Source organism: Bacillus aerolatus, assembly GCF_009183655.1.
GTDB classification, from domain to species: domain Bacteria; phylum Bacillota; class Bacilli; order Bacillales; family Domibacillaceae; genus Pseudobacillus; species Pseudobacillus aerolatus.
In genome coordinates, this window is the sequence record NZ_WEIO01000003.1 from 230,686 (window position 1) to 288,356 (window position 57,671).

The following is a 57,671-nucleotide window of genomic DNA, read 5'->3' on the forward strand; positions in this document are numbered from 1 at the left end:
GAGTGCTGTTAACGAGCAAGCAGTATGAAGAAGGCTTTTATACGAAAAGAGAAGCAGCGATCATTGGTACAACATTCTCTGTCGTATCTGTCACGTTTTGTTTAGTCGTTATCAACCAGGTCGGCTTAGCCAACTACTTCCTTCCTTTTTATGGAACAGTTATTTTAGCAGGCATTGTTTGCGCTTTAATTTTACCGCGTATTCCGCCTTTGTCCAGAAAAGCAGATACATTCATGAATGGTGAGAACAGAAAAAGTGATGATGAAAGCATCCCTGAAGGCTATACGCCATTCAGCTATGGATTTAAGCAGGCTGTTACCCAAGCTGAGAAAAACAAGCTGCCCACTACTTTAAAAGAGGGCGTGCAAACCGTCATTGACATGTGGCTCGGTGTCGCTCCGATCGTTATGGCTATTGGTACAATCGCTTTAATCATTGCTGAAACGACACCACTTTTCCAATGGCTCGGCATGCCGTTTATTCCACTGTTGGAATTATTGCAAATTCCATTTGCTGCAGAGGCTTCCGAAACAATCATGGTCGGGTTTGCGGATATGTTCCTGCCATCCATTATCGGGTCGGGCATTGAAAGCGAATTAACACGCTTTGTGATTGCCAGCCTTTCTGTTTCCCAATTAATTTACATGTCTGAAGTCGGCGGTCTATTACTAGGAACAAAAATTCCAATTTCCGTCAAAGATTTAATTCTTATTTTCTTATTAAGAACATTAATTTCCTTGCCAATCATCGCAGGCATGGCACACTTATTATTTTGATTAAGCACTTTCAGGCAGTTTCCTATAAGAGCCGGGCCCCTTCCGTAACAATGGAAGTGCCTGGCTCTTTACTTTTGAATTACCCCGTTTTTTATCTGTTTGCGAGTAATTATTTCTTTATTGGTGTAATTATTTGTATAATGTGGGTAATAACAATGGAAGATGGAAGGAAGTGCTTAATCGCTTGACGAATAAAAGTTGGTTTCAAGTAGGGGCAGCTCTTGTGCTCGCTCTCGTTATTATTTTGCTGTTCAGAGAAATAAGAGATATTTTTAATCCGCTCGTCATCGTAGCTAAAACGGTCTTTTTGCCGCTCGTACTCGCCGGGGTTTTGTTTTATTTGACGCGCCCTGTTGTCAGATGGCTGGAGAAAAAAAGATTTCCAAGATGGGCGTCTATTTTAAGTGTGTTCGTCTTACTTATTATTGTTTTTTGGATTTTATTTTCCATGATCGGACCAATTGTAAACCAGCAAGGGGCTAAACTGGCAAAAAATACGCCACAAATGGTCCGGGCCGCTGAAGATGGAATAAATTACTTAATGAACCAAAGAGAACAACTTCCTCAATTTGCTATCCAGTCCCTTGAAGATGCGGAAGGAAAAGTAGAAGATTGGGCGATGGCTTTTGGCACGTGGCTGATTGGTTTTCTTCAAGGTCTGCTGCAAGCCGTATTTTTAACTGTACTCGTTCCATTCTTCTTGTTTTACATGCTGAAAGACCGGGAGAAGTTTGCTCCTTTCCTTTCTAATTTCTTTTCAGGTCACCGCAGAGAATGGATCCGTAGGACATTAAAGGACTTGGATATCACGCTGCAGTCGTACATCCAAGGACAACTGCTCGTCAGCTTCCTCGTCGGTGCCATGCTCTTAATCGGGTATTTAATTATCGGCTTGGACTATTCACTGATCTTAGCATTAATCGGCATGGCCACAAATGTCATTCCGTTTCTCGGTCCTTATCTTGCTGTTATACCGGCTTTATTTGTCGCCTGGATACAAGACCCGCAAATGGTCATTTGGGTCGCACTCATTATGCTGATTGCTCAGCAAATTGAATCAAACTTGATTTCACCGAACGTCATGGGGAAAGCGCTCGATATTCATCCGCTGACCGTCATTACACTCATTCTTGCCGCAGGAAACATTGCCGGCATCTGGGGAGTTATTTTAGCCATTCCAACGTACGGAATCATTAAAACGATTGCGGTGAATTTATACGCAGAACGCCGTGAAATCAAAGAAGCGGCTACGAAAGACGTTTAAAGAACAAAAGTGCAGGCGCCTTGACCAGACTGTTCTTTCCCCTATGTCCAGCTGCAGGCGCTGGAGCTAGACGTATACCCGCCCCATTGGCATAGTTATTCACAATATGATTATTTTATAGTTTTCTAAAGAGGAAAAAGCTGTCCGCATACAGCTTTTTTACTCTTCTTCCTTCTTTTTTTCCGCACACTCGAAACAAAAAACTCCTTCCTTTTCTTGAACGCCATTGAAAAAGCCATCTAGGCAGTAAAGCTCTTTTCCGTACTTTTCACATGTGCCGACCCTCTCTTGCATACTTGTTGTCTCCCTTCTTTCTTATATTAGCGACCTTTTTTCTTTTTCCTGTCAAAATTCGTATGTAAAGTAATGCACATTTTCTATATAATAAAATAATAAAATCGTTAGCATAGTATTTGTGTCAATGGAGGAAACTATCGACAACATGATAAAAGAAACCCAACAAGAAGGAGAGCACAACTCGTGAAAAAGCTGAACAGACGCATACTAGCTTGTTTGCTCATTTTTGGTCTCATTTATATAAGCTATGATGTGCTTTTACGGGTAAAGCCCGCCAATTCACAGATAAATGAATCCCTGCCCGATGTCACTGTTTTTGTACATGGCTATAAAGGGACAGCTGTTTCTTTCCGCTCGATGCTGGAGCGTTTTGAACAAACATATGAGTGGGGCAAAAAAGCCCTTACTTGCCGCGTAACAGCCGATGGCCGGGTGCTCGTGGATGAAACAGCTGACTTTCAAACCGAAGAGCGCTTGTTTGTTCAAGTCGTCTTTGAAAACAACCGGGCCAGTTTTCATGATTCGGCATACTGGCTGTCCAAAGTGTTGAATGTTCTGCACGAAACTTACCAAGTTGAAACAGTGAACATAGTCGGCCATTCAATGGGCGGCATCGTTTCAGTGAAGTTTCTCGAGGACTATTCGAAAGGACCAGGCTATCCGTTTATTAATAAATTAGTCGTTCTCGGCAGCCCTTTTTCCGGATTAAAAAATAAAGATTATTTAAAGACAAATACTGGGCCGGCTGCTGTTGATTTAATGCCACGCTCAGCTGCTTTGCAAAAACTATTCAAGCAAAAACATGCTTTTCCGTCCGATGTCCAAGTGTTAGCTCTTGCCGGCTCCGGCGATCAGCTTGTTTCTGTGAAGAGTGCCTTAAGCTTGGATCAAATTGTACCAGCTTCACAATTTCAACAAGCGGTCGTATCAGACCGCCGCATCACTCATAGCGGTTTGCATGAAAGTGAAGAAGTGGACCGGATTATTGGCCGCTTTTTATGGAATGAATGAATTGCCTACAACGAAAAGCCAGGTATCCCTGAAGAAGATGCCTGGCTTTTTGCTTTTTCAAAGTCTAGAAATGATTTCATTACATACGCTAGTTAATGTTTTCGGATCGGATGCTTGAGGATAGCACGCTTCTATTTGCTTTTTGCAGCGTTTGCTTTCAGCTAAATATGCTGTTGCTTTACTCATCAGCGCTCGATAACGCCCGGCGATTTCCCTGATTTCAGCCGAATTTTTTTCATCCGTGCCGGCTGTGACAATTTCTTTGTACAAATCAATGATGCTATCCGTTGCTTTTTCCGGAAAGTATTCGTGGGGAGCGGTGCTGTCAAATATGGCAAAGTCAAGCTCACGAATAATTACCATATCCACGCTTCCCGGATCAAAACCGCAGTGGTAAATTTCCGTGTCGTATCCTTTTGTCTCAGCAGCAGCTGCGATCTTTTTCAGCATGGTTGACTTGCCTGTTCCCGCACGGCCTTTAATGAAGTATCTTTTAGCGAGATCCTCTGTCAAATTCCCGATAAAATCCACTGCTCCTTTCGGCGTAGCTGCCCCAAGGAAGCGGTGTTTAGCTACTGCTTTCCCGCCTGTACCTGATAGAGGAATTAAACGGGCAATGAGTTCATCAGTCAATTCATTTGCTCTTTCTTTATCTAGCTGTTTAATATATATATCTTCCCATTCATCGTGAACGGCCAGTGCTTTTTGAAAGCAGGCATAGGCATTATTTCGGGCCGTTTCTGCTTGCTCAGCCAGTTTGATCACTTCCGGCTGCTTATCCGCCGGAATAACGGCCTGGCCCGGAATTTTAACATAGTGAACGTTTGGACCCGCGACAGCAGGCGCTGCTTGGCGCAGTAAAACGGCCGCCCCTTTTTCTGCTGCGATGACCCCTTCCACTACGTCAGGATCTGCCGGACAATACAGAAGCTCAATGTTAATGCCCTTATCCAGCAGCTGTTCGGCTAACCGGTTAAGACAAGCAGCTTTTTCCGCCGGCGTTCCCCCATCTACAAGAAAGACCTGCTTCAGCCCTTGAATGTTTGAATCAAGCAAACTATACAACCCTCTTGCCGTATTTCCTCTCGTAAAGTAGCGAATCACTTTCCCGCTCATTTTTACACCTCTTCACATCGCATTTTAAAGTGAATCTCTCTCACTATATGCAAGCGGCCAAGCAGTGTATGTTACTTTTTAGAGCGGAGCTGCGATCGGCGGCAGTCAGGGTTGGTTTGATTGTCAATTTGGCGGCTTTGTTCACGAACGCCCTAATTTTTCCACCATGGCCCCTCTTACCCTTTAACGATCTCATACTCAGTCACTGCTTTAGTGATCTCGATCAAATCAGTCGTTTTCAGTTCAATTTGCCTGCCAATTTTTCCGGCGCTGACGATGATGTTTTCCCGGGAAATGGTGCGGGAATCCAAGAAAGTCGGATATGTTTTTTTCATGCCGATTGGCGAGCAGCCGCCTCTTATGTACCCTGTATACTTTTGAATGTCTTTGACCGGGAGCATGTCCAGTTTTTTCTCGCCTGCTGCTTTGGCGGATTTTTTCAAATCGAGGTCGTCTGAGACAGGAATAACAAAGACGTAAATTTGCTTATTTGCTCCAATGGTTACAAGCGTTTTAAATACTATGTCTGCGCTTTTGCCGATTTTTTCGGCAGCGGATAAACCATCAATTTTGCCGTCGGAGGGATTGTAGGCGTGCGTGTCATATGGCAGTCCAGCTGCATCGAGTATACGCATTGCATTTGCTTTGCCTTTCATCTGTTTCAGCTTCCTTTCGCCTGTTATGATAATAAGTATAAACTATTATACTGTCTAAAAAGCAGCCCGTCATGAGTGCCGGGCTGCTTTTTAATGGAGTTTTCTCTGTTCTGCAATTTTCTCTTTCATTTTATTTACTTCTTTAACGGGTGGAGACAAACTGATCACTATATCGCCTGCTTCCCCTTTCAAAGAAGAGCCTTTTAAATAAAACAACACTTTACCAGTTGTTTTCAAAATGAGTAAAAGCACGGCTCCTTCATCCCGTTCTTTTACATATTGTTCATAACCGTATTGCTCTGTCAGCTCTGTTTTCCTGAAAATATAATGGTGTTCGACTTTTTCATTTAAAGCGGCCCAAGTGGCTTCCTCTGAAAACAAGGTGTTGCCTCCAATGGTCTGGCCATAATCAACAGAAGCGAGCCGACGCTCTGTATCCGCACTTAACTGGTATAAGTTGTTTCGGCCAATCTCAGGCACAAACGTATTGCAAATTAACGCATTGTACGCATCGTCATCAGTCGCGGCAATCATGTACTCATAAGGCGTCATGTCGAGCCGGTATTCCGTCTGCTCCGATAATATTTCCCCGTGATAAACTGGTACAGCTGCTGCTCTCGCTCTTTGCAGGCGCCGCCACGACTCATCAGCAACTAAAACAGGTACGTCCGCTTCACCGAGTGCTTTCGCCAGCCCGACTGTGAAACGATTGCTGCCAATTAACAAGACGCCTGGCTTGTCATCAACAGCGAGCCCCCACCTTTTAGCCAGCCAACTGATGGAAAAGCCGTGGGCGCATACAGTCGCAAAGACGAGTGCAAAAGTAAGTGAGGTCAAAATATGGGCATCTTCATAACCCGCTTCAAGGAGCGATTCGGCAAAATAGCCGGACACAGTCAAGGCGACAATGCCACGGGGAGCAATCCAGCCGACGAGCGCTCTTTCTTTCATCGTTAAATCCGTTCCAATCGTAGACAACCAGATGGACAAAGGCCGGACAATAAAAAGCATTAAAGCAACAAACAGCAAAATATGCCAATCAAAAATCTGCTTTAATATATTCATTGATAAAGAAGCAGTCAGCATAACAAAAATTGAAGAAATGAGTAAGATAGATATATTTTCTTTAAAGTGACGCATGTCTTTAATAGAAGATATCGACATGTTGGCCATCGTAATACCCATCGCCGTCACAGCCAGCAAACCCGTTTCATGCATCAATTCATCCGATACGGCAAAACAGGCAATCACAGTGACAAAAACGGTTGGCGCCTTTAAAAACTCCGGCACGTAGCCTCGTTCCATCATAGAACCGATGCCTTTGCCTAGCCCCCATCCGAGCAGCACAGCAAACAGGGAAGCGGCAAGAAAGAGGAGAAGCGCCGATGGATGAACCCCGTCTGTTGTAAAAATTTTAATGATTTCAAAAGCAAACACAGCGAGCAAGGCACCGAACGGGTCAACGATGATCCCTTCCCACTTTAAAATGGCGGCTGTCCGCTGCTTCAATTTTGCCTGTCGCAACAGCGGCAAGATGACCGTTGGTCCCGTGACAATAAACAAACCGCCGATAACGAGAGCCACTGTCCACGACAAACCTGCGACATAGTGAGCGGCCAGTGAGCCGAAAATCCAGGCAATAAACGCACCGAGCGTCACGATACGAATAATTGGCCGCTTCATGCCGCTGATTTCTTTGAAATTTAAATTTAAACTTCCTTCATATAAAATAATGGCTACGGCTATAGAAATAACTGGTTTAAACAAATGGCCGAAATCTTCTTTCGGATCAATAAGGCCAAATATGGGTCCGATAGCAAGCCCTGCTACTGACATAACAACGATGGCAGGAAGTCGGAAGCGCCACGAAAGCCATTGAGAAGCAACACCCAGCAAGCCAATGATCATCACATGAAATAAAATAGAATCAAACATAGCAGCCTCTTTTCTCTTTTACATGTCCTAAATATCCACCATCTATTCCCTCGTTCTGTTTTTTCTAAACTTAGGAACAAAAGCGCAAGCGTCTTGATCAGCCTTAGGCAAAAATGTTCTTGCCTCAAGATGTCTAGCTGCAGGGGCTAGACGCTGGAGCTGGACGCCGATCCAAAACTCTCAAAGTTGTCCACACCTTGCATATCTATAATTTCCTAGACAAAAAAAGCCGAACCTTTGTATAGGTTCGGCTTTTCTTATTATATTATCCGTTCATTGAATCTTTCGGTTTTTTTTCTGTTGACGAGACGGCATCTGCTTCTTTCGGCTTAATACTTGCCGGGTTCAACCCGTGGCCAAGTGTGCCGTAAGCGATCCCCGCTCCAGGGTCAACAAGTTCCGTTTTGTTGCTATACAGGCGCGGCGTTTTATAAAGCGCAGCGAGTGCCTGCAGCATCGGCATTTCATGGTACCGTTCCGGCCAGCGCTTTTTGAGCTCCGCTTTCACGAGCGGATAGTATTTGGAACTCATGCCAGGGAACAAGTGATGCTCTGTATGGTATGAGAAGTTAAAATGAAGCACATCCACCCATTTTGGAAGAGTTACCGTCAAGCTGTTAGCAAGCGGATCGTTCACAGGCACGAGCGGGTTTAATCTGTGGTTCGTTGCAATATAAGCCATAACAATAAAGTTTCCAATTAAAAGCGGAAGCAAGAAAGCAAATGTCCATTTTAAAGGTCCGATCAAAAGCAGCAAGCCAATCCATGTCGCCCATGGAAAAAGAAGCTGGAACCAGACAGACGCGCGCTTTTCCGGTTTAAACTCGGTGATGAAACGCTTAAACATGCGGGATGAATGAAACGTAAATGTGATCGCCAGAAAAGCCATTCCTAAAAATCCGCGCAAAGACGCTGGAAGCCGGTAAAAAGGCTTTAAAATTTTGGCTTTTGAAAACTCTTCAATCGTTGGCCATGCATCCGGATCTTTCTCTTCATCCTGTGTATGACGGTGGTGAGTCATATTGTGCCACTTTACCCACAATTTTGGTCCAGTGCTTAACGGGAAAAAAGCAATTCCTCCTGTTAATTCACGAAGCCATGCTTTCCTTACGACGGTCCCATGCAAGATTTCATGTCCAAGAAAACCCATAGCCGCAAAGGATGGGCCCAAAACGATGGCAATGGCCAAGTTAATCCATATATTAAAATCAGTTAAACTTATCGTTAATATTCCAGCTATGACGACGATGAGATAGGCTAAACCTCCCCAAAGTCTCTCCGGAGCGGGATTAAATGCTTTTTTAGGAAGATGCGGCGCTACGCGAGCGGCATACCAGCCAAATGATTGAAGCTCTTTCAATGTGTCGTCCCTCATTTCCAATTTTATCTGGTTACATGCTATTGACTGATTCAAAGACTGCTTTACTATGCCTAATCGTAACACTTTATTTTTATAGTTGTCAATTAATTTATGACTTGGTGTTAAAGTTAGATAGTAAGTTCTGGTACTATAATTGCCTGCAGGCCACAAAGGAATCACCGTAATATATATATCAAAAATCTTTATGCACCGGCCACCAAGCTTTGTGCACGAGTACGCAAACTTCTGCACACCTGCATTCTATTTATGCACGAGCAGCGCTAAAATATGCACGCCAGTTGATGTTTAAACGAAAACTGGCGTTTGCCATATATGGCAAACGCCAGTTTTAAATTATTTCTTCATCATTTCAAATACTTGCTCGACGTCTTTGTCCCCTCGCCCGGAGATATTGACAATAATAATTTGGTCTTTTTCCATCGTTGGGGCGAGCTTAATAGCTTCAGCGACAGCATGAGCGCTTTCGAGAGCCGGGATAATGCCTTCTGTACGCGACAGCGTCTGAAACGCGGCAAGCACTTCGTCATTTGTCACCGTATAGTATTCAGCACGGCCCGTTTCTTTCATATAACTATGTTCCGGACCGATGCCGGGATAATCAAGTCCTGCTGCAATAGAGTAAGTTGGCAGCGGATTGCCTTCTTCGTCCATAAGTACAAGGCACTTAAAACCGTGCAGTACAGCCGGCTTTCCTTTTGTGAGGGCGGCTGCCTGTTCAGGTTCTGCACCGATAAGGCGGACAGACGGTTCATTAATATAATGAGCAAAGGCGCCGATTGCATTGCTCCCGCCGCCGACACAGGCAATGACTGCATCCGGAAGGCGTCCTTCCTTTTCAAGAATCTGTTTTTTCGATTCTTCACTGATCACCGAGTGGAAGTGCTTCACCATCGTTGGATACGGATGCGGGCCGACAGCTGAACCGAGCAGATAAAATGTTTTTTCATAGTTAGCCACATAGTCGTTCAACGCTTCATCCACGGCATCTTTTAACCGACCCTGCCCGCTTTCAACTGCTACAACTTTTGCTCCTAACAGCTCCATCCGGAAAACATTGAGTGCCTGGCGGCGGATATCTTCTGCGCCCATGTACACGATGCAATCTATACCGAACATCGCACAAACGGTTGCCGTTGCTACTCCGTGCTGACCGGCGCCAGTTTCTGCGATGACACGTTTCGCCCCCATCTTTTTTGCAAGCAAGATCTGGCCCATAACGTTATTAATTTTATGCGAACCGGTATGATTCAAATCTTCCCGTTTCAAATAAATTTTCGCCCCGCCAAGCTTTTCCGTTAAATGGCTGGCATATGTGAGCGGGTTTTCCCGGCCGATATATTCTTTTAAATAGTACTTATATTCGTTCACAAATTCGGGGTCGTCTTTATATTTTTCAAATTGTTCTGCCAAATAGTCTAAAGCTTCCTGTAATTCAGGTGGAACAAAACTTCCTCCAAATTGACCAAAATACCCTTTTTCTGTCTCTACTCTGCTCATCTTTCTCTTCTCCTCTCTATTCCATGACTATTCTGAAAATTATTTATTACTATAACAAGCAGGCTTTCGTTCGTCAATCACCTCTGTATATTTTCAAGAACAAAAGCTGCCATTGATAGAGCGTGCCGCATATAGTTTGCGGTATTTGCTCGATCAGGGCAGCTCTTTTTAATGAAAAACGATTGTTTTGTTTTCGTGGACGATGACACGATCTTCCAAATGCCACTTTACCGCTCTGGCAAGTACACGGCGCTCAATGGAACGGCCAATTTTCTTCAAGTCAACCACGTGGTTCCGGTGGTTCACTCGTTCAATGTCTTGTTCAATAATTGGTCCTTCATCAAGGTCGTTCGTGACATAATGCGACGTTGCGCCGATTAATTTCACTCCGCGGTCGTAAGCACGTTCATAAGGACGGGCGCCGACGAAAGCTGGAAGGAAGGAATGGTGGATATTAATGATTTGATTTGGGAACGTGCTGACGAATTCAGGCGTTAAAATCTGCATGTAGCGGGCCAGCACGATCAAGTCAATGTTATGCTCTTTCAGCAGTTCAATCTGCTCTTGTTCCACTTGTTTGCGGATGTCTTTATTAGCCGGTGTATAATAGAAAGGAATGCCGAGCGCTTCAACCATTCCTCTCGCCTCTTCATGGTTGCTGATGACAAGGACAATATCTGTCGGCAAGTCGCCGCTTTGCCACTCCCACAGCAGTTCAAGCAGGCAATGAGGCTCTTTTGAAGCGAAAATCGCTGTTCGCTTTCTGTCTTCTGCATAAGTGAATTGGTAGTCCATAACGAATGTATGTGCAAGTTCTTTAAAGTCATTTTCCATGCCGGCTTGCTTATCCGCTAAATTTGGACAGTCAAACTCGGTGCGAATAAAAAAAGTTCCGCCTTCCGGATCACTGGAATACTGACTGGACTCAATGATATTCGCTCCATGGTCAGCTAAAAACTTCGAAATCGCGGCGACAATTCCTGGGCGGTCCGGGCACTTGACAAGCAGCCTGCCACGGCCGCTAAGCCCCTTCTCCCGCATTAAAGGGCTTGTCTTCACGTTTGTTTTCATAATTAAACCCTGCCTTTTCGTGATAATTAATTATTCATTATACTGTAAGAAAAAAGGATTGGGAACACTTTTATAAAAGGGCTGTCCTAAAAGTCTGTTATTCACTGACTTTTAGGACAGCCTCATCACTTATTGCACCGTATAGCCGCCGTCAAGAACGACTGCTTGTCCGGTTACTCCCCTTGCTTTGTCACTCGCGAGAAAAATGGCGTAGTCTGCGATTTCTTCTACATCGAGCAGCCGCTTTTGCGGAACGAGCGGGTAGATCACTTCCTCCAGGACGCTTTCGAGCGGCACACCTCTGTCTTTAGCAAGATCAGCGAGCTGGCCGCGCACGAGCGGCGTATCAACATAGCCCGGGCAAAGTGCGTTCACCGTGATGCCGCGGGAAGCCGTTTCTAAAGCAGCCACTTTTGTCAGACCGATTACACCGTGTTTGGCGCTGTTGTAAGCAGCTTTGCCGGCAAAGCCGATAAGGCCGTTAATGGACGACATATTGATGATGCGGCCAAAGCCATTTTTCTTCATGACCGGCAGTGCATACTTGATCGCCACGAAAGGAGCAGTCAGCATGACTTTGATCATCTTTTCAAACTTTTCTACCGGAAAATCTTCTAGCGGCTCCACGTGCTGTAAGCCCGCATTGTTCACTAATATATCTAGTTTCCCATACGTTTGAACGGCAAAATCTATGGTTGCTTTTACTTGCTGCTCATCAGTTACATCACAAGTAACAGCAACTGCTTCCATCCCTTCCTCTTTTAGTTCCGCTGCTGCTTTTCGGGCTGCTGCTTCCTTTAAATCGCAAATAACTACTTTAGCGCCTTCTCTAGCAAATGACCGGGCGACTTCGAAACCAATGCCGCTTGCTGAACCTGTCACAAGCGCTGTTTTTCCTCTTAACATATTTATTTCCTCCCCACCCATTTGTATTAGCATCTTTCTGTTAATTGAATTATAGTCTAATTATTGGAATTGATTGAATATTATCATAAAGATCGATAAAAATGGATGGTCAACTCAAAAAAGTCACAAAAGAACAAACCCTTTCTTGCGATGAAAAAAGAGGATTTTAAAAATGAATAGGATGTGGCAGCGTAATGACAGCGAAATGGATTGATATTTCCCAGCCGCTCAGCAGCCGGATTGCCCATTGGCCCGGTGACATTCCTTTTTCTTATGAGCTTTCTTTTACGAAAGAACAGACGGGATCAGTGAATCTTGGACAATTGACAACAAGCCTGCATACAGGCACACACATTGATGCTCCATTTCACTTTGACTCCCGCGGTACAACCGTGCTTGAACTTGATTTGAATGTGTTCATCGGTAAAGCCCGTGTCATTGATGTATTTCACCTTAAAGAAATCGGGGCGGCACAATTGAAAGCGCTTAATATAGAAGGAAGCGAACGACTGCTATTAAAAACGATGCCTAATAGCCAGCCTTACGTATTTCCTGAGAAAGCGACTCCGCTCCATCCGGATCTTGGCCCCTTTTTAAAAGAAGAAGGCATTTGTTTAATCGGCGTGGACGTGCCATCGGTTGATTTGTTTGACAGTAAAGATATGGCAGTGCATCACTCTTTTTGTGAAAATGGCGTTCACATTCTTGAGAATATCGTGCTTGATCATGTGACGCCGGGCGACTATGAATTGATTGCCCTTCCGCTGCCCATTGAAGGAGCAGACGGCAGTCCTGTCCGCGCTGTTCTTCGCCCTCTTGCTAATGATTAGGAAAGGATGATAGAACATGACATCAAAAAAACCTGACTTTTCAAAGGAACCATCTATTCATACGGACTTCACGAACAATATGACGTACGGGGAATATTTGGGGCTCGACCGCCTCCTTTCTTCCCAACAGCGCTTATCCGGCCATCACGACGAAATGCTGTTCATCGTTATTCACCAAGTAAGCGAGCTGTGGATGAAACTGATCATTCATGAAATGAAAGGCGCAATCCGCTCTATTCAGCAAGATGCACTGCAGCCTGCTTTTAAGATGCTCGCCCGCGTGTCCAAAATCCAGACGCAAATTATTCAAGCGTGGGATGTACTGTCTACTCTTACCCCTTCTGAATACATGGAATTTCGCGATAAGCTCGGCCAGGCTTCCGGCTTCCAGTCTTACCAATACAGGCAAATCGAATTTATGCTCGGTTATAAAACGGATCATATTTTAACCATTTATCAAAAAGATGCCGAACTTCATGATATATTAGAAAAAGCTTACCGCGCGCCAAGCATTTACGATGCGGCGATTGAAGCGCTTTTCCGCGCAGGGTTCCCAATTAATCGTGACTTAATTAAGCGTGATTACTCTGTGACTTATACGGGCGATCCGACGGTCGAAGCTGCCTGGATGGATGTGTACAACGATGTAAAAACGCATTGGGATCTATACCAACTGGCGGAAAAGCTGATTGATATTGAAGACTGGCTCCAGCAGTGGCGCTTCCGCCACATGAAAACCGTCGAGCGAATTATCGGTTTTAAAATGGGCACCGGCGGTTCATCGGGTGTAAACTATTTAAAAAAGGTGCTTGATCATCGCTTTTTTCCCGAATTGTGGGATTTGCGCACGAAGCTTTAATTATTTAGATGGATAGAGAAGGTGAGTTTTTATGGAGAAAAAAGAACAATGGTCCTCCCGTCTCGGCTTTATTTTATCGTCAGCCGGAGCGGCGATCGGACTGGGCGCCATTTGGAAGTTCCCTTATGTAACCGGTCAGAGCGGCGGCGGCGCATTTCTTTTATTATTTATTTTATTTACTTTATTAATCGGGCTGCCGATGCTCATTTCCGAATTTATTATCGGCCGCGGGTCCGGCAGAGAAGCCGTCAGCGCTTATAAAAAACTGGCTCCCGCAAGCTTTTGGACAATTACAGGGAAACTAGGGGTCGCAGGCTGCTTTCTTCTGCTATCCTTTTACAGCGTTGTAGGCGGCTGGGTACTTACTTACACCGTGATGTCGCTCGGCGGCCAGGTCATTAAAGGCGGAGCCGATTACGGTGCTTTATTCGGACAAATTACCGGATCGCCTTTCATTACGATTAGCGGACTCGCCGCTTTTTTATTAATTAACATCATCGTCATTGCTTCTGGTGTGAAAAACGGCATTGAGAAAGCAAGCAAATACATGATGCCGCTGTTATTCCTGTTTTTTATCGTGCTCGTTATCCGTTCGCTCACGCTTGACGGAGCAATGGAAGGTGTCCGCTTTTTCCTGCAGCCTGACTTTTCCAAAATCACGGCGGAAGCGGTTCTTTATGCACTCGGACAGTCGTTCTTCTCTCTCGCTGTCGGCTTTTCATGCATGGTAACATACAGCTCTTATTTAAATAAAAAAGTCAGCATCCCGACATCTGCCGGCTCGGTTGCACTCATGAATATCTTCGTTTCTGTCCTTGCCGGCCTGGCGATCTTTCCGGTCGTTTTCGCTTTTGGCTTCGAGCCAGCTGAAGGACCTGGATTATTATTTATCGTTTTGCCATCCGTATTTTCGCAAATGCCGTTTGGCGAGTTGTTTTTATTTATGTTTCTCGTGCTGTTTTTATTTGCTACCTTAACGTCTTCGTTCAGCTTATTGGAAATCATCGTCGCGGCATTTTTGAAAAATGGCGCCACAAGAAAAAGACTGGCCATCATAGCGGGCATAATCGTCTTCTTCGCCGGCATCCCAGCAGCGCTTTCATCAAGTGTGCTTGCAAATGTTCAATTTTTAGACAAAACTGTTTTTGATGCAACCGACTTTCTCGTCAGCAATATTCTTCTGCCGCTTGGCAATTTGCTGATCGCTTTATTTATTGCCTGGAAAATGAACCAGCAACTCGTCAAAGAAGAGTTTATGTCTGGCCGCCAACTCAGCCCGGGCACGTATTCTGCGTGGCATTTGCTCATGAAGTGGATCGTGCCGCTGACGATCATTATTGTCTTTATTAACACACTTGGCTTGTTTTAATAGATACTTTTTGGGGAAGTCTTCTTAATAAGAAGACTTCTTTTTCATTCATTTAATCTCAATTCGGCATTAATAGCATATCTTAACGGCATTGACGATATTATTTAGTATGCCGTAAGATGTGAATAGATCGTTTTATTATTCAAAAAATTCTTTGAACAGGTAGGAGAGATACAATGGAACTAATTAAAGAGACGCCTAAAAAAACGATGCAGATTGCCCAAAACTATGTGAATGATGTATATAAAGTAGTGCAACAGCGTAATCCTGGAGAAAACGAATTTCACCAGGCCGTTAAAGAAATCTTTGATTCTCTCGTGCCTGTATTTGCTAAATATCCAACATATATGCGCAGCGGAATCTTAGAGCGGATCGTAGAACCTGAGCGAATGATCATGTTCCGTGTACCGTGGGTTGATGACCATGGAAAAGTTCAAGTAAATCGCGGCTTCCGCGTTCAATACAACAGCGCTCTCGGACCATATAAAGGCGGCCTTCGCTTTCACCCTTCCGTTAACGCAAGTATTATCAAGTTTTTAGGATTTGAACAAATCTTCAAAAATTCATTAACAGGCCAGCCAATCGGCGGCGGCAAAGGCGGCTCCGACTTTGATCCGAAAGGCAAGTCGGACAATGAAGTCATGCGCTTTACGCAAAGCTTTATGACTGAGCTTGCCCGCCATATTGGGCCGGATACAGACGTACCGGCCGGCGACATCGGCGTAGGTGCCCGCGAAATCGGCTTTATGTTCGGGCAGTACAAAAGAATGCAAAATGCTTACCATGCAGGTGTTTTCACTGGTAAAGGCGTCAACTATGGCGGCAGCCTGGCAAGAAAAGAAGCGACAGGCTACGGCACCGTTTACTTTGTAGAAGAAATGCTGAAAGACAAGGGTCTGAGCTTTAATGGCAGTACAGTTGTCGTATCGGGTTCAGGCAACGTATCCATTTATGCGATTGAAAAAGCGACGCAGCTCGGTGCAAAAGTCGTTGCCTGCAGCGATTCTAACGGTTACATTTACGATAAAAACGGCATTGATGTTGAAACAGTCAAGCGCTTAAAAGAACAAGAAAGAAAACGGATCAGCGATTATGTAAATGAGCATCCACAAGCGGAATATGTGGAAAGCTGCACAGGTATTTGGAAAATCCCTTGTGACATCGCGCTTCCGTGTGCCACTCAAAATGAAATTGATGAAGAAGCGGCCCTCACGCTCGTAAAAAATGGTGCAAAAGCTGTAGGCGAAGGAGCGAATATGCCGTCTACACTTGAAGCAGTAAACGTCTTTTTAGAAGCGGATACGCTCTTTGCACCGGCAAAAGCGGCCAATGCCGGCGGTGTTGCTGTATCTGCTCTTGAAATGGCGCAAAACAGCTCACGCATGCCGTGGACATTTGAAGATGTAGATGCAAAGCTTCATACAATTATGAAAAACATTTACGCCAGCAGCGTAAAAGCAGCTGCTGAATTCGGCTTTGAAGACAACCTTGTGGCCGGTGCTAACATCGCCGGTTTCATGAAAGTAGCCGACGCGATGCTTGACCAAGGCATTGTGTAACGAGTAAATAGAGGCTGCCCTATAAGTGCCTGGCTCCTCCAATCACGCTAAAATATAGTATGTTAGCAAGTGTTTCATACTACATATGGCGGTGGAGGTGCCTGGCTCTTTTTCTTTTGGGCAGCCTCTTTTCATTTTTCGTTAAACATATTATTATAAAAAAGTTGCATATTTTTATTAGTTGAGAAAGGCTGGAAACTCCGTTGAAACGTTTTCTAAAAAGCTACCAATTTACTTTTTTATTGCTCGCAGCTATTCTCCTTGGCGGAATCGCCGGTGTTATATTCGGGCCGAAAGCAGCGGTTGTGAAGCCGCTCGGGGACTTATTTTTAAATTTAATGTTTATGATTATTATCCCGCTCGTGTTTTTCAGCATTGCATCAGCTATTGCCAGCATGGACGGAATGAAGCGCCTCGGCAAAATCATGGGGAGCGTTGTTGTCGTCTTTTTATCTACCGCTGCGGTTTCAGCTGTGATCGGAATTTTAGGAACGATGGTTTTTAACCCGCTCGAAGGAACCGATCTGACTTCCATTCAAACGATCATGGATGAATTCGATCCGGCTGAAGCAGAAACAGAAGACGTGTCATTTGCCGAACGGCTTGTGAATACTTTCACCGTTAATGATTTTTCTTTGCTTTTATCGAAAAGCAATATGTTGCAGCTGATCGTCTTTTCGATTTTGTTTGGCCTTGCTGCCGCAATGGCTAAAGAAAAAGGAAAGCCGATCGCCGATTTTCTAGCATCCGGGACAGCGGTCATGATGAAAATGGTATCAATCATTATGTATTACGCTCCGATTGGTCTCGGCTGCTACTTTGCTGCTGTCATCGGTGAACTCGGGCCGCAAATTCTCGGCGGCTATGCCCGGACGTTCGTTCTTTACCTCGGCTTAACGATCATTTATTACTTTGTTTTCTTTACTTTGTATGCGTTTATTGCGGGCGGGAAAGATGGAGTGAAAATCTTCTGGAAGCATGCAGCCGCCCCTTCCGTCACGGCTATTGCCACTTGCTCAAGCGCGGCTAGCATTCCGGTTAACTTGACAGCTGTTCAAAAAATGGGCGTGCCGAAAGACATCGCCGAAACGGTCATTCCGCTCGGAGCAAACACACATAAAGACGGCTCTGTATTTGGCGGCGTGCTGAAGATTGTCTTCTTGTTCGCTCTTTTCGGAAAAGACATGACAAGTTTGACGAGCATTTTAGCGATCCTTGGCGTTTCGTTTCTCGTCGGCGCTGTCATGGGAGCAATTCCTGGCGGCGGCATGATCGGCGAAATGCTGATTTTAAGCGTGTTCGGTTTCCCGCCGGAAGCACTGCCGATTATCGCTGTTATTAGTACAATCATTGATGCACCGGCTACGTTGTTAAATTCAACCGGCAATACCGTTTGTGCGATGCTCGTTACTCGTCTTGTCGAAGGAAAGAATTGGCTGCATCGCCAGCTGGCCATGAGTGCTTAAAATTGAGAAGGGGCCGTTCCAAAAGTCAGTGCTAAAAAGACTTTTAGAACGGCCCCCTTTTGGTGTTATGCACAGATCATTGGCGTTTATGCACGGCTATGACAATTTTCTGCACGGAAATCGTTGAATTGTGCACAACAAACAGACTTATGCGCCGATCACCAGGCTTTGTGCACACGTTGCACGAGTTTATGCACGCTCACGTCCAATTTATGCACAGGAATCGCCAAGGTATGCGCGTTAACCAATAATAAATAAAAGTTACACAAAAGAGGCTTTTGAGATAACCTTTTTTATTACCTTCCTTTCCGATCCCTGTAGTCTGAACTAGTGATTTCTGTTACGATTAATAGAAAGAATGCTGACCAGATGGAGATGAATGTTTGTGGAATTGCTTATGATCGTATTGCCGGCTTTTATGATTTTTTTCACCGGCTTCCTTGGCCAAAAAATAATCGGTTTTGATATCCGCTCTATTTCCATGGCTGCTCTTTATATTATGTCCCCGTTCCTCGCTTTTCGGACATTTTATGCCAATGAATTGACGATGGAATATTTTTATATTGTTTTATTTTGCCTTGCCCTTAGTTTCGGGCTTGTTCTTATCGTCGGTCTGACGAGTTACTTCATGCGTGCTTCCAGGCCGCAAATGTCCGCTATGATGCTCGGCGGCGCCTTCATGAACAGCGGCAATTACGGGGCTCCTGTCGTGCTTTTTGCCTTTGGGGCGGTCGGATTTGATTACGCTGTGATTATGATGGTATTTCAATCGTTTCTCATGAACACAATCGGACTCTTTTTTGCCTCGCTCGGCGGCGAAGAAGAAGCTTCTTTAAAAGATTCTCTCAAGCGCGTCGTCCGCATGCCAGTCATTCATGGCGCACTGGCCGGAGTCGCTCTGCAGCTATTATCTATACATATCCCGAAAACATTTATGGAAGCGATCAGCCTGATTGCCGATGCTTCCATTCCAACGGTGATGCTCGTCCTCGGCATGCAGCTCGCTGTCATCGCAAGAAAACGGGTCGCTTACCGATACGTTTCCGCAGTTACGTTGATTCGTATGTTCGTCTCACCGGCACTCGCTGTGGTAATTGTCAGTTTTATGCCGATTAACGAACTGCTGAAAGACGTCCTGATTTTACAAGCAGCCATGCCAGCCGCAGCAAACACGACGATGTTTGCCATCCAATTTGGCACAGAGCCTGACCTTGTTTCGTTTACGACGCTGATCACGACACTGTTAAGCATTGTGACGATCCCATTGACACTTTTTTATTTGGGTGTGTAATTTCACAACGATTTACTGACTAGAAAATCAATTTACTCGCCTTATAAGCGAAAGCTTTTAAAAAGCAAGAAGCCTTCCCTTCGTCCCGGAAAGGCTTCTTGCCATTTACACATATTCCCCGCGCTTGCAGCTTTTAATCGGCTCAGAAGCGGTGGAACTCGTTTCCTCCGCTTCTTTTTCCGTTTCTTTTGCTTTTTCCTGTTCAGCAGCCGGGTTTTCTGTTTCTGCCCGCTGCCCGCTTCTCAACTTGGAAAAAGGAATTGGTGCAGGCAGCTGCGTCAGCACGCTTTGTGGGATCGGCGGGCTGCCGGGTGCGTACACTTCGAGAAAGCTGTTTGCCATATTTAAATAACCTGCAGGGGCGGGATGCACATCCTTAGGGTTCGGGATGAGCGAGTCGGCGTTTGTTCCAAATTGGTCAGCAACCGGAACAAAGTGGGCGCCGGCTTTTTTCGCCTCTTGCTCGATAATCTTATTTAAAATTTCAAGTTGCCCTGCTACAGACGGTTTTTGTCCTTCCTTCACGTGCGGATATGGAAAGTAATAACCCATTGCATAAATATCAGCATGCGGGTTGATTGCTCGAATTTGTTCAAATAATTTTATATAGTTTTTGCGCACACGGTTTAAGGAAAAAGCAACAGGAATCGCTTCGTAGCTGAGCATTCCCCGCACGGCATCATTTTGAATGAGCGGCAGCAAATCGTTTGCTCCGGCGGAAATCGTAATAAGATCTGCTTTTTGAATAAGAGCGCGTGCTTTCTTCTTTTCAAGCTGCTCCAGCACTTGCTCAGTTGAGTAACCGGGAAAGGCCAAGTTCTTTGAAAAGCTGGACAGCTGGCCTGTTTGCTGCAGAGCAAATGCTATTAAATCCGTGTAGCTTGCGCCGATTTCCTTGTTTGGCGTTTGACCGGCTGCCAGCGAATCGCCGAGTGCCACGTACTGGATGCCGGCCGCATAGGTTTTCACGGGCAGAATGGACGACGCCAGCAGAAAAACTGCGGTCATATATAGAAAAATTCGTTTCTTCAAGAAAACCTTCCTTTCTCATTCGGCAAAATGGGTTCGTTTTATTTATTGCTTTCCAGGTAATCTAGAAAAGCATCGGCATCAAGCGGATGACTAAGGAAAAAGCCTTGTGCGGCATCACAATCCGCTTCTTTTAAAATATCCATTTGCTTTTTGTTCTCTACTCCCTCAGCCACGATCATTAAATCCAAGTTGCGGGCCAGGCTGATCATCGCTTTTGCAATCGCTGCGTCTGCTTTTTCTTCTTCAATGTTTTCGATAAAAGAACGATCGATCTTTAACACGTTCATCGGAAACCGCTTTAAATAACTAAATGAAGAAAAGCCGGTGCCGAAGTCGTCAATAGAAATGCACACTCCGAGCTGCTGCAAGCGCGAAAGAATGGCCGCCGCTTCTTCGGGCTGTTCCATCACAGCGCTCTCGGTCAGTTCAAGCTCAAGCGCATCCGGCTGTAAACCTGTTTCTGCAAGGATGCAGGCGGTAAGCTCCGCAAAGTTTTGTTTTTGAAATTGCACAGCGGACACATTGACGCTTACTTTTAAATGAGTATGCCCTAATTCGTGCCATTCTTTGCATTGGCGGCACGCTTCCCGTAGCACCCATTCCCCTAGCGGAATGATCAATTCCGTTTCTTCCGCCAGTTCAATGAAGTCTCCTGGATAAACAAGTCCGTTTTCACTGTTCCAGCGCACGAGTGCCTCCATGCCGTATACTTTACCCGTGCTTATATGAACTTTAGGCTGATAATGCAGAATAAATTCTTCTTTTTCCAACCCTTGAGAAAGTAAAATTTCTGTTTCTAAGCGCTGGTGAGCTGCCTCCTTCATTGAGGCGGCGAAAAATTGGCAGCCATTCCTCCCTTTGCGCTTCAAGTCATGTACGGCTATATCCGCATTAATAAAAAGAGAACGCATGTTTTCTCCATGTTGCGGATATATGCTGACGCCGATACTCGCGGAAATCGATACTTTTTTGTCGAGAACAGTAAATGGCTTTTGAAATAAATCTACTACCTTCTCACAAAGCGCTAATACTTCACTCTCATGAACCACTCCTGAAAAAAGAAGCGCAAATTCATCTCCGCTGACGCGTGCCGCCAATATATTCTCCGTTTCCAATGTTTTCAAACGGCTCGCCGTTTCCTGGAGAAGCAAATCTCCTGCTTCATGACCGAGGCTGTCATTAATTTTTTTGAAGAAATCTAAATCAAAGACGAGCAGGGCAGATAAGCGTTGTTGATCGGCCGTTAAATAACTATCACCGTAGTGTTCCACGTAGCTGCGGTTTGGCAGACCGGTAAGCGGGTCATAATAAGCGAGCTGCTCCATTTTCTCTTCTGCCTCCACTCGTTCACTTATATCAAATGAAAAGCCAAGCAAGTATTCTTCCTCTTCCGCCTGGATAATTGTTGTACCCGTGAGCATATGAGTTGGTTTCCCTTGGAAATCAGCGACCGCTTCTCTTATCTTTAGCTGCTTATGTTCCCACGTTTCCAAATCATGGCGGCGGATCTCTTCAGCTACAGCTGGTGAAAAAAAGTCGAACACGGTTTTGCCGACAAGTTCATCAAGCGGCTTGCCGTTTTTCTCACAAGCTAGTTTATTGGCAAATACTGTCCGTCCGTCTCTATCTTCTAAAAATATATTAACCGGCAAAGCATTTAATATTTTTATATTCAGCGGAGTCATAACAGTAAGTAAACTGGCAAATGCTTCTGCCTGATGCAAGGCATTTGTCTTATTATCTGTGCTGCTTTGTCTGGGTGAGTTCATGATTCACTCTCCTTATTGTCTTATGTATATTTTTTTGGAATTTTACATTTTCTTTCATTTTATCAAAAGAACCTCGAAAAGTAAGTGATGAAGTCACGAAAGTTAAAAAACGTCCCTAAATTGGGTATGCTATAATGAGAGCTATTATATATTCAAAACTTGGAGGCAATATGCTGAATTTTAATGAAAAATTGTCGATTATTGAATCTTTTCCTCAACTGGAACGGAAAGACGTTTCTCTCGGAAGAGTCAACTTTCACTTTGCTGACAGCGTCACTGAAAAAAAGAATGTCGTATATCACCTTCATCCGAATGGCAACGGCTTTGTGTATGCAGGAGAATTAGCGGGTTATCAAACCGATGCAAAAGGCATGGTTAATATCCGTGATTTTTCGGCTGAGGAGCTGCGTGCTATTATTGGCGAAGCGATTGAATCTCTTTCCCCAAAAACAGTGGAGGAAGCTGCTGTCGCAGGAGAAGCTCATGAAGAAAAATGGATCAATAACGACGGCCATACACTCTTGCTTATTGAAGAAGAGGACATGTGGAATGTGTATGCTGGTCTGAACTTGGACGGCACATTTAATTCTTACGGAGAAGCGGCCGAATATTTGGAAGAAGAGGGCTTTCGCCTGCTGTCTTAAATGAAAGATCTATCCGAAACAAAGAGCCAGGCACCCATCAATATGGAGGTGCCTGGCTCTAGCATTTTTTGATCATTTTGTTTTTAATTGAAAGTTTTCATACAGTTTTTTAGTGACAGCACCTGGGCGTCCGCCTCCGATCTTACGGCCATCGGCTGATGTAATGGCTAAAACTTCCGAGCTCGTGCTCGATAAAAAAACTTCATCGGCCGCATACAGCTCTTCCGCTGTAAATGATTTTTCGACAAACGGGAGATGTAATTCTCCAGCAATTTCTTTGACTGCAAGCCGGGTAATACCGGCTAATATATGGTTCGACAGCGGTGCTGTCTGTATTTTTCCCTCTTTCACGATAAATGTGTTTGTACTTGAACCTTCTGTTATGAAACCATCCCGAACGAGCACGGCTTCAAAGCAGTTTTGCTCGAAGGCTTCTTGTTTTGCCAAAATATTCGGCAATAAATTCAACGATTTAATATAACAGTTTTGCCAGCGCTCGTCTTTTAATAGTACCACTTTTACTCCTTGGCTGCGCACCTCGGCCGGCAAATGGCGGGCAGGTTTGACTGTCATGGAAATCGATGCCGGGCACTTCGGAAACAAATGATTTCTCGGCGCCACCCCTCTCGTCGCTTGCATATAAAGGTCAGCATCTTCCAGGCCGCTTTTCGCTGCTAATTCCAACATAAGTTCTTCTAATTCAGCCTGATCTTTGCCAATTTCCAGCTTAATCGCTTTCGCACTTGCATACAGGCGGTCGAGGTGTTCTTTCATCATGAACGGCTTCGATTGATAAAAACGAATCACTTCATACACGCCATCACCAAACTGGTGGCCCCGTTCATCAATCGGAATGACCGGATCATCCATTCCTACAATTTTCCCGTTAAAATATGCTAATGCCATTAACGGCACCTCCTTTTTCAAAAAAAAAACAAACAAAGGGCCAAACCTCTACTGAATCTTATGCTGTTTTCAGCCATTGATTCATGGGGAAAGACCCTGTCCTTTTTATCCAATTATACACGAAATTTATTTTCGATTGAAGCGCACATAGTAGCAGTTCTTATTAGATATGGAGTCTTTCCGCTAGTTTTTCTTTAGAGCTAAAGGGTACGATAAGGAAAAGAGGAGGGATTTGTGGTGACGAAAAACCGAGAAATTCTTTTAGTAAAGCGCCCTGAAGGCGAACCAACAGACGAACATTTGAAGATCACCGAAACGGAGCTTCCTGAACTGTCCGAGGGAGAAGTGTTGGTCCGTCTGCTATATGTATCTGTGGATCCATACATGCGCGGACGGATGAATGAAGGCAAATCTTACATTGAGCCTTTTCAGTTAAATGAGCCAATCGAAGGCAGAGCCGTGGCCGAAGTGACCGAATCCCGGTCTGATGACCTGCAAAAGGGGGACATCGTGATGGGCTCTCTTCCGTGGAAAGAATATGCGGCAGTTTCCGCTGATTCTTTTCGGAAAATAGATCCTTCGCTCGGACCGGTGACTACTTCTCTTCATATCCTCGGCATGACCGGTCTCACCGCTTATTTCGGGCTGATGGACATCGGCCAGCCGCAAAAAGGAGAGACGGTCGTCGTATCCGGTGCGGCTGGCGCCGTCGGTTCAACCGTCGTGCAAATTGCGACGATCGCTGGTGCTAGAGTAGTAGGAATTGCCGGAACGGAGGAAAAAGTTCAGTTTTTAAAAAAACTAGGAGCCGATGCGGTCATTAACTATCAAAAAGAAGATATCGGCAGTGCGATTGCCGAAGCTTGTCCCGGCGGAGTCGACGTTTATTTCGACAATGTCGGCGGTGAGATTTCAGATGCCGTGTACCCGCTGCTGAATAAGTTTGCGCGCATCGTTCAGTGCGGCGCTATTTCTTCTTACAATAAAAAAGAGGACCAAGGCCCCCGCATGCAGCACTATTTAATTAAATCGAGCGCATTGATCAAAGGATTTACTGTCAGCGATTACCGCGAGCGTTTCCCAGAAGGGTTTCAGCATTTGTCCAAGTGGTTGAGTGAAGGAAAGCTCACTTATGAAGAAACAATCATAGAAGGATTCGAAAAGATCCCTAAGGCATTCTTCGGCTTATTTAAAGGCGAGAATATCGGGAAGCAGCTCGTGAAAGTAAACGAGCCGCGAACGAGAGATTAATGCGAAAGCCATTCGGCAAATAAGAAAATCGAATTGGAGTAAAATGTCATTCAAATAAAACTGGCCCCGCGCCTTTGACAGGCAGCGGGGCCTTCTATTTATCCGAGAGCAACGTCCAGAATCATCATAACGGTGAATCCTGCCATAAGGCCAAGTGTCGCCAAATCTTTGCTGCCAGATGACTGCGATTGCGGAATCAGCTGTTCCACGACAACAAAAATCATGGCACCGGCCGCAAAGGCGAGCGCATAAGGCATAATCGGCTGAACAGCGAGCACGGCGGTCGCTCCGATCACCGCAGCTATCGGTTCCACAATAGCAGACAGCTGGCCATAATTAAAGGCTTTCAGCCGCGACATACCTTCTCCGCGCAGCGGCACAGAAAGAGCGGCTCCTTCCGGCATATTCTGAATGCCGATTCCTATTGCCAGGCCAAGAGCACCGACAAGCGATGCATCGCCAAGACCGATTGCTGCAGCCCCAAACGCCACTCCGATCGCGAGTCCTTCCGGAATATTATGAAGCGTAATCGCTAAAAAAAGCAATGTTGTTTTCGGCAGTCCAGTTTTCGGTCCTTCTGCTTGATCCTCCGCCACACCCGAATCAAGATGAGGAACGACGAAATCAAGCAGACGAATGAAGAAACCGCCAAGTAAAAAGCCGATCGCCGGCGGAAGCCAGGAAATCTGCCCAGTTTGTTCGCTGAAATCAATAGAAGGCGCCAAAAGAGACCAGAAAGAAGCGGCGATCATAACGCCAGCTGCGAAGCCAAGCATCGTATTCATCACATTTTGATTAATCCGGCGAAAGAAAAAGACAATGGATGCCCCGAGAACGGTTAGTCCCCACGTCAGCAAGCCGCCGAGCAGCGCCTGCACAGCTGGGTTCAATTGTGTGAACCAATCCATAAACATACGAATCCTTCCTTTCCGACAAGCCATTATGCATTTTCCCCAAGATGTAGATACACTTGTATTATCCCCATTTTGCGCTCAGAAAACTTTTGTTATCGACACCAAATTTTTAGGCGTTTTAAATAGTTTTTACTTGATTCATTGTATTATCGATTGTAAAAATGGGTGCAAATTAATTTTCCCTTTAACCTGTAGTCTTAATTTTTTTGTTAAGCTGATGAAAAGCCTATCTTTTAGAGGATTTACATGACATTTTTTCATGCAAAAAAACCGGCAGAGAAAATCTTTTTCTCTGCCGGTTTAGCTGTCCTTCTTATTTTGTCACCATTTTCAGCGGTGCCGGAATATTTTTTTCGACTTTTTTTCCTTTCAGTGTATCTCCTGCCGCTTGAACGGCCAGTTCTCCGATAAGTTCCGGCTGCTGGGCAACTGTTGCCGTCAGCTGTCCGGACTTAACTGACTTAATGGCGTCTTCATTACCGTCAAAACCAATGACGAGCACGTCTTTACCCGAGCTTGCGATTGCTTCAATAGCGCCAAGAGCCATTTCATCATTATGGGCAAACACAGCCTGAATGTCAGGATGGCCTTGAAGAAGATTTTCCATCACTGTCAAACCTTTTGTCCGGTCAAAACCAGCTGTTTGCTTCGCGACAACGTCCAGCTTTTTGTCGGCTGTCAAATGGAAGCCTTTGCCGCGTTCACGTGTCGCTGATGCTCCTGGCACACCTTCAAGCTCAGCGACTTTTGCTCCTTCACCAAGTTGATCAACGATAAAATCACCAGCTATTTGACCGCCTTTTACGTTATCGGAAGCAACAAGTGTGACGACGTCGCCTTTGTCAGCAGAACGATCAAGCGTAATAACAGGGATCCCGAGCGTGTTTGCTGACTGAACAGCAGTGGAAATGGCTGATGAATCAGTTGGGTTAATGAGCAGCACGTCGACCCCTTTTTGCAGCAAGTCTTCCACGTCATTCACTTGTTTAGCTGAATCATTTTGAGCATCGATCACAATCGTTTCCATGTTATGTTTTTTCGCTTCTTTCACGACTCCATCTTTCAAAGAAACAAAGAACGGATTGTTTAATGTAGAGATGGATAAACCTATTTTAATGTTTTCCAGATTGTCCTTTTTCGCCGGTTTCGCCCATTCAGGAGGCTCGAGTGAGCATCCTCCCAACACAACAAGCGAAAACGACAGCAAGATGATCCATAATTTTTTCAAGTCGAGCCCCTCCTATGCAGCTTTTTTGCGGTCAATTAAGACGGCAATAACAATGACGATCCCTTTGACGACCATTTGGAAAAAGGAAGATACACCTAACAAATTCAGTCCATTATTAAGTGTGCCGATAATTAAAGCGCCTATCAGCGTGCCGACAATCAGCCCGCGGCCGCCGGAAAGGCTCGTGCCGCCGAGGACCACTGCCGCAATGGCATCGAGCTCATAAGACGTACCTGCAGTTGGCTGGGCTGAATTTAACCGGGACGTTAAAATCGCGCCGGCTAAAGCCGCAAGCAGACCGGCCAGTGAGTAAATCATAATTTTCACTCTAGGTACTTTAATTCCTGAAATCCAAGCTGCTTTTTCATTTCCGCCAATCGCATACGTTTGGCGCCCGAACGGAGTTTTATGAAGAATCACCCAAAGAACGGCGAAAGCAAGCATCATCGTCACAGCCGGTACAGGAATGCCGAGAAAGTAGCCGCGGCCGAACAGTTGAAATAAGTAGTTATCGCCGAGACCGGTAATCGGGTTTCCATCTGTATACACGAGCGTTAACCCACGATAAATTGTCATAGTTGCTAATGTAGCAATAAACGGCGCCATTTTTCCTTTTGTAATCAACAGGCCGTTCACTGCACCCATGACCGCTCCGAGTAAACAGCCAATCAAAATCGCCAGCATTGGATCGATTCCTGAAACGATCATGCCGGCCATTAGCGCGCTTGACAGAGCTAAAATGGAACCGACAGATAAGTCAATGCCGCCTGTTAAAATAACGAACGTCATCCCGTAGGCAATGAGCGCATTAATAGCCACTTGCCTTAACAAGTTTAAAATATTTAAAGGAGCTAAAAAGCTTGGATTTAAAATGGATACAATTAAGACTAAAATAATTAATCCGAGCAGCGGCCCCAGTTTCTGAGTAAAGTCGTTAAATGGTTTTACTCCGGTTTTGTTCATGTTACTGCCCCCCTGTAGCAAGCGTCATAATTTTTTCCTGCGTCGCTTCTTCTTTCATCAGTTCCCCGCTCAGCTTTCCTTCATGGACAACGAGTATGCGGTCGCTCATGCCGAGTATTTCCGGCAGCTCAGAGGAGACCATAACAATCGCCACTCCGCGGTCTGTCAGTTCGTTCATCAGCGTATAAATCTCCCGCTTCGCCCCGACGTCCACGCCTCTTGTCGGTTCATCCAAAATAAGCACTTTCGGCCCAATGCCAATCCATTTGGCGAGTACAACCTTTTGTTGGTTTCCGCCTGATAAATTTTTAGCACTCGTTTCCGCTGATTCCGTTTTAATTGTTAATCGTTTAATGAGCATATCAACAAACTCTTGTTCATTTTTCCGATCAATCAAGCCTTTTAGAGCAAAGCTTTTCACACTCGGCAAAGCAATGTTTTCACGAATAGAAAAATCGAGAACAAGCCCTTCGTCTTTTCGGTCTTCCGTAATAAAGCCAATGCCTCTTTTCACGGCTTGGTCTGGTGAATGAATCACTGTTTTTTGACCGTTAATCAATAGTTCGCCGCCATCTGTTCGATCAAGTCCAAAAATTGCCCGCATGATTTCCGTCCGGCGGGCGCCCATTAAGCCTGAGACGCCGACAATCTCCCCGGCTCTCACGGAAAAGCTGATATTTTCGAACACACCTTTTCTCGTTAAATTTTTGACTTCGAGCACGGCTTCGCCAAGATCGGGCTGTCGCGCAGGAAAACGGTCTTCGAGTTCACGTCCAACCATTTTTTTAACGACTTCGTTAAAATTCGTGTCCACGATCCTTTTCGTATCGACAGTCTTGCCATCGCGCATGACAGTAATGCGGTCACATATAGTAAAGATCTCTTCCATCCGGTGAGAAATATAAACGATGGACACGCCTCTCTTGCGCAACGCGTGGATGACATCAAACAAAGTGGAAATCTCTCTTTCCGTTAAAGCGGCCGTCGGTTCGTCCATAATAATCACTTCTGCATTCGTCATAAGTGCTTTCGCAATTTCAATCATTTGCTGCTGGCCAACTGAACAAGCCCCCGCCTCCTGTTCAAGCGGAATAGTGACGGATAATTTCTCAAATTGCTCTTTCGCAAGCGCCTTCATTTCTCTCGCTTTCAATAGCCCGAACGCATTTTTTCGTTCTCGCCCGATAAATAAGTTTTCGAGCACGGTCATATCCGGCCACACATTTAATTCCTGATGAATGAAAGCGACGCCGCCTGTTTCTGCCTCGTTTGGGCTGGAAAAATAACGCTCTTGTCCGTTTATTAAAATCGTTCCTTCGTCCAGCGAGTGAAGACCCGTCAAAAGATTCATGAGCGTGGACTTTCCTGCTCCATTTTCACCCATAAGTGCATGAACTTCACCTGGAAGCAAATCAAAATCAACTCCAGTAAGCACCTTGTTTTTCCCGAACGCTTTATGGATATTTTTCATTTCAACTTGCATGATACTCACCTCTTTCTAGAAGATAACACCTGCCTGTAAGATACAATTGGCATATGGAGAAGCTTCTCCGGTCCGGATCACTGCTTTTGCCTGCTTCGTTAAAACTTTGAATACTTCATGGGTCACCCACTCTAGTTCTGTATCTGAAAATTTCTTTTTCATATAATCGAAGGCCGGTTCATTGGCCGCTTTTACTTCATCGGCCATTGTCACCTTTTCGATCACCATGTCAGCTGCTACCGCTTCCACTGTTTGTTCAAAGCTCGGTACGCCAAGCGTTAATGCCAGGTCAATTTTTTGGACACCATCCGGAACAGGCAAGCCGGCATCTGCTATCACAATATAATCGGTATGGCCAAGATCAGTCAGCACTTTAGTGATATGGCTGTTCAACATTCCGTGCTTTTTCATTACAAGCTCTCCTCTACTTCTTTCCTTGACGGCATGCCGCCTTGTGCGCCGAATTTAGTGACGGATAAAGAAGCAGCGCGGTTAGCAAATCGCAAGCTTTCTTCGATCGTTTTTCCTTCCGCTAAAGCAACGGCAAGCGCCGCATTGAATGTATCTCCTGCTCCTGTTGTGTCGACTGCTTCGACCGGGTAAGAGGGGACGAGAACTTCGTTTTCTCCGTTAAAGTAACGGACGCCGCGTTTACCTTCTGTAATAAATACTTTTTCAGGATATTTCTTCAGTGCTTCTTCCTGACTGATTCCAGCAAACAGTAAAGCGGCTTCATGTTCGTTCGGTGTGATATAAGCTGCTTTCTCTAGCACGCTTTCGCTTATTGGACGGGCAGGAGCCGGGTTTAAAAGGAGCGGTACTCCTAGTTCCTGACAAAGCTCCGCTGCATACTCCACCGTTTCAACCGGGATTTCCTGTTGAATCATCACGATATCTGCCTGCTCAACGATCGCTCTCGCTTTTTGCACATAATCAGGAGTAATGGCATCGTTCGCTCCTTTAACAAAGACTATGCTATTATCACCTTCTGCCAAAATAATGTGGGCTGTTCCGCTTTCCATATGTGTAACCGGTTCCACATAATCCGTAGTTACACCATTTTCTTCAAAGTTTTGGATGATCGCTTTTCCATAATGATCGTCCCCGACACAGCCGATCATATATACATCCGCCCCAAGCCTTGCCGCAGCAACAGCCTGGTTCGCTCCTTTTCCGCCAGGGACGGTTTTGAATGCCTCTCCAAGCACTGTTTCCCCTGCACCCGGACGCTTTGTTGAAGTGACGACTAAGTCCATAGATGAACTGCCGATTACCGCTATTTTAACCATGTTCCTTCACCTTCCTCGTTGTGTTTCTTTCTACAAATGTAACCGGCAGCTGAATGTGCTGTGCAGTTACTTGTTCTTTTTTTATTAATTTTAGTAAAAGCTGGGCGGCTTGGCTGCCCATTTCATAGGCTGGCTGCCTGATCGTTGATAACGAAGGAAATAAAAGCCGGCTGAGTGGAATGTCATCGAACCCGATGATTTGCACCTCTTCGGGAATTGACTTTCCAATCCTTAATGCTTCATGCAGTACCGCCGCCGCCGTTATATCATTGCTTGCAATAATTCCATCTGTAGTGGCATAGCAGCTAAAAAGCTCTTTTGCCCGCTGCTCCGCTTCTTCATAAGTAAAAGAAGTGGTGTGAATAACATGGAAGTCCACATTTGAATTTCCGAGCACTTCCATGGCTCCTTGAAATCTATCTTGAACAGGCTGAATGTGACTGGGGCCTTTTAACACCGTAACCTTATGGCTGCCGCGCTTAATTAACTCGCGTGCAGCTATTCTTCCGCCTTCTTTGCCATCTGCATAGACGGTGTAGCTGCCATCATGCGTCCGGTCAAGCAGCACGGTCGGGAGCGCCGGCGGCTTATCATTTAATTCCTTGGACGCTTGAGTGGCCGAAATAAGGCCGACGACCTGGTTTTGCAAAAACGTGTGAATGTATGCCTGCTCTTTTACCGGATCTTCATCACTGTTTCCAAATAAAAGCCGGAACCCCTGCTTTTGAAGTTCGTCCTCCACGCCTCTTGCCAATTCGGGAAAAAAAGGATTTGTAATATCGGGAAGCAAAAGACCAACAAGCCGGGACTCTCTTTTAAATAAAGATCGTGCCACTTCATTCGGACTGTAATTTAATTGTTGAATCGCCTGCACGACTTTTGCCCTTGTTTCCTCGTGGACATAGCCTTTTTCGTTCAGCACACGCGAAACGGTGGCGACGGATACGCCCGACTTTTGGGCGACATCTTTAATCGTTGCCATCAACTGTTCCCCTCTCTATATGTAACCGTTTACACATAATTTATCATAACTTTAAAGTAAACGCAATTTAAAATTTTTGGCAGATACACTCAATTAAAAATCGTGAAGCGCTACTTTTATGTTTCGTCGTTTCTTGTCGCCTCAGTCAACTGTATTTTATAAGTGCAGAGATTTTCCCTTGCGCCAACCTTGTTGCTCTGGACCCACTCGATTTTTTACTGATATGCTTAATTGAAGAAAAAGATTATACTCACGGAGGCATGAAAATGGATACTTACGATGAATTAAAAAAAGGAGAAAAAGGCGCCTGGCTTAGCATCGCTGCTTATATTTTCCTTTCCTTACTGAAGCTCACGGCCGGCTACATCGGCCACTCGAAAGCTTTGCAGGCAGATGGTCTGAATAACTCAACAGACGTCATTGCTTCAATCGCTATCTTAATTGGACTTAAAATTGCCCGCAAGCCCCCTGATGAAGATCATCATTACGGTCATTTCCGCGCGGAAACGATTGCCTCTTTAATTGCGGCTTTTATTATGATCAGTGTCGGCTTCCAAGTCCTTCTCGAAGCGGGGCGCTCGTTCTTTTTAAAAGAAGAAGAAACGCCGGACATGCTTACTGCCTGGGTGGCCATTTTCAGTGCGGGCGTCATGTATATGGTGTATCGATACAACCTTCATTTAGCTAAAAAAATTAACAGCCAATCCATTATGGCGGCAGCTTTAGACAACCGCTCGGACTCCTTAGTGAGCATCGGGGCCTTCATCGGCATTATCGGATCGCAGTTTGGTTTAGGCTGGCTCGACGTTTTAACGGCTTTTATCGTCGGCCTCATCATTATGAAAACTGCATGGGATATTTTCAAACAAGCGACACACGCATTAACGGACGGGTTTGATCAGGATCTCATTGAAGAAATACGGATAACAATTGCCCACGTATCCCAAGTACAGCATGTACGCAGCGTAAAAGCCCGGATGCACGGCAACTTCACGCTTGTCGATGTAATCGTGACCGTCGATCCGCAGTTGAACGTTGTTGACAGCCACTTCATAACCGAGCAAATCGAAGACATTTTGTTGAAAAAATATAATATTAGAGATGCGAATATTCATATTGAACCGGGCACTAATTAACGCCCGACGTAAAAAAATCCCTGCGCACATGCACAGGGATTTTTTTCATCATTTTCTATTTCAAAGTCATTTCTACCTGAACAGGATAGTGGTCACTTGGAAATTGGCCATTTTTTGTCCAGTCATTGATTTCGGCTTTTTTCACACCGATATTTCCTTTAGAAAGAACCCAGTCTATCCGATTTCCTTCTCCTCCTCCTGATGGATCTTTAAATCCGTTAAACGTACCAATGTGACTATTCACCTGTGTGTCTGCCACTTCCCATGTATCTGCGAATAATCCCTTGCTTGTCAAAAGTTGATGAGGCAAAGTATCGGGCTTTGCATTAAAATCACCTGTTAAAATAACCGGTAATGATTGATCGAATGAAGATACTTTTTCATTGATCAGTTCCGCGCTTTTTTCTCGGGCATTTGCCGATTGGTGATCGAAGTGAGTGTTCACAAAATAAAATTGTTTTCCTGTTTTCTTTTCTTGAAATTTTACCCATGTGGCCATTCGTGGAATGCTATTTCCCCATGTAGCCGAACCAATCACTTGAGGTGTATCAGACAACCAGAAGTGATCCCACTCAAGCGGAATAAAACGCTGTTTATTGAAATAAATAGCCATAAATTCTCCTTTACTTCCGCCAAGCCGCCCAAGTCCAATCCAGTCATAGCCGGGAAGAGCGGCTCCTACATCCGCCACCTGCTTATATACCGCTTCTTGTGTTCCGATAATATCGGGATTTTCCTTGCGAATCAGCTGCTTGACCGTCGGAAGACGCTCAGCCCATGTATGAGGTGAAGGGTCATTGTTATTCAAATAACGCAAATTAAACGACATGACATTAAGGTTCAGCTCTTTTTCCTTTGTAGCCGCACTTGCCTCAACCCAGCCAAAAAGAGAACTTCCTGCCATAACGAAAGCCAGAAGCAGCATACCAGCCGCTTTCCACACATTTTTCATTTTATTTTCCTCCCTTAATTAAGCTTGTCTACATTGTAGAGAACTAATATTAAAGAAATTATGGGAATGTTTTAAAAAAATGTATAGAAACTGCTGTGTTTTTGTAAAAGGGTAACATATAGCTTATCAAAAAGAGGAGCCTATACAAGGCCCCTCTTTTTTTCTATATGCTATTTCGATCCAGCCCGCCAGTTCATGCCCCATCCATTTGCTGACGTCCCGGGAAATATTCTAAGAGCTTTTTGTTTGTGGAACGGATCATTTCATCTCTGTACTTGGAAATAAAGATACTTCTATTTGTTAATTTCATCAAAACAGCTCCTCATGCAAATAAGAATGCACTCGGAGCTGCTTTGATTTTATTTTTCCAGCATGAACTTTTCCAGCTGAAGCGGTTCTATGTATTCCCCTTGTTTATACGCTCTCATATTCCCGCCGGAAATCTCGTCAATCAACACAATTTGTCCGTCTTGCGTGCGGCCAAATTCAAATTTAATATCATATAAGTCTATGTCTTTTTTAGCGAGTTCTTCTTTGACAGTACCGGCGATTTTTTTCGTTACGTCTTTCAGCTCTTTGTACTCATTGCTTGAGAGAATGCCGAGCATATCGAGTGCGTCTTCTGAAATCGGAGGATCTTGGCGCTCATCATCTTTCAATGTCACTTCCACGAATGCGTCAAGCGGCTGTCCTTCTTCTGCATACATACCGTAGCGGCGCAGGAAGCTGCCGACTGCTCTGTAACGGCAAATAACTTCAAGACCTTTGCCAAATACAGTGGCCGGCTTCACTGTCATTGTTGCTTCTTCGATATCCGCATCAATGTAGTGAGTGGGGATGCCTTTTTCTTTTAAAATTTCAAAAAAGTGTTTCGTCAGTTTAAGTCCAGCCCGGCCTGCACCTTCCATCGTTAAGCCGACTGTGTTCGCTCCAGGATCAAATACACCGTTTTCACCTGTCACATCATCCTTAAACTTTAATAAATAATTCCCGTCTTCGAGTTCATACACATCTTTCGTTTTGCCTTTATAAATGAGTTTCACGAAGTCATCCCCTTTAACAGTTTTTTGAAACCTCTTTTATTATGCATGATTTTTTTAAAAAAATTAATAGCAGATGAACATTTTTTTCTGTCAGTTCTGACAAATACTGCTTCCAAAGAGAATTCTGAGACACCCCTTGTTTAATAAATTGTATCAAGAACAACAGTGACTTTAAACAAGTCGCCGTCTACTTCGATGTCGAGAGCGCCGTCGTGCAAGTCAATGATCGATTTAGCAATAGCAAGTCCAAGTCCGGAGCCTTCTGTGTGGCGGGAGCGGTCCCCGCGTTTAAACCGTTCAAACATTTCGTCAACATTGTCGCCAAGTTCGTACTTTGTCACGTTTTTAAATGTGATGACAGCTTGGCCGCCAGCTGTTTTCATAGAATTATATACTCTTGTATTTCCCAAGGAATATTTCAAAATGTTGCCGATCAAATGATCAAATACACGCCATATCTTTTGACCGTCCACTAAGGCAAAGTTATCCGCCACGCGATTATTTTATAGTTTCCTAGTCATAAAAAACCTGCCCTTCTCCGGCAGGTTTCCATTAATCGAATTTTGTATAGGCTTGCAGCAACCCTCTCCCGCTGAATCCATCCTTTTCATTTAAATCTTCCGCCAGCTTTTCAAGAGAGTCGGTGAATTTTTCCCGGCCGCCATCACAAATCGCAAGGACTGGCCAGTCTTCCGTTTCCGATCCTTCGTTTAAAAAGCGAATGAGATGGTCACGGTTTGGTTTATAGCCAAACTGCCCGCTAATATTGCTTTCCTCGTTCATATAACGATACTTGATAGCTCTTAACAGTTCAAACTGATCAAAGTGCTGTTCAAATTCCTGCTCATCAAACGCCAGTCTTGTTTCAATAAACACTTGTTTTAAATACGGATACGTGAAAAGTGTTTCTGCCGGTGTGAGGTGCGTCGTTTCTTCAGATACATACTCGAATAAGGCATTTAGCCACATATGGGGAGAAGTGTATGTTAAAAAAGAAATGTGCTGTCGATGAGGATCCTGCACGTTTGGCTGTGTAAACAGCTTGTTCAGCAATTGGTAATTTTTCTTCATGACGGCACTGATGCCAATGCTGTAAAAAACGGCATGGAGCGGGATTTCTTGTGTAGCCAACAAGGACCGATCCCCGCTATGATGCCGTGAACCAGTGAGACGCTCCGTTGTCTGGATTAACAGCTGCGCCTGCTCTGGCGTTTTCATATAGTAAGCTAATACCGCAACGAGCATGGCGAGCATCCGGCTTTTTTCGGCGACTGTCTGAATGCGGACGGATACGGAATCAACTGTCGCCTCTTTCGCATAGGGCTGCTCGAACAGGAAAGAAACGACTTCTTTTGTTTGCTCCGTCAGCATTTCTCTTAACTCTATATCTCTTTCGTCTTGAATATAGCGTTTCAGCCGCTTCATTTTCACTTGAATATTCTCCGGGCTTACTTTTTTCACTTTGGCGATGTTTGTGACATTTTCGTACAACTCTGTGAAAAAGTGATCGGCTCCTTTTGGATTGACAATTTTGCACGCATCCCGGTAGCTGATCAGCTCATCCGCATGTGTTGTTAACTTTTCCGAAAATGCATGCCAATACCACGAATAGCGGCGTCCTTTCACTGATTTAATGAGTTCCCGAAGCGCTGTATCCCACTCTGCCGACCAACCCGATACGATCATGCCGTATTCATCAAACACCCTCCGCAGCAGCTGAGCGAGCGGCAGCGTATAGTTATCTAGTTCGTCCGTTACATTTTTAAAACGGGTATCACGATAGTCGCCGTTTACTTTCAGCACTGTACAATCGGCATGGGCGAGCGGTTTCATGCCTTCCATATCCGATTCGTGATACAGCGTCTGGTATTGCACGTTGTGCTCATCAAGCGAGTGCTCCAGCAGGCGGTCGAAGTTGGTTGTGACGATAACTTTAATATAGCCGCGCTGAACTAATTTCGCGATCGCATGGTGAGCGTCTGTCGGAATCTTTTGCTTTTCTTCCACTTCTTCAAGCGTCGGCTCAAAAAACTCCTTCAATAATCCGTTGCGCTCAGAAGATGTTTTCGCCAATAATTCAATGACTTCATTATATAAAGGTGCTTTCCCGTAATTTTTTTCATACCAGTCAACTGGGTCACTTTCGTCTGCGCCATTCACGTGCATAATCCGCCGGCAAAGCTCCCGCAAAATGCCGCGTCCGGTCGGAATGCCTGCCGAGTAAGAAATGCCCGACCCTAAAAGCAAGGCATACACTCCTTTATTCGCTTCTACCGAAAAAGCTAAAGACAACAGCTTCTCATCCATTCAATGACCCCTTTCCAGACAAGTACATTCTTTTTGATCAACGTGTCCACGCATAATATGCAGTTAATTACTTTTTACCCCAGACGTTCATGTTTCATCCATACTTTACTTCAATATATATATTGAAAACTCCTTGTCGCTATACATAGGGAAAGTTTTTATTTGGTTTCGATAATAAATAAAGGGGGCGACTTCATTCGCAGAAAGCTTACTAATGGTTGTTATTTTTATTAACATTTTCTTTTAGATTTTTCATTGAGCATAGGATTATCTCTGTTTTCTACTATGTTAGCACACCCCATGAATTTCCACATTTATTAACACTGGGATAACAAGACTTTGTTATTTTTAACCGATAGCCTTTAAAATCCATTTAACCAAGTTGACACATAGGAATTTAAGGTTTATCATATCAATTAACTGAAAAATTAAAATTTTGTCAAACGAGACAGAGGGCTAGTTCGATAACATCTCGGCAACCTGTTCCACACAAGACGCTGCCTCTAGCGGAAGAGACTACACTCTGAAAGATAAGAAGGCGGCTTTTTACTTTATTGCTTTAAAGAACTGGGGGTCAGTCCCCCGCCGCTTTAAAGCGGCGAAGGACTGACTAAACAATAAATACTGATCGGAGAAAGGATGGATGGAAGTGACGAGTGTCGGGTTTTGGTTTGTTGGGTTTGCGCTTGCTTATACGTTGTTGTTGATTGGGATTGGGCGTTATACGGTTAAGAAGGCAAGCGGCGGGAGCGGCTATTTTGTGGGCGGCCGCAATTTTAATGCGTTTTTCGTCGCTGTGTGTATTACTGGTTTGTTTTCCGGCTCTTCTTTTATCGCCATTATCGAATTGTCTTATTTAACAGGGGTTTCAGCTGTCTGGTATGGAGTCGCAGAAACAGTTCAAGTGCTTTTAATCGCCATCTTATTTATTGGACCGTTCCGAAAAAAGTTAGTCGTTACTATTTCAGGGCTGATTGGCGACCGTTTTGGGAATAAAGCGAGAGCGCTCGGCGGAGCGATTACAGCTTTTGCTTTTCCGATGTGGTCAGTTGCGACAGCTTTAGCCTTTGCATCCGCGCTGCATGTGTTTACAGGGGTTTCTTTACTTACCGCCGTCATTATTACGGCCGTTCTGCTCTTTGCCTATTTGCAGTTTGGCGGCATGTGGGCTATCGGCTACACGCAAATGTTTAATACGATTATGTTTTACGTCATGCTTACGATCGGGTTTGTAGCTGTATTTATTAATCCGGGATTGGACGGCTTAAGGCAGTTTGCTGAAGCAAGGCCTGAAATGTTTTCTTATTCAAGCGTGGGCATTCAAACAATCGTTGCCTGGTTCGGTACGTTTCTCGTAAATATCGTGTTAGCGCAAGCAGCCTTTCAAATGGCGCTGTCTTGTAAAACAGTCGAAGAAGGAAAAAAAGGGCTTCTATGGGGAGCCATTCTCGGCGTTCCGTTAATTGTCGGAGCGGTGATTTTCGGTCTTTCCGCCGCGATCGTTGTGCCGGATGAAAAAGTCGGCTTGATTGCGATTCCTTATTATTTACTGGAGGTTTTGCCCGCCCCGCTCGTGGCGCTGTTTTTCCTCGGATTCTGGGCTTGTGCGTTAAGCTGGGGAGCGCCGTGCCAGTTCTCAGGAGCGACGAGCCTCGGAAAAGACGTGGGAGAAGCCCTTTTTCCTGGACGCAGTGAAAACACATACGTCCGCTATACGAAGTGGGCTCTAGCTATTTTAACAGTTGAAATGATTATTCTCGCTACGTTAAGGGCGGAACAGTCGGCCTGGTGGAATGTTCTTGCCTGGGTGACGAGAAATTCAGCGACGTTTGCTCCGGCTGTGGCAGCCCTTTTTTGGCCGTTAGCCACGTCAAGAGCTGTCATCTCATCCATGGTCGTCGGTACAACAACCGGTCTGCTCTGGTATCATCTCGGCAACTGGGAAATTTCTCAATTCTTCCTGCAGACTCACCCGGTATGGCCCGGAATGATTGCCAACATGTTCACTTTAGTCATTATGACTCTCGCTGAACAAACGGGACGATTGAAAATCTATGCATCCCGCACGCAAACCCGAACGGGACTATATTTATTCGTCACTGCTGCAGTAACAGCTGTCTTAACGGCTTTAAACTTTCCGGCACTTTATGCGAAAGGCCTAGTAGGTCTTGCTTTATTTATCGTCACCCTCTCCTTATTTTTCTGCACGATGCTGTTTATAAAAAAGGGAGAAAAAAATACTCAAGAGCTGCCGTTGAAGGCTTCTTCGCATTAACATTGGCTAAAAAGCAACAATCCCCGTTCAGCTTCTTCACTGAACGGGGATTGTTTTAAGTCTTGGTAGCTTTTTAACACTCATTATATGATTCACAGACGCTCTAACCTATCCATGAATCCACACTGGTCGTCCAAATGCTCTTTCGCTGCTTCAATTTCTTCTTGTCACTTACTGGACACTGTCCGGTTATACTGTTTTTTCCGTTGATACGTAGACAGCACGACGCCCCCCACAATAAACAGCGCTCCCAATAACTCTACCCCTGTAATCGGTTTGTATAGCAATACCAATCCCATAATCATTGCTACAAAAGGCTCTAAATTAGATAAAATAGATGCCTTGGAAGCATCAACATGTCGAATATTATTATTCCAAATAAGTGTAGCAATACCATGTACAACAACGGCAGTGCCGATCAGAAAAGCCCAGTCAGGAATTTCAAAGCTTATTCGTAAAGGAGTGTCCAGTAAAAAAGCAAACGGGATCGACACGATAAAGCCTACTACATTTGAATATAAAGTAATCGTCAGCGGATCTATTCTTTGAGAGAGCACTCTCGTCATAATGATCATTATTGCGAATGTGACCATCGTTACAACAATCCATATAAGACCTTTGTCAATCTGTAAAGATGATAAATTGCCTTTCGTGACAACGAAATAAATACCTATGATCGCAACAAAAGACCCCGCCAGCATGCGAATGGTTAATTTTTCTTTCAAAAAAATGGCTGCTAAAAATCCCGTTAAAATAGGAGTCGTTGCTAAAATTAACGCAGATGTTGTTGGATCAGCTGTTTGCAACCCTACAAAAAAAGACCATTGATTGATAAATACACCAATAACCCCCAGAGAAAAAACCGCGAGAAAATCGGCTTTTTTTACCCGTTTTAAATGTTTTTTGTAAGCGGATAACCCTGCCAAAAGTAATACAATAAAAAAAAGTCTCAGCATTGTTAATAGAGCTGGGGAGAAATCTTGAACTAACATCTTTCCAAATACAAAATTGCTTCCCCATACTACTACACAAAAAGTTAGCCACATATAAGCTTTTAACATAGATATCACCTTTCCTCTATCAAAAAAACCAACTGTTTTATTTTAAACTCAGCAGTGTGTTCCGTATACACTTTTGTTTGGTTATATCTATCCCATTAAATGATGTACTTTAAGCTGTAAATAAAACTGCTGGACGGGGAGTTTATTTATGCCGCCTTTTCCAAACTTGATAACAGGCAAAAAGAAAAAGGATGGATAGAAGAATACCCACTTGCCATTCTATTGTTAATTTAAGCACATGATTGACTGAATAAGCTTCTATGAACAGCGAAGGAATTTTCCCTAACGTGCTGGCTATAGTAAAGGATAACAAGTTCATTTTACTGAAAGCTGCTGTCAGTGTTACGGCACCTGATGGGACAAAAGGAAGAATTCTTAACGACAACACAAGAAAAACTGCTTCTACACCTCTTGTGTTTTTTAACTTTTTTAACAGCTTGTTTTCTGTCTGAACGTAAGGAGCCAGCTTATGAAGTCCTTTGCGATAAAGAATAAAACTAACAACAGCCCCGGCAGCTTCTCCTATGATAGATACGATTAACCCGGTAGAAAACCCAAAAAAAGTTATATTGGCTGCCGTTAGAAAGGCGCTTGGAATGACCCCCGAAATCGCTATAATGATATTCAGGATGATGCTTATTAAAAAGACGAGACCTGGATGTGCAGGCAGCCACTGCAGTAGATGATTTTCCACTTTATCATTCCTTTCTGGACTGTTTTTAGTACTATTACTGCAACTAATACTAACCTCCCGCAGCGTTGTTTGTGAAAGCTTATGTTAAAATCAATTTATACATAAATAAAGGGGGCTGGCTACGAATGAAAAAAGAGATCATTGACCGGTTTACTTCTTACGTAAAAATTGACACACAATCGGATGAAAACAGCGAAACGACTCCTTCCACATCTGGACAATGGACGCTGCTGCGCATGCTGGAAGAAGAACTGAACAATATTGGAATGCGAGAAGTGACACTAGATGAAAATGGCTACTTAATGGCGACACTGCCGGCCAATACGGAAAAAGACGTGCCAGTGATCGGCTTTTTAGCGCATGTCGATACAGCGACAGACTTTACTGGAACAAATGTGAAACCGCAAGTAGTGGAAAGCTACGACGGCAAGGATATCGTGTTGAATAGAGCATTATCGGTCGTTTTGTCACCAAATGACTTTCCAGAGCTCATAAAATATAAAGGCCATACACTCGTCACAACAGACGGCACAACATTGCTCGGTGCGGATAATAAAGCAGGCATAACAGAAATTATGACCGCAATGGCTTATTTAATTCAAAACCCGGAAATCAAGCACGGAAAAATCCGCGTCGCTTTCACACCTGATGAGGAAATCGGCAGAGGACCGCATAAGTTTGATGTCGATGCTTTCAACGCTAAATTCGCTTACACAATAGACGGCGGTCCGCTCGGTGAATTGCAGTATGAAAGCTTTAACGCAGCCGGCGCTAAAGTAACGGTCAAAGGTAAAAATGTTCACCCTGGTACAGCTAAAGGGAAAATGATCAACTCCGCCAAAATTGCGATGGAGCTGAATGGGAAACTGCCGGCCGATGAAGCACCCGAGTCAACGGAAGGCTACGAAGGTTTTTATCATCTTCTTTCGATCAGCGGCGATGTGGAAAAAACGGAAATGCACTACATTATTCGCGACCATGATAAAGAAAAGTTCCAGAAACGCAAAGATTTGTTTTCCGCCATTGTTAAAGACTTACAAGAGAAATACGGCGAAGAACGAATTACCCTTGAAATGAATGATCAATATTACAACATGCGAGAAAAAATTGAACCAGTAAAAGAAGTCGTCGATATTGCTTATGAAGCGATGAAGAATCTGGGGATTGAGCCAATCGTTGAACCGATACGCGGCGGAACGGACGGCTCACAGCTGTCGTACATGGGGCTGCCGACACCAAATATCTTTACCGGCGGCGAGAACTTTCACGGCCGCTTTGAATATGTATCCGTCGACAATATGGAAAAAGCAGTGAACGTCATTGTGGAAATCACTAAATTATTTGAAGAAAAAGCTTAAACGCACAAACCAAAGCCAGCCCGGCTCTAAACTGGGCTGGCTTTTCCTGTAAAAATTAGATTTGTCGCGACCAGTGACGGTGTTCGGCCATAGCTGAAACAAATGATTCACTGAAAGCATTCACTTCTTCCGCATCGCGGGCGATTACGATACCAGGATCAGATCCCGCTTGAATGCCCGCTGTCACAAGCAGTTCTGCTCCTTCCGCTGCTGCGCCAATTGTTTTAAAATGCTTAAAGGCTTCTTTCACGAATTCAGTAGCCTTTTGGTTATTTTTCAGCTGATCGCCGTTTGTTTGACCGCCAGCTACGTATACAGCATCAAATAAAACCGGGTGGCTCGTCAAGAAAGAATGAACGGCTTCTTGCTGCTGCCCGTCCGCGCTTGTAATCATGCCGACGTTTTGGCTGACGATTTCTGAATGGATGCCCGCTTTTTTCAACGATTGCATGAGAGGATCAACCGTTAAGTTATCAAAGCCATCAACAGCAAGAATAGCTACTTTGCGCGTGGCTGTGCTTTTTATTTTGCTCTGCTCCTGGCTTAAAGCTGGGGAAGAAAGAGTGACGGTTGAAGCTTCCACGTCCGTTGGCGCCTCTGCCCCGACACCTGCAGCAATGGCAGCAGCCAGTTCCCCATCCACATTGGCGAAGACATTAACTACTTGTTGTCTTACTCCTTTATTTTTCACCTTTCCTACTTCAAAGCGAAAAGCATCGATTATATGCTGACGCTCTACTTCGGTCATGCTGTTCCAGAACAACTTAGCTTGTGAATAGTGATCTTTAAAGCTGTCGCTGCGCTGGCGCACTTTCCGGCCTTCCACTTTTTCCTGGTAATGAGCGTAGCCGCCTTCCGCTTCAGTTGCTGGCTGTGGGTCATTTCCTTGCAGAGAGTTCTTATGGTAACTCGTCTGCCCCTTGTCGATGTTCATCTGATGATAACCGTCGCGCTGATTGTTGTGAACCGGTGCAATAGAGCGGTTAATTGGGATTTGATGAAAGTTCGGACCACCTAAACGAATGAGCTGTGTATCCGTGTAAGAAAACAAACGGCCTTGTAGAAGCGGGTCATTGGAAAAATCAATGCCCGGTACGACATGGCCCGGATGGAACGCTACTTGCTCCGTTTCGGCAAACACATTGTCTTGATTGCGGTCCAATGTCATTTTGCCGATTATTTTTACCGGAACGATTTCCTCCGGCCACAGCTTTGTCGGATCTAAAATATCAAAATCAAAGTTAAATTCGTCTTCTTCCTCGATCATCTGCACACCAAGTTCAAATTCCGGGTAATCGCCCATCTCAATCGCTTCCCACAAGTCACGGCGGTGGAAATCCGGATCCTTGCCGGCGATTTTTTGCGCTTCATCCCAAACGAGCGAATGAATGCCAAGCACCGGTTTCCAATGAAATTTCACAAAACGGGCTTTCCCTAATTCATTAACAAAACGGAATGTATGCACGCCAAACCCTTCCATCATCCGAAAGCTGCGTGGAATTGCGCGGTCGGACATCAGCCACATAATCGTGTGTGCAGATTCTGTATTATTGGCGACAAAATCCCAGAATGTATCATGGGCTGTCGCAGCTTGTGGCATCTCATTGTGCGGCTCCGGCTTAAAGGAATGGACAAGATCCGGAAATTTAATCGCATCCTGAATAAAAAAGACTGGCATATTATTGCCGACAAGGTCATAATTACCTTCCTCTGTATAAAACTTAGTGGCAAACCCTCTCACATCGCGAACTGTTTCTGCTGAACCACGTGAACCAGCCACCGTAGAAAAGCGGACAAAAACAGGAGTCTTCACTGAAGGATCCTGCAGAAACTTCGCTTTCGTGAACTCAGCCATCGGCTCGTATACTTGGAAAAAACCGTGCGCACCAAACCCTCGTGCATGAACGACCCGCTCTGGAATCCGCTCATGATCAAAGTGCGTCATTTTCTCACGGAAATGAAAATCCTCCATTAACGTAGGGCCCCGGTCGCCCGCTTTCAAGGAATGTTCATCATCTGATACGCGCAGCCCCTGATTCGTCGTCATTTTTTCGCCTTTGTTGTCTACGCGAAACTGTTCCAGCTGCTCATCTTTTTTATTGTCATACATGCCTTCATTGTTCTGATTTTTTTTCACTCAATTTCCCCTCCTGATTTTTTTAATAAACATTCAAGGTGTTCAAGTAAAATCATGATGTTTAGCCCCAATTATGTATCACTGCAAATGAAGATGTTATCCAATGTACGATATACCCTTCGGTCAGAACGATTAAACGACAATTTTTTCACCACCTAAGAAAACCCCTGCTTTCAGCCGCACGCACGGCTAAAAGCAGGGGTTTATCATTTTTATAGGCTATTTTCGTAAACTTTGTTGCTATTAGAAAAGGGTTGGTTGATTTCCGCTCCAGGATGATCGCTTTCCGCGGGGCGGGCGGTGAGCCTCCTCGTCGCTTTGCTCCTGCGGGATCTCACTTGTCCCGCTAATCCCGCAGGAGTCTCACACCTTCCGCTCCAATCAACCCTTTTGCTGCACTTTTTGTCATAAGAATATACTACAAAAACAACAATCTTTTAGAAAACAGCCTTTTTATAAAAGCAAGAAACGAGTCTGTCAACTCCCTGTTGGCTCTATACCTTTGTCACTCCCCTTATCAATATCTTGAGATACGGGACTCGCCTGGCGAAGGTTAATCCATTTTACTGAAATGGCGCTGACGACGCCGGCAAAAACAACGTAGAGAGTTAACATAAGCGGATTGCCATTATTATAATTTAACAAGGTTGTCGCAATAATCGGCGTCAGCCCGCCAGCAAATATTCCGGAAAACTGGTAAACAAACGACATGCCGGTATATCTTACTCTGGCGTCAAATAATTCCGCGAACAAAGCGGCTTCCGGTCCGTATACGGCTGCGTAAAAAATACCAAACGGAATGATAATGGATAGCCAGATCATAGTGACATTGCCTCCGCTTTGGGACATGATCCAGAATGCCGGCAGCGCGGAAAAGCCGGTGACGAGGCTGCCGATCCAATACGTACGGGTTCTTCCAATACGGTCAGAGACATGTCCGAAAAAAGGGATAAAGAAACACATAACGAGAGCGGCGAGCGAAACACCAAGCAAAGCATCTGTCCGCGAAATTTGCAGCGTGCCTGTCAAATAAGTAATTGAGAATACACCCATGACATTGAAGAAGACGCCGTCAATGTATCGTGCCCCCATACCGGCCAGTACATTGCCAGTGTTATTGTGCCACATTTCCTTAATCGGCATCTTGGACTCTTCTTTCGAGCCTTTTACTTCCGCAAATTCCGGTGATTCCGATACGTTTAACCGAATCCACATACCTAAAAAGATTAAAGCAGCACTTAGACCAAAGGCAACTCTCCATCCCCAAGCCATAAATTGCGCGTCTGATAACGTAAAGGAAAGAATCCCGACTACTCCAGAAGCGAGCAGCAAGCCAATGGATAAACCGATTTGCGGGAAGCTGGCATAAAATCCTTTTCTCGAAGCCGGGGCATGTTCATATGCCATGAGCACTGCTCCGCCCCACTCGCCTCCTAATCCAATCCCTTGCATGATGCGCAGGAAAAGCAGACAAACAGGAGCCCAGATGCCGATTTGTTCATAAGTGGGGATAAATGCAATGAGCACGGTGCTGCCGCCCATAATAGACAATGTAAGAATGAGCATGCTTTTCCTGCCCACTTTATCCCCGAAATGTCCAAAAATAATGCCGCCAATCGGACGGGCAACAAAACCGACCGCAAACGTCACATAAGCTAATAAAGTAGATACAAAGGGGTCATCCGCTGGAAAGTACAAATGGTTAAATACAATACCTGCTACTACTCCGTACAGGAAAAAGTCATACCATTCAATTGTAGAACCTATCAAACTGGCGCCAACGACACGTTTCAGCATTTTTCCTTCTGCTTTACTCATTGTTCCCCCACCTTATATTTAGAATCGTTCCACCATTACTTCCCGGTTTTCCGCTAATTTCCTCCCAACGGAAAACGCTTACAATAAATGGACGTGAACTCCTTTCACACTAGTTAATTATTTAACAACGTTTACCGTTTGCTCATTCAATTCGGGACTCGTTGCTGCAAGTTTTTCAGCCAGCATATAATAAATGACCTCTATATCATGCTCGCTTGGGATTTTTCTGTTCGTTGCGATTCCGTTTCCTGAAAGGGCATCAGCGATGAGTACATGAGTCGATTCAATCAACTTCTGGGGTTGAATGTATTTATGTGCATCTTTCCAAATTCCGAAAGTATCATTGAAGTTTTCAATAATTTTAATAGAGTTTTTCGCCAATTCATCGATGCTTAACGATGGATCTTCCCCTAAAGCAACGGCTATTTCTGCATAACGTTCTTTACACGACTCCAGCCCAAACCTCATCACAAAAGGCAGCAGCAATGCGACACTCAAACCATGAGGAATGTGAAACTGGGCTCCAAGCGGTCTCCCGGCGGCGTGAGCCAAATTAGTGGACGCATTTGAAAAAGCAATACCCGCGTAGCAGCTAGCAAGAATCATTTCCTTACGAGATTCATTGTCTTTTCCATCTTCATATACTTTCGGCAATGCGCTTCCTATTTGATGGATCGCTTCAAGAGCAAACAAATCAGTCATCATGGATGCCCGGTTCGATACATAGCCTTCAATGGCGTGGGTTAGTGCATCAAGACCTGTATAAACGGTAAAATTAGGAGGAAGGCTAAGAGTCAGCTCCGGATCCAAAACGGCTGCATCCGGGATTAAATTAGGATGGCTCGGATTCATCTTCACATTCGTTTCAGGATCTGTAATCACCATAACTTTCGTCGCTTCTGACCCGGTTCCTGCAGTTGTCGGCACGGCAATCAGAGGCAGTCGTTTCAGCTGCAGACAGTGCGGAATCTCGTTCCATTCAATCGTTTTATTTTTCCCGAAAACAGCGACTGCTTTTGCCAGATCAATGGCGCTTCCCCCTCCAATTCCAATGACACAATCTCCTTGAAAGTCCTGCAGCTGCTTTACTGCTTCTTCTACATTTTTCGTTGTCGGTTCACCGGAATAGTTACTAAAAAATGAACTTGTGAAACCGCTTTTCAGTAAAATACTTGAGACTTTTTCATGTAAATTTACAGGGGAACTCGCTAAAAATGAATCCATAACGACAAATACTTTGGTCCCGCCCTTCGCTGCCACCAGCTCATCTAAACGGTTTAACGCTCCATTTTCAATAAAAATATGTCTTGGCAAATCAAGTACAGCCATGTTAATCTCTCCTTTTTATTGTTATTTGGCCAGTTATCCTCTATGTTTCCATTGTGTTTTTTCCTGAGGAAAAGGGCATCTTACTGTTACTTAATACAAGAAACGTGCCAACGACATAATATTGACAACAATCGGAATATTTGATAAATTCCCATATGAAGTGGTGTATTTTTGACACCAAAGTGGTAACGAAATGACTACACATAAAAGGAGATTACACTGTGGACCCTGCAATGGATGATCTACTCAAAAAAGTAAAGCATTTAGAAGAAACAAATGAACAAATGCGGACCATTATCAATTTTTCATCTGATGGCCTTTACGTGGTTGATCATCGGGGAATTACGCTGGAAATCAATAAAGCGTATGAAGAAATGACCGGTATTTCCCGTGATGAAGTAGTAGGAAAAAATATAAGGGATTTAGTCTTTGTGGAATACTTTGACCGTTCCGCCGCTTACATGGCGCTGAAATCGAAAAAGACGACGACCATTATGCAGAAAATAAAAAAGCGGAAATACTTCGTTGCGACCGCAACCCCGGTGTTCGATTCCGATAACAGCGAAAGCCGGGAAGTTAAAATGGTCGTCACTAGCGTTCGTGACCTGACTTACTTAAATCATTTACAAAACCAAATCCGGGAAGCGGAACAAAATAAGGAAAGTCAAACAGAGCACGCATCTACTCATCATGAAAACTCTCCTCTTGTATTTAACAGTTCCGAAATGAAAAGTTTAGTCGAACAAGCAAAAAGAATTGCTGCTTTTCCAACACCAGTTTTAATTACCGGCCCATCTGGAACTGGTAAAGAAGTGCTGGCCAACTTTGTTCACCAGTACAGCCCTCAAAAAGACCAGCCTTTCGTAAAAGTGAACTGCGCAGCTATTCCTCCCGAGTTATTCGAATCAGAATTGTTCGGCTTCAGCGGCGGCTCATTTACAGGTGCGAGAAAAGAAGGGAAGCCCGGTCTCTTTGAACAAGCTGATAAAGGTACAATCTTATTAGATGAAATCGGCGAGCTTCCTTTACCGATGCAAGTAAAGTTGCTGCGTGTCCTTCAAGACCAGGCAGTAACGCGGATTGGGGAAGTGAAGCCGAAGCGCCTTTCTTTTCGGCTCATTTGTTCCACTAACCAGGATTTAAGAGAGCTTGTCTATAACAAGAAGTTTCGAGAGGATTTATGGTATCGCATTAATGTCGTTCATCTGCCTATCCAGCCTTTGTCAAAACGGACAGCCGATATTCCTCCACTAATAGACTATTATTTGCAAAAGTTTTGCAGCAAATATTATTTAGATAAACACATTTCACCTGATACGTTAGCCATTTTAACGCATTATCCGTGGCCGGGGAATATTCGGGAGCTGAAAAATATAATAGAATTTCTCGTTGTTTCCACCCCTTCTGATTCCATTTCTCCACGCGATCTGCCCGACCATATGAAGGATAATGGCAGATTTGAATTTTTATCTCTTGATGAAAATAGAGAAGGCGACGGTTCCATTATGTCAGAACAGCTCAACTTAAAAGAAACGATGGCTTTATTCGAATCTCAAAAAATTTTAAGCGCCCTCCATTCTTCCAAAAGTATACGCTCAGCCGCCAAACTCCTAGGAATTGACCATGCAAACTTAATCCGCAGAATGAAGCGGCTCGGCATTACGTACCAGCCTAAAGACAGCTAATCTCTTACTTTAGGCTGTCAATTAGCAAATAAATTCCTGTAAATATTAAAAGGCCATATAAAAAGATACGAAATATGCGCTGGTTAATTCGTGTGAACAACCATTGGCCAAGCAACAGTCCGGCTAGAACAATTGGCAAAGCAGCGGCACTTGAAAGCCAAATAGCTTTTGTTGTGCCGGCAAACAAGACCTGAACGAGCAAACTCGTGGAATAAATGAATAAATAAAAAGCAAGAGTGGTCGCCCGCAGCTTTTCTTTACCAGTATGTATGCTCGAGAAATATAGCAATATCGGGGGGCCGGGCATGCCAATGCTCGTTGTAAGTGTGCCGGACAAGACGCCTGCAGTAAAGTCTCTCGCTTTCGTTTGGCGGATTTGAAATTTAAAGATTAGCAAAAGTGTTAAAACTAACACGATCACACTAATACCAAGCTTTAACTTATTCATATCCGCTAGTAGAAAAATAATCATTCCCACGGGCAGTCCGGCCGCACTGCCGACGATAAATCTTTTTACGAGACTCATATCTGTATCCTTCTTTATTTTACGAATGAGCACACAAGAAATAACGAGTGACAGAATCAAATTAATTTGAATCGCTTCCTTCGGCTCAAATAGCAAAAGCAAAAAAGGCGTCGCCATGATCGAAAAACCAAAGCCTGTACTCGTCTGCAGTATAGAAGCGAATAAAATGATCACAGCGAACGGGATAAACGATTCCACTTTACCACCTCCAAATTATTATAATTGTCAGTTTATTATCGATTTTAGCATAGTCGCAACAGAGTACAATGACGTTGGAGGAAAGGACAAACAAAAAAAGAGCCCGGTTCCTCCACTTTCATATACAGTATTAATCATTGATAAAATACTGTATATGGGCTTATGAAAGAGGAACAAGGCACTTATGAACAGCCTCTAGTAAATTAACCGCCAATGTAAGACATTTCTATTTTTTTTCGTTCCTTCCGGTTCGTTTGCAACAGCCGTTCATCGGAATAACGATCATGACGCCCGTACCAGATTCTCTTTATTTCATCTGTTATTTCTTGATCCTTTGCTCTTGAGCGGATCAGCTTGCGCAAATCATGCCCTTTCGTGGCGAACAGACAAGTGTACAGCTGGCCATTTGCCGATAACCGTGCTCTCGTACAGGAAGAACAAAATGAATCCGAGACAGAAGAAATGACCCCGATTTCCTCATCGGTTCCTTTGTACTTGTAGCGGGAAGCCACTTCACCAAAATAATTTGCTTCAACAGGCTCAAGCGGCATTTGTTCGTTAATTAACTGAACGATTTCCTTTTTCGAAACGACTTTTTCCAAATTCCAGTCATTGAAGTTGCCGACATCCATAAATTCGATGAAACGCAAAATATGAGGCGTCCCCCGGAAGTAACGAGCCATTGGCACGATATCATGGTCGTTTATTCCTTTTTGCACAACCATATTTACTTTTACTTGGATACCTGCGGAAGCGGCAGATTCAATCCCTTCCAGCACGTCACTGACCTTATAAGCACGGCTGTTTAACTGATTAAAAATTTGGTCATCTAATGTGTCGAGACTGACATTGATCCGCTTTAAGCGCGCTTCTTTTAAAGAATAAATATGTTTTTTCAGCAGCGACCCATTTGTAGTCAGGGCAATATCTTTAATTCCTTCAATCTTTCCAAGTGATGCAATCAGCTCCGGCAAGTCTTTTCTCATCAATGGTTCTCCGCCAGTAATGCGAAGTTTTTTGATACCAAACGGCACCATCAAGGAAACAACTTTGACAATCTCTTCAAAACTTAAGATGTCTTTCTTAGGCAAAAAAGCGTAATCTTTCCCGAAAATTTCTTCCGGCATACAATATTGACATCTAAAGTTACAGCGGTCGGTCACTGAGATCCGCAGATCCTGAAGCGGACGCCCGAGCTGATCATTTAGCGGATCTTGTATCATCGTGATCACCCTTTCCTCGGTTTGAATTTTTCATTTTATTACCAGTCTAAGCCAGCAAAATGAAATGTCAATTAATAATTAGAAATATCTGATTTTTAAGAAAGCAGAAGTTGCTTGTTTATTTATTCTGTTCTATTATTAGGAAAATGTTTATTCAATACGATCATAAGGGGGAACCGTTCATGATGGACAGCCGCTACTCAAGGCAAATGCTCGTCTCATCAATCGGAAAACAAGGACAAAAAAAACTAAATGAAGCATCCGTACTCATTGTCGGCGGCGGTGCTCTCGGCAGCCATATGGCTGAAATGTGTGCGCGGATGGGTATCTCTCAAATTACGATTCTCGATCGTGACTATGTTGACTTGAGCAACTTACAAAGACAAACGTTGTTCACTGAAGAAGATGTATTGAATAAAGAAGCAAAAGCTTTCGCCCTGGAAAAGCATTTAAAAAAGATCAACTCTTCCATTAAAATTGAAGGTATGGTTGCTGATGTAAATAAACAAATTTTGGAACAATATATACATAACATAGATATTGTCCTTGATTGCACAGATAATTTTGATACGAGATTTTTAATCAATGAAGTGTGCATTCTTCATAACAAGAAATGGATCTTTGCTTCTTGTGCCGGAACTTATGGAAACGTTGTACCTATTTCTCCTGGAAAAAGCGCTTGTTTGGACTGCTTATTAGCCAATACGCCATTTTTCAACGGAGCCAGCTGTGATTTAATCGGTGTGCAAACAACTCTCATCCCTTTCATTACAAGCATTCAATCTTCCATTATGGTAAAAATGCTCATTCAGCAAGAAGAGTTCGATGATTACTACTTTTATCAAATGGATTCTTGGAAGTTGCAAATGAATAAATTTGCCGTACGCCGCAATAAAGAATGCAAATCGTGTGTCTGTAAAGAGTTCGAGCATTTAAATAAAGCTTATACAGATGAAGCAACTCAATTGTGCGGTCGTGATACTGTCCAATTCCGTACCTCTCTCCATGAGGAAGCGCACTTTCAACAGCTTGTTAACTACTTAGATGAACATGCGATCAGTTATAAAAGAAATAAATTTATCGTCTCTTTCAGCTATAAAGATCATCCAATCGTCTTATTTAAAGACGGGCGGCTGCTTATTCATGAAGTGCCGGATGTAAAACGAGCAAAAAAATTATATTACCAATTGTTTAACTAGCTACCTTCTCTAAAACTATCTAAATATAATATTTTATAAACGAGGTGCAATAATTTGAGTCTGATTGTCAATGAAAGTAGAAAGGCATCCGTTGGAATTATTACTATTAGCGACACGAGAACGGATGAAACAGATAAAAGTGGCCGCACTATTGAGAAACTGATGCAAGAGCATAACCATACCGTTCTCCAAAAAGTGATCGTTAAAGATGAGCCAGAGGCGATAAAAACGGCGATCTTTTCCTTTATACAAAGTTCAGCAGAGTTTATTATTACGAACGGTGGAACAGGTATTTCAAGCCGGGATTTTACTTACGAAACCGTTGCCCCATTATTTGATAAAGAAATGATCGGCTTTGGTGAATTGTTTCGTTATTTGAGCTACAAACAAGTCGGCACCCGCTCCATCTTATCGAGAGCCACTGCCGGAACGATCGGCAGCACGACGGTTTTCGTACTGCCGGGTTCTACGAAAGCGGTTGAACTCGCTTTAAATGAAATTATTTTAAAAGAAATCCCTCATCTTTTTCAGGAACAGCAAAAGCATTCGTGAAAAAATGAAGGATTCATTAACAACGTTGTGGTCATTTTCTGATGAAATGGCCACTTTTTCCGCCTTGCTTTTCGATAAGCATCGTTTGTGAAATGACCATCTCTTTATCTGCCGCTTTACACATGTCATAAACAGTAAGAGCAGCTACCGAGCAAGCAGTTAGTGCTTCCATTTCAACCCCTGTCTGCCCTTTCACCGCCACTTCTGCCTCAATCGTTAATGTATCCACACCATTATCGGAAAATGATAAATCAACTTTCGTAATCATCAATGGATGGCACATTGGAATCAGCTCATGCGTCTTTTTAGCTGCCATAATGCCTGCTACTTGAGCGACTGCCAGTACATCACCTTTTTTTACTTGCTGATTTAAAATTAAGCCGAGAGTTTCTGCTTTCATTTGAATGGTTGTCTGCGCTACTGCCACACGTTTCGTTTCACTTTTTTCTGTGACATCCACCATGTGTGCCCGGTTTTCTTCGTTAAAATGTGTTAACTTTTGTTCCATGTTCACCCTCCACTCACAGGAGGAATAACAGCGATTTCTTTCTCTGCCGCCAGCTGCTCCTCATCTGATTTAAACTCCATATCAACCGCTATCATGCAATAAGGAATATCATTGGAAACAGCCGGATAGCGCTGCTGAATTTCCTCTTTTAGCTGCTTGACCGTTTTTACATGAGATATATCAAGCGTGTCACTGTCAAATCCGAGTTTTTCTTCTAAAAAAGCAAAAAACTTAACGGTTACTGTCATCGCGAATCCCTCCCCACCTAACTTTATCTTCGTCAAATTCTTTTTTCCAGATCGGCACGCGCTTTTTCAATTCTTCAATGATGTAACGAGAGCCTTGATACGATTCATCCCGATGAGGAGTCGAGACACCGACGAACACAGCGATGTCGCTAATGTCAAGCATCCCCAACCGGTGGACGACAACGACATCCGCATTGTATTTCGCCTCGACTTCTTGAGCGAGCTTTTCCATTTCCTTTATAGCCATTTCTTCATAAGCATAATATTCAATCGCTGATGTTTTAATCGTTCCGGTGATGTCACGAATCGTGCCGACAAACATATTATTTCCTCCATGATGAGGATTTAATATTTTTTGAAAATGATAGTTCACATCAATGGGTGTATGTTGCAGCTTAATTTCAATCATTTCTTCACACCTTTCATCGTTTATTATAAAGGCTGTTTTTGCAAACTTTGTTGCTATTTACTAAGTAGTGCGGTGTGGTTGATTGCAGCGAGAGATGCTCGCTTTCCGCGGGGCGGGCGGTGAGCCTCCTCGGCGTAAACGCCTGTGGGGTCTCACCTGTCCCGCTGTTCCCGCACTTCCGCTCCAATCAACCTTTAACAGTTTTCGTTTTAAAAGCAACAACCTCTTAGAAAAGAGTCATTATAAAAACCATACATCGACATGCTCGTCTTGTTTTAGACGCTATGCAGCCGGAACTAAAAAAAGATGTTCAGCAGGAATATGTACATACCATTCTGAAGAGGTCTCTGCTTTTAACTTTTCCCATTCGTCATAAGGAACTTTTATTTCTAATTGATGTCCTTTACAAATGACTTGAACAGCCATGAAGGTGATTCCTTGAACCATACCTTTTATTTGGCATGGCAATGTATTCATTTTGCCTGTTGGATTTTTCTCGAGCTTTAAACGGTAGGAGTGAACACCCGCGATCATTTGTTGATTACCAAGCCGGATTGTTTCGGGAATGACAAGCTCCATTCCATTTTGTGATAGAAGTTGAAGTTTTCCTTCTGACTGTTTTGTCACGTGTACGGGAAGAAAATTTGTGCATCCTGCTATTTTGGCAACGGTTATATTGGCCGGATTGTTAACGACTTCTTCCTTTCCCCCGACTTGAACTACTTTTCCGTTTTCATACACTAGTATTCGATTACACAACTTATAAGCTTCTTCTAGATTATGGGTGATATAAAGAATGGCACCTTGATAGTTTTCATGAATCATATCAATTAAACCTTGCTCCAACTGGCTCTTTATATGAGGATCGAGCGCAGAGAAAGGTTCATCTAACAGCAATAATTCAGGTTTCGTTACTAACGTTCGGGCGAGTGCCACGCGTTGCTGCTGCCCGCCCGACAATTCATGAGGGAAGCGGTTTTCCAGTCCCGTTAACTTCACACGCTTAATCATTTCGTGCACTTGATCTTTGTAAGCAGGCAGGTGACGAATGCCGAATGATATATTTTTTTCGACGGTCAAGTGCGGAAAAAGGGCGTAGTTTTGAAAAACATAGCCAATCTTTCTTGATTGGGGTGATACGTTTACCTTGTTGTTTGAATCAAACAACGTGCGCTCATTTAAAATGATTTTTCCTGACGAAGGTGTTTGTAATCCGGCAATGCATTGAAGCGTCATACTTTTTCCACAACCAGATGGACCGATAATGCCAAATATTTCATTTCCAACAGAGAAAGAAGAAGTTAAATGAAATGAATGCAGCGATTTTTCAATTTGTACTTCAAGCAATTTTCTTCCTTCCTTTCCCCATCTTTTTCTCTAAACGGTTCAAGCTAAATAAACAAATAACCGCCACCCCCGTCATAATAAGTACAAGCACATTTGTTAATGGCTTGTCCCCAGCCTGCAGGGCGTCGTATATAGCGATTGGCATCGTTGTCGTGTAGTTAGGAATGCTTCCCGACACCATTAATGTCGTGCCAAAGTCCCCGAGTGCCCGGGCGAATGTTAAAATGACTCCTGACAATATTCCGCGCCATGCCAGCGGAATGAGCACAGTAAAGAAAATATTAACATTGGTTCTGCCAAGAAGCTTAGCGGCGTTAATAATATCCCCTTCTATTTCCGAAAAAGCAGAGCGGGCTGATTTAATTAAAAAAGGAGCGGCTGCGATAGAAGCGGCCATAACAGCACCTGCTGGCGTAAAGACGATCATAATATTAAACGTTTCTTCCAGATAAGCACCGATCGTGCTGCTGCGCCCAAATGCGACAAGCAAGTAATAGCCGAGCACTGTCGGAGGAAGTACGATCGGCAAGGTTAACAGTGTATCAATGGCGTCAGTCAATTTATTATTGGAGCGGCTTAAATAATAAGCAATGGGCAGGCCAGCTATAATTGCTATCACGGTTGCTGTGCCTGCCACTTTTAACGATAAAAATAATGGGAAGAGGTTAATACCGTGCGCCATCATCATCCACCTTCAGGAATGCTAAATCCATATTTCTTTAAAATTTCCGTTCCTTCCTTACTTGTTACATATTGGACAAATTCTTTTGCCAATTTTTCTTGATCCGTTCCTTTGATTACAGTGATTGCTTGGTTGATCGGACCGTGCAGCTGCTCATTGACCGGTGAGAAATTCACTTCATCGGTTACGATAGAATGGGCAATAATACCGGCTTCTGCATTTCCGGTGGCAACGATTGTCAACGTATCAGAAATGGATTTGCCATATACGAGCTTTTCTTCGATATTGTCCCACAAACCTGCAGATTCCAGTGCCTCCTTAGCAGCCATTCCATAAGGAGCATGCTCCGGGTTGGCGATCGCAATTTTTTTAACTTCCGGCTTCATTAAATCTTGCAGATTCGCCACTTCAAGTTGTTTCTCCTTTAATGCAGCAATGCCGATTTTTCCTCGCGAATAAATTTTTTGTGTCTCTGGGATCGTTTTCCCTTTTTCCTTTAATCCATCAACGAAACGAACATTGGCTGCAGCAAATACATCATAAGGGGCGCCATTCTCAATTTGCTGAACGAGCGTACCGGTAGATCCGAACGTTAATTCTACTTCGGTATCCATCTTTTCTTCAAACTCTTTTGCCATTTCAGTAAAAGCGAGCTGCAAATCAGAAGCAGCCGCAACTGTCAGCTTACCATTTGTCCCCTGGGCTTTTTCCTTTTCATTTGCAGAAGTACATGCATTTAAAAAAAGAAGAGATGCACAAATATATACAATTAGCATTCTATTTCTCATTCTGCTTCTCCCCTATTAATTACTTGTATTTATTACAAACTATCATATATTCAGTTTCTTCTGAAAACAAGGTGCTGTTTTAATTAAATAAGAGGGATGACATCATAATTATTGACTTCCTTCGGCTGTTTCCGAAAACAGAACATACAAAAAAACCATGAAGATGAGAAAACTCATTTCATGGTTTTTAAGCGGAGATCACTGCTTGTAATGCCTGCTTCTTCTTTAACTTGACCCCACAGCCGCAGAGATGGCTATGTTTTAATTGTTTAATTTCTTGGTGGCATCTCGTGCACGTTTGCAAATTGTTTCACCTCTTTTTGAAAAGACTGTGTTCGTAAACTTTGTTGCTATTAGAAAAGGGTTGGTTGATTTCCGCTCCAGGATGCTCGCTTTCCGCGGGGCGGGCGGTGAGCCCGCAGGAGCCTCGCACCTTCCGCTCCAATCAACC

General features: G+C 44.1%; 51 protein-coding genes and 1 pseudogene (1 of these 52 running past the window's edge). 17 read left to right on the forward strand and 35 right to left on the reverse strand.

Features of this window, described 5'->3' with window-relative positions:
• Together F9802_RS07185 and F9802_RS07190 are read left to right on the forward strand one after the other, a co-directional pair.
• Window positions 1-776: the 3' portion of a YjiH family protein gene (locus F9802_RS07185; protein ID WP_152150487.1), read on the forward strand. Its footprint begins 583 nt before the window's first position; the window shows 776 of its 1,359 coding nt (coding positions 584-1,359); its start codon lies off the left edge, out of view; it ends in the stop codon at window positions 774-776.
• A gap of 172 nt (window positions 777-948) precedes the next feature.
• Complete coding sequence (locus F9802_RS07190; protein ID WP_225435221.1) at window positions 949-2,040, forward strand: AI-2E family transporter; 1,092 nt, start codon at window positions 949-951, stop codon at window positions 2,038-2,040.
• Window positions 2,041-2,199: 159 nt separating this feature from the next.
• Here F9802_RS07190 and F9802_RS20065 read toward each other — a convergent pair whose 3' ends face one another.
• Window positions 2,200-2,334: a hypothetical protein gene (locus F9802_RS20065; RefSeq protein WP_263862290.1), complete on the reverse strand. Its 135-nt coding sequence runs from the start codon at window positions 2,332-2,334 to the stop codon at window positions 2,200-2,202.
• Between the two features lie 186 nt (window positions 2,335-2,520).
• Between F9802_RS20065 and F9802_RS07195 the strand changes: the two genes are divergently transcribed.
• A complete protein-coding gene (locus F9802_RS07195; protein WP_191991797.1) occupies window positions 2,521-3,348 on the forward strand; it encodes an alpha/beta hydrolase in 828 nt (275 codons plus the stop codon).
• Window positions 3,349-3,405: 57 nt separating this feature from the next.
• Here F9802_RS07195 and F9802_RS07200 read toward each other — a convergent pair whose 3' ends face one another.
• From F9802_RS07200 to F9802_RS07230, 7 genes are all read right to left on the reverse strand, one after another.
• Window positions 3,406-4,464, reverse strand: coding sequence for a hypothetical protein (locus F9802_RS07200; protein WP_152150489.1), 1,059 nt, complete (start codon window positions 4,462-4,464; stop codon window positions 3,406-3,408).
• 176 nt (window positions 4,465-4,640) lie between these two features.
• Window positions 4,641-5,120 carry a Cys-tRNA(Pro) deacylase gene (gene ybaK, locus F9802_RS07205; protein WP_152150490.1) on the reverse strand — a complete coding sequence of 160 codons (480 nt, stop codon included), beginning with the start codon at window positions 5,118-5,120 and terminating at the stop codon, window positions 4,641-4,643.
• 90 nt (window positions 5,121-5,210) lie between these two features.
• Window positions 5,211-7,055 carry a cation:proton antiporter gene (locus F9802_RS07210; RefSeq protein WP_152150491.1) on the reverse strand — a complete coding sequence of 615 codons (1,845 nt, stop codon included), beginning with the start codon at window positions 7,053-7,055 and terminating at the stop codon, window positions 5,211-5,213.
• 265 nt (window positions 7,056-7,320) lie between these two features.
• Complete coding sequence (locus F9802_RS07215) at window positions 7,321-8,415, reverse strand: fatty acid desaturase family protein (RefSeq protein WP_152150492.1); 1,095 nt, start codon at window positions 8,413-8,415, stop codon at window positions 7,321-7,323.
• A 354-nt stretch (window positions 8,416-8,769) separates the two neighbouring features.
• On the reverse strand, window positions 8,770-9,933 hold the full coding sequence (trpB, locus tag F9802_RS07220; RefSeq protein ID WP_152150493.1) for a tryptophan synthase subunit beta: 1,164 nt from the start codon (window positions 9,931-9,933) through the stop codon (window positions 8,770-8,772).
• Between the two features lie 168 nt (window positions 9,934-10,101).
• Entirely contained in the window at window positions 10,102-11,004 is a 903-nt protein-coding gene (purU, locus tag F9802_RS07225) for a formyltetrahydrofolate deformylase (RefSeq protein ID WP_152150494.1), read from the reverse strand.
• A 129-nt stretch (window positions 11,005-11,133) separates the two neighbouring features.
• Window positions 11,134-11,910 carry a 3-hydroxybutyrate dehydrogenase gene (locus tag F9802_RS07230; protein ID WP_152150495.1) on the reverse strand — a complete coding sequence of 259 codons (777 nt, stop codon included), beginning with the start codon at window positions 11,908-11,910 and terminating at the stop codon, window positions 11,134-11,136.
• A 194-nt stretch (window positions 11,911-12,104) separates the two neighbouring features.
• On the opposite strand from F9802_RS07230, the gene kynB reads away from it, so the two are divergent.
• The 6 genes from kynB to F9802_RS07260 all read left to right on the forward strand — a co-directional run bounded on the left by kynB (window position 12,105) and on the right by F9802_RS07260 (window position 19,284).
• Entirely contained in the window at window positions 12,105-12,740 is a 636-nt protein-coding gene (gene kynB, locus F9802_RS07235; RefSeq protein WP_152150496.1) for an arylformamidase, read from the forward strand.
• A 16-nt stretch (window positions 12,741-12,756) separates the two neighbouring features.
• A complete protein-coding gene (gene kynA, locus F9802_RS07240; protein ID WP_152150497.1) occupies window positions 12,757-13,599 on the forward strand; it encodes a tryptophan 2,3-dioxygenase in 843 nt (280 codons plus the stop codon).
• A gap of 31 nt (window positions 13,600-13,630) precedes the next feature.
• Window positions 13,631-14,968, forward strand: a complete 1,338-nt coding sequence (locus F9802_RS07245; protein WP_152150498.1) for a sodium-dependent transporter — start codon at window positions 13,631-13,633, stop codon at window positions 14,966-14,968.
• 176 nt (window positions 14,969-15,144) lie between these two features.
• Complete coding sequence (gene gdhA, locus F9802_RS07250; RefSeq protein WP_191991798.1) at window positions 15,145-16,527, forward strand: NADP-specific glutamate dehydrogenase; 1,383 nt, start codon at window positions 15,145-15,147, stop codon at window positions 16,525-16,527.
• 203 nt (window positions 16,528-16,730) lie between these two features.
• Window positions 16,731-17,993, forward strand: a complete 1,263-nt coding sequence (locus tag F9802_RS07255; protein WP_152150499.1) for a dicarboxylate/amino acid:cation symporter — start codon at window positions 16,731-16,733, stop codon at window positions 17,991-17,993.
• A 385-nt stretch (window positions 17,994-18,378) separates the two neighbouring features.
• Window positions 18,379-19,284: an AEC family transporter gene (locus F9802_RS07260; RefSeq protein ID WP_152150500.1), complete on the forward strand. Its 906-nt coding sequence runs from the start codon at window positions 18,379-18,381 to the stop codon at window positions 19,282-19,284.
• Between the two features lie 105 nt (window positions 19,285-19,389).
• Here the strand turns inward: F9802_RS07260 and F9802_RS07265 are convergent, their stop codons facing one another.
• Window positions 19,390-20,316, reverse strand: a complete 927-nt coding sequence (locus F9802_RS07265; protein WP_152150501.1) for a GDSL-type esterase/lipase family protein — start codon at window positions 20,314-20,316, stop codon at window positions 19,390-19,392.
• A 38-nt stretch (window positions 20,317-20,354) separates the two neighbouring features.
• Window positions 20,355-22,085 carry a putative bifunctional diguanylate cyclase/phosphodiesterase gene (locus F9802_RS07270; RefSeq protein ID WP_152150502.1) on the reverse strand — a complete coding sequence of 577 codons (1,731 nt, stop codon included), beginning with the start codon at window positions 22,083-22,085 and terminating at the stop codon, window positions 20,355-20,357.
• A gap of 170 nt (window positions 22,086-22,255) precedes the next feature.
• Between F9802_RS07270 and F9802_RS07275 the strand changes: the two genes are divergently transcribed.
• Window positions 22,256-22,729, forward strand: a complete 474-nt coding sequence (locus tag F9802_RS07275) for a hypothetical protein (RefSeq protein WP_152150503.1) — start codon at window positions 22,256-22,258, stop codon at window positions 22,727-22,729.
• A 72-nt stretch (window positions 22,730-22,801) separates the two neighbouring features.
• On the opposite strand, the gene dat is transcribed toward F9802_RS07275, so the two are convergent.
• The gene (gene dat, locus F9802_RS07280) at window positions 22,802-23,635 is read right to left on the reverse strand and encodes a D-amino-acid transaminase (protein ID WP_152150504.1); all 834 of its coding nucleotides are present in this window, start codon (window positions 23,633-23,635) and stop codon (window positions 22,802-22,804) included.
• Between the two features lie 237 nt (window positions 23,636-23,872).
• On the opposite strand from dat, the gene F9802_RS07285 reads away from it, so the two are divergent.
• Window positions 23,873-24,886, forward strand: coding sequence for an NADP-dependent oxidoreductase (locus tag F9802_RS07285; protein WP_152150505.1), 1,014 nt, complete (start codon window positions 23,873-23,875; stop codon window positions 24,884-24,886).
• Window positions 24,887-24,984: 98 nt separating this feature from the next.
• Here F9802_RS07285 and F9802_RS07290 read toward each other — a convergent pair whose 3' ends face one another.
• The 7 genes from F9802_RS07290 to F9802_RS07320 form a co-directional block, all read right to left on the reverse strand.
• The gene (locus tag F9802_RS07290) at window positions 24,985-25,800 is read right to left on the reverse strand and encodes a ZIP family metal transporter (RefSeq protein ID WP_225435222.1); all 816 of its coding nucleotides are present in this window, start codon (window positions 25,798-25,800) and stop codon (window positions 24,985-24,987) included.
• Window positions 25,801-26,113: 313 nt separating this feature from the next.
• Window positions 26,114-27,028, reverse strand: coding sequence for a ribose ABC transporter substrate-binding protein RbsB (gene rbsB / locus F9802_RS07295; protein WP_152150506.1), 915 nt, complete (start codon window positions 27,026-27,028; stop codon window positions 26,114-26,116).
• A gap of 12 nt (window positions 27,029-27,040) precedes the next feature.
• Window positions 27,041-27,991 carry a ribose ABC transporter permease RbsC gene (rbsC, locus tag F9802_RS07300; protein WP_152150507.1) on the reverse strand — a complete coding sequence of 317 codons (951 nt, stop codon included), beginning with the start codon at window positions 27,989-27,991 and terminating at the stop codon, window positions 27,041-27,043.
• Window position 27,992: 1 nt separating this feature from the next.
• The gene (locus F9802_RS07305) at window positions 27,993-29,474 is read right to left on the reverse strand and encodes a sugar ABC transporter ATP-binding protein (protein WP_152150508.1); all 1,482 of its coding nucleotides are present in this window, start codon (window positions 29,472-29,474) and stop codon (window positions 27,993-27,995) included.
• 15 nt (window positions 29,475-29,489) lie between these two features.
• Window positions 29,490-29,885 (reverse strand): D-ribose pyranase, encoded by a 396-nt coding sequence (rbsD, locus tag F9802_RS07310; protein WP_152150509.1) that lies wholly within the window; start codon window positions 29,883-29,885, stop codon window positions 29,490-29,492.
• Window positions 29,885-30,763 carry a ribokinase gene (gene rbsK, locus F9802_RS07315; protein ID WP_152150510.1) on the reverse strand — a complete coding sequence of 293 codons (879 nt, stop codon included), beginning with the start codon at window positions 30,761-30,763 and terminating at the stop codon, window positions 29,885-29,887. The genes rbsD and rbsK overlap by 1 nt, the downstream gene beginning before the upstream one ends.
• A complete protein-coding gene (locus F9802_RS07320) occupies window positions 30,756-31,745 on the reverse strand; it encodes a LacI family DNA-binding transcriptional regulator (RefSeq protein WP_152150511.1) in 990 nt (329 codons plus the stop codon). The genes rbsK and F9802_RS07320 overlap by 8 nt, the downstream gene beginning before the upstream one ends.
• Window positions 31,746-32,011: 266 nt before the next feature.
• Between F9802_RS07320 and F9802_RS07325 the strand changes: the two genes are divergently transcribed.
• A complete protein-coding gene (locus F9802_RS07325) occupies window positions 32,012-32,881 on the forward strand; it encodes a cation diffusion facilitator family transporter (protein ID WP_152150512.1) in 870 nt (289 codons plus the stop codon).
• 55 nt (window positions 32,882-32,936) lie between these two features.
• Here F9802_RS07325 and F9802_RS07330 read toward each other — a convergent pair whose 3' ends face one another.
• The 4 genes and pseudogenes from F9802_RS07330 to F9802_RS07345 all read right to left on the reverse strand — a co-directional run bounded on the left by F9802_RS07330 (window position 32,937) and on the right by F9802_RS07345 (window position 37,183).
• Window positions 32,937-33,833: an endonuclease/exonuclease/phosphatase family protein gene (locus F9802_RS07330; RefSeq protein WP_152150513.1), complete on the reverse strand. Its 897-nt coding sequence runs from the start codon at window positions 33,831-33,833 to the stop codon at window positions 32,937-32,939.
• Window positions 33,834-34,192: 359 nt separating this feature from the next.
• On the reverse strand, window positions 34,193-34,876 hold the full coding sequence (locus F9802_RS07335) for a phosphoribosylaminoimidazolesuccinocarboxamide synthase (RefSeq protein ID WP_152150514.1): 684 nt from the start codon (window positions 34,874-34,876) through the stop codon (window positions 34,193-34,195).
• Window positions 34,877-35,016: 140 nt separating this feature from the next.
• Window positions 35,017-35,358 (reverse strand): annotated as a pseudogene (locus F9802_RS07340) (ATP-binding protein); the annotation flags it as partial.
• A 70-nt stretch (window positions 35,359-35,428) separates the two neighbouring features.
• A complete protein-coding gene (locus F9802_RS07345) occupies window positions 35,429-37,183 on the reverse strand; it encodes an SIR2 family protein (protein ID WP_152150516.1) in 1,755 nt (584 codons plus the stop codon).
• A 643-nt stretch (window positions 37,184-37,826) separates the two neighbouring features.
• Between F9802_RS07345 and F9802_RS07350 the strand changes: the two genes are divergently transcribed.
• Window positions 37,827-39,458 carry a sodium:solute symporter family protein gene (locus F9802_RS07350; RefSeq protein WP_225435223.1) on the forward strand — a complete coding sequence of 544 codons (1,632 nt, stop codon included), beginning with the start codon at window positions 37,827-37,829 and terminating at the stop codon, window positions 39,456-39,458.
• A gap of 167 nt (window positions 39,459-39,625) precedes the next feature.
• Here the strand turns inward: F9802_RS07350 and F9802_RS07355 are convergent, their stop codons facing one another.
• Both F9802_RS07355 and F9802_RS07360 read right to left on the reverse strand, forming a co-directional pair.
• Window positions 39,626-40,519, reverse strand: a complete 894-nt coding sequence (locus F9802_RS07355) for a DMT family transporter (RefSeq protein ID WP_152150517.1) — start codon at window positions 40,517-40,519, stop codon at window positions 39,626-39,628.
• 142 nt (window positions 40,520-40,661) lie between these two features.
• Window positions 40,662-41,213, reverse strand: coding sequence for a TVP38/TMEM64 family protein (locus F9802_RS07360; protein ID WP_152150518.1), 552 nt, complete (start codon window positions 41,211-41,213; stop codon window positions 40,662-40,664).
• A gap of 125 nt (window positions 41,214-41,338) precedes the next feature.
• On the opposite strand from F9802_RS07360, the gene pepT reads away from it, so the two are divergent.
• A complete protein-coding gene (gene pepT, locus F9802_RS07365; RefSeq protein ID WP_152150519.1) occupies window positions 41,339-42,571 on the forward strand; it encodes a peptidase T in 1,233 nt (410 codons plus the stop codon).
• Window positions 42,572-42,626: 55 nt separating this feature from the next.
• Here pepT and F9802_RS07370 read toward each other — a convergent pair whose 3' ends face one another.
• The 3 genes from F9802_RS07370 to F9802_RS07380 form a co-directional block, all read right to left on the reverse strand.
• A complete protein-coding gene (locus F9802_RS07370) occupies window positions 42,627-44,681 on the reverse strand; it encodes a catalase (RefSeq protein ID WP_191991804.1) in 2,055 nt (684 codons plus the stop codon).
• 504 nt (window positions 44,682-45,185) lie between these two features.
• Complete coding sequence (locus F9802_RS07375) at window positions 45,186-46,526, reverse strand: MFS transporter (RefSeq protein WP_152150521.1); 1,341 nt, start codon at window positions 46,524-46,526, stop codon at window positions 45,186-45,188.
• A 117-nt stretch (window positions 46,527-46,643) separates the two neighbouring features.
• Entirely contained in the window at window positions 46,644-47,855 is a 1,212-nt protein-coding gene (locus F9802_RS07380) for an iron-containing alcohol dehydrogenase (protein ID WP_152150522.1), read from the reverse strand.
• A gap of 221 nt (window positions 47,856-48,076) precedes the next feature.
• Between F9802_RS07380 and F9802_RS07385 the strand changes: the two genes are divergently transcribed.
• Complete coding sequence (locus F9802_RS07385) at window positions 48,077-49,540, forward strand: sigma-54 interaction domain-containing protein (protein ID WP_152150523.1); 1,464 nt, start codon at window positions 48,077-48,079, stop codon at window positions 49,538-49,540.
• Window positions 49,541-49,544: 4 nt separating this feature from the next.
• Here F9802_RS07385 and F9802_RS07390 read toward each other — a convergent pair whose 3' ends face one another.
• Entirely contained in the window at window positions 49,545-50,264 is a 720-nt protein-coding gene (locus F9802_RS07390; RefSeq protein ID WP_152150524.1) for a sulfite exporter TauE/SafE family protein, read from the reverse strand.
• Between the two features lie 203 nt (window positions 50,265-50,467).
• Window positions 50,468-51,484: a GTP 3',8-cyclase MoaA gene (gene moaA / locus F9802_RS07395; RefSeq protein WP_404799149.1), complete on the reverse strand. Its 1,017-nt coding sequence runs from the start codon at window positions 51,482-51,484 to the stop codon at window positions 50,468-50,470.
• A 185-nt stretch (window positions 51,485-51,669) separates the two neighbouring features.
• On the opposite strand from moaA, the gene F9802_RS07400 reads away from it, so the two are divergent.
• Both F9802_RS07400 and F9802_RS07405 read left to right on the forward strand, forming a co-directional pair.
• A complete protein-coding gene (locus F9802_RS07400; protein WP_191991799.1) occupies window positions 51,670-52,686 on the forward strand; it encodes a ThiF family adenylyltransferase in 1,017 nt (338 codons plus the stop codon).
• Between the two features lie 54 nt (window positions 52,687-52,740).
• Window positions 52,741-53,238, forward strand: coding sequence for a MogA/MoaB family molybdenum cofactor biosynthesis protein (locus F9802_RS07405; protein WP_152150527.1), 498 nt, complete (start codon window positions 52,741-52,743; stop codon window positions 53,236-53,238).
• Window positions 53,239-53,269: 31 nt separating this feature from the next.
• On the opposite strand, the gene moaC is transcribed toward F9802_RS07405, so the two are convergent.
• The 6 genes from moaC to modA all read right to left on the reverse strand — a co-directional run bounded on the left by moaC (window position 53,270) and on the right by modA (window position 57,220).
• Complete coding sequence (moaC, locus tag F9802_RS07410; RefSeq protein ID WP_152150528.1) at window positions 53,270-53,746, reverse strand: cyclic pyranopterin monophosphate synthase MoaC; 477 nt, start codon at window positions 53,744-53,746, stop codon at window positions 53,270-53,272.
• Between the two features lie 2 nt (window positions 53,747-53,748).
• Complete coding sequence (gene moaD / locus F9802_RS07415) at window positions 53,749-53,994, reverse strand: molybdopterin converting factor subunit 1 (protein WP_152150529.1); 246 nt, start codon at window positions 53,992-53,994, stop codon at window positions 53,749-53,751.
• On the reverse strand, window positions 53,978-54,403 hold the full coding sequence (locus F9802_RS07420; RefSeq protein WP_152150530.1) for a molybdenum cofactor biosynthesis protein MoaE: 426 nt from the start codon (window positions 54,401-54,403) through the stop codon (window positions 53,978-53,980). Before F9802_RS07420 ends, moaD begins: the two co-directional genes overlap by 17 nt.
• Window positions 54,404-54,685: 282 nt before the next feature.
• Window positions 54,686-55,750, reverse strand: a complete 1,065-nt coding sequence (locus tag F9802_RS07425; protein ID WP_152150531.1) for a sulfate/molybdate ABC transporter ATP-binding protein — start codon at window positions 55,748-55,750, stop codon at window positions 54,686-54,688.
• On the reverse strand, window positions 55,743-56,432 hold the full coding sequence (gene modB / locus F9802_RS07430) for a molybdate ABC transporter permease subunit (protein ID WP_152150532.1): 690 nt from the start codon (window positions 56,430-56,432) through the stop codon (window positions 55,743-55,745). The genes F9802_RS07425 and modB overlap by 8 nt, the downstream gene beginning before the upstream one ends.
• Window positions 56,433-56,434: 2 nt before the next feature.
• Window positions 56,435-57,220 carry a molybdate ABC transporter substrate-binding protein gene (modA, locus tag F9802_RS07435; protein WP_152150533.1) on the reverse strand — a complete coding sequence of 262 codons (786 nt, stop codon included), beginning with the start codon at window positions 57,218-57,220 and terminating at the stop codon, window positions 56,435-56,437.
• Between the last annotated feature and the right edge of the window lie 451 nt (window positions 57,221-57,671).

Bases quoted from the DNA above. Each gene is read 5' to 3' on its own strand.
- F9802_RS20065 (WP_263862290.1), bottom strand. From the start codon at position 2,334: ATGCAAGAGAGGGTCGGCACATGTGAAAAGTACGGAAAAGAGCTTTAC.
- F9802_RS07200 (WP_152150489.1), bottom strand. From the start codon at position 4,464: ATGAGCGGGAAAGTGATTCGCTACTTTACGAGAGGAAATACGGCAAGA.
- ybaK (WP_152150490.1), bottom strand. From the start codon at position 5,120: ATGAAAGGCAAAGCAAATGCAATGCGTATACTCGATGCAGCTGGACTG.
- F9802_RS07210 (WP_152150491.1), bottom strand. From the start codon at position 7,055: ATGTTTGATTCTATTTTATTTCATGTGATGATCATTGGCTTGCTGGGT.
- trpB (WP_152150493.1), bottom strand. From the start codon at position 9,933: ATGAGCAGAGTAGAGACAGAAAAAGGGTATTTTGGTCAATTTGGAGGA.
- purU (WP_152150494.1), bottom strand. From the start codon at position 11,004: ATGAAAACAAACGTGAAGACAAGCCCTTTAATGCGGGAGAAGGGGCTT.
- F9802_RS07230 (WP_152150495.1), bottom strand. From the start codon at position 11,910: ATGTTAAGAGGAAAAACAGCGCTTGTGACAGGTTCAGCAAGCGGCATT.
- kynB (WP_152150496.1), top strand. From the start codon at position 12,105: ATGACAGCGAAATGGATTGATATTTCCCAGCCGCTCAGCAGCCGGATT.
- kynA (WP_152150497.1), top strand. From the start codon at position 12,757: ATGACATCAAAAAAACCTGACTTTTCAAAGGAACCATCTATTCATACG.
- F9802_RS07245 (WP_152150498.1), top strand. From the start codon at position 13,631: ATGGAGAAAAAAGAACAATGGTCCTCCCGTCTCGGCTTTATTTTATCG.
- gdhA (WP_191991798.1), top strand. From the start codon at position 15,145: ATGGAACTAATTAAAGAGACGCCTAAAAAAACGATGCAGATTGCCCAA.
- F9802_RS07270 (WP_152150502.1), bottom strand. From the start codon at position 22,085: ATGAACTCACCCAGACAAAGCAGCACAGATAATAAGACAAATGCCTTG.
- F9802_RS07275 (WP_152150503.1), top strand. From the start codon at position 22,256: ATGCTGAATTTTAATGAAAAATTGTCGATTATTGAATCTTTTCCTCAA.
- dat (WP_152150504.1), bottom strand. From the start codon at position 23,635: ATGGCATTAGCATATTTTAACGGGAAAATTGTAGGAATGGATGATCCG.
- F9802_RS07290 (WP_225435222.1), bottom strand. From the start codon at position 25,800: ATGTTTATGGATTGGTTCACACAATTGAACCCAGCTGTGCAGGCGCTG.
- rbsC (WP_152150507.1), bottom strand. From the start codon at position 27,991: ATGAACAAAACCGGAGTAAAACCATTTAACGACTTTACTCAGAAACTG.
- F9802_RS07305 (WP_152150508.1), bottom strand. From the start codon at position 29,474: ATGCAAGTTGAAATGAAAAATATCCATAAAGCGTTCGGGAAAAACAAG.
- rbsD (WP_152150509.1), bottom strand. From the start codon at position 29,885: ATGAAAAAGCACGGAATGTTGAACAGCCATATCACTAAAGTGCTGACT.
- rbsK (WP_152150510.1), bottom strand. From the start codon at position 30,763: ATGGTTAAAATAGCGGTAATCGGCAGTTCATCTATGGACTTAGTCGTC.
- F9802_RS07320 (WP_152150511.1), bottom strand. From the start codon at position 31,745: ATGGCAACGATTAAAGATGTCGCCCAAAAGTCGGGCGTATCCGTCGCC.
- F9802_RS07325 (WP_152150512.1), top strand. From the start codon at position 32,012: ATGGATACTTACGATGAATTAAAAAAAGGAGAAAAAGGCGCCTGGCTT.
- F9802_RS07330 (WP_152150513.1), bottom strand. From the start codon at position 33,833: ATGAAAAATGTGTGGAAAGCGGCTGGTATGCTGCTTCTGGCTTTCGTT.
- F9802_RS07345 (WP_152150516.1), bottom strand. From the start codon at position 37,183: ATGGATGAGAAGCTGTTGTCTTTAGCTTTTTCGGTAGAAGCGAATAAA.
- F9802_RS07350 (WP_225435223.1), top strand. From the start codon at position 37,827: ATGGAAGTGACGAGTGTCGGGTTTTGGTTTGTTGGGTTTGCGCTTGCT.
- F9802_RS07355 (WP_152150517.1), bottom strand. From the start codon at position 40,519: ATGTTAAAAGCTTATATGTGGCTAACTTTTTGTGTAGTAGTATGGGGA.
- pepT (WP_152150519.1), top strand. From the start codon at position 41,339: ATGAAAAAAGAGATCATTGACCGGTTTACTTCTTACGTAAAAATTGAC.
- F9802_RS07370 (WP_191991804.1), bottom strand. From the start codon at position 44,681: ATGTATGACAATAAAAAAGATGAGCAGCTGGAACAGTTTCGCGTAGAC.
- F9802_RS07375 (WP_152150521.1), bottom strand. From the start codon at position 46,526: ATGAGTAAAGCAGAAGGAAAAATGCTGAAACGTGTCGTTGGCGCCAGT.
- F9802_RS07380 (WP_152150522.1), bottom strand. From the start codon at position 47,855: ATGGCTGTACTTGATTTGCCAAGACATATTTTTATTGAAAATGGAGCG.
- F9802_RS07400 (WP_191991799.1), top strand. From the start codon at position 51,670: ATGATGGACAGCCGCTACTCAAGGCAAATGCTCGTCTCATCAATCGGA.
- moaC (WP_152150528.1), bottom strand. From the start codon at position 53,746: ATGGAACAAAAGTTAACACATTTTAACGAAGAAAACCGGGCACACATG.
- moaD (WP_152150529.1), bottom strand. From the start codon at position 53,994: ATGACAGTAACCGTTAAGTTTTTTGCTTTTTTAGAAGAAAAACTCGGA.
- F9802_RS07420 (WP_152150530.1), bottom strand. From the start codon at position 54,403: ATGATTGAAATTAAGCTGCAACATACACCCATTGATGTGAACTATCAT.
- modB (WP_152150532.1), bottom strand. From the start codon at position 56,432: ATGGCGCACGGTATTAACCTCTTCCCATTATTTTTATCGTTAAAAGTG.
- modA (WP_152150533.1), bottom strand. From the start codon at position 57,220: ATGAGAAATAGAATGCTAATTGTATATATTTGTGCATCTCTTCTTTTT.